Source organism: Rhodococcus globerulus NBRC 14531, assembly GCF_001894805.1.
GTDB lineage: Bacteria > Actinomycetota > Actinomycetes > Mycobacteriales > Mycobacteriaceae > Rhodococcus_F > Rhodococcus_F globerula.
Window position 1 is genome coordinate 456,649 of sequence record NZ_BCWX01000004.1, and the last position, 56,435, is coordinate 513,083.

A 56,435-nucleotide genomic window follows, 5' to 3' on the forward strand; every position below is an offset into this window, starting at 1 on the left:
TCGGCCGCGTCGACAACCAGATGAACACCACACACGGACCGGCATCGACCGAGCGCAGGGTGGATGTCCGCGCACATACCAGCTACGGCGACATCGTCATTCGACGTTCGGAGCCTCCAAAAATCTAGCGAAAGGAACGCTGATGACCCGCAAACCAGCTATCACCGCAACGGGCCTGACAAAGTCTTACTCCGACAAAACGGTACTGGACGGAATCGACATTTCCGTCGACAGTGGCACCGTCTTTGCGCTTCTCGGCCCCAACGGCGCCGGCAAGACCACCATCGTGGAAATCCTTTCGACCCTTGTTCCCGCGGACGGCGGCAACATCCGCATCGCGGGGTACAACCCATCCGACGATCCAGACGCGGTGCGTGCGCGCATCGGTGTCACCGGACAATTCTCGGCGGTGGACGACTATCTCAGCGGCGAGGAGAACCTTCTCCTCATGGCCGACCTTCATCACCTGAGCAAAGACGAACGCCGCACTCGCACGGACGATCTCCTGAAGAAGTTCGATCTAGTCGACTCCGCCGGAAAGCTCGCATCGACATACTCGGGTGGAATGCGCCGAAAGCTCGATCTTGCAATGACATTGATCGGCCGGCCGGAGATCATCTTCCTGGACGAGCCCACCACCGGCCTCGATCCTCGGAGTCGACGCTCGATGTGGCAGATCATCCGCGAGTTGGTGAGTGGCGGCGTCACCATCTTCCTCACAACGCAGTACCTCGAGGAAGCCGACCAACTGGCCGACCACATCGCCGTACTCGACCACGGCCGGATCGTGGCCGAAGGAACCGCTGCAGAACTCAAACGACACATCCCAGGCGGACATATTCGCCTGCATTTCGCAGACCGAGACCAACTCGACTCTGCTGCAGATATTCTCGACCACTCCTCGCGTGACGAGGCTGCCTATGTTCTGCAAGTTCCCAGCGACGGCGGGGTCAGGTCACTGCGCTCTGTTCTCGACCAACTCGACGCTCACTCGATCGATGTCAAGGAACTCTCCGTCCACACACCGGACCTGGACGACGTCTTCCTGACGCTGACCGCCACCGAAAGGACCGACGCGCGATGACTACTGCAACTCTTGCCTACCAGGACTCGAAAACCATGCTGCGCCGCAGCATTCGCCACATCGTGCGATATCCGTCGATGACGGTGATGCTGGTCGGGATGCCGGTCGTCTTCCTGTTGCTGTTCGTCTACGTTCTCGGCGGGACACTCGGGAACGGCCTCACCCCGGGCGGCGGTGGTGGCGGCCGGGCGGAATACGTCAATTATGTTGCCCCGGCGATCATTCTGATGACAGTTGCCGCGGCGGCGCAGGGTACTGCCATCTCCGTTGCCACCGACATGACTGCGGGGATCATCGCACGATTCCGCACGATGGCAATCACACGCACTTCTGTCCTCACTGGCCACGTTCTGGGCAGTCTTCTTCAAACGATAGTAAGCCTCTTTGTTGTCATCGCGGTGGCCGTCGCCGTCGGCTTCCGGCCGAGCGCCGGCGTTGTCGAATGGGTCGCCACGTTTGCGCTCCTCATCTTGGTGTCGATTGCCATGATCTGGTTGTCCGTTGCCTTCGGACTTGTGAGCAAGAGCGTCGAGACGGCAAGCAATCTTCCAATGGTGTTGATCCTCTTGCCTTTCCTCGGAAGCGGATTCGTGCCGACCGAGTCGATGCCAACCGTATTACGATGGTTCGCCGAGTATCAGCCGTTCACTCCGATCATCGAAACGCTCCGGGGACTACTTCTCGGCGAAGCGATCGGAAACAACGCAATTCTCGCAGTCGCGTGGTGCGTCGCGATCACCTTCCTCTCCTACCTCTGGGCGCGTAGTTTGTTCAACCGTCGCCCGGTGCGCTGAGCTCGAAACACACGATCTTCGAGAACAGGTACGGTGTCGCTGTCGTCGAGTTCGGAGGCGATGGCGACGTCGTGCGGAAACCCGAGAACAATCAACTCGCGCCCGGAGGCGCAGTCCCGTAGGCGGTCTTCGATCGAATCCGATACCGCCGCCCATGCATCTGCTGCCATCCGAGACTCCGGCGATACGGATCCGTTCCAGCCGGCCTCGATCAACGCCTCGATAACAGCACCCGCTCCCCACAGATCCTCCACTGCCGGACGCAATTCTCCACCGGGCCATTTCTCCCCGGATGCAACGATCGCCACCCGGGATCGCGAACCATGTTCGTGCACAACCCAATCTGCTACCGCCGATGCGTTCCTCAACGAAGCACCCACACAAACCGGAACAATGGCCGCCAGCGCAAACGCGATCGTCGACCCGTTCGGGGACGGCAATACCAACCGTCGCGGACGTTCCGAATCGCGAATCGACTTGGGAGACAAACTGATCTGGCCTTCAGAAGCCACACTCCGTCGCACAGCCAGAACCGCGTCGACGTCGCGAGCGTAGTCAGCCGCACTCTCGTCGTACCAGGAATAAGGAAAGACCTCGATTCCTGCATCAGCGGCGACGCTCAGAGTCGTCGTGAACGAGAGAACATCAACCACAATGGCCAGGTCAACACCAGTAGCAATCGCTTCGGCACCTGCTCGGCCCCAGTCGAATCGAAGTCCGTACTCGAGTTGGCGATGTTCCGAATTCATGGCGCAAGCATCCCAGAAGAGAGGTACCGACGCTTTGTCAGGAGTTTCTCGTCTATGGTTAGGGTACCCCAATAATTGAAGGACGAGATTGCTGTGAATCCCATGTTGAGCCGCCGTGCCATGTTGTCGGTCACCTTCGCCACTGCAGCAGGTTTTGTCCTTGCTGCCTGCGGTGACAGTGTGAATGACGAGTCCACTACGAGCGCCGAGGGCGGCCACGCCGAACCGGGCGCCTTCCCTGTCACGATCGATCACAAATTCGGGTCCACCACAATCGAGCAGGCCCCCAGTCGTATCGCAGCTGTCGGTATCGGTGACGCCGATGTCCTACTTTCCCTCGGGCTGACGCCCGTCCTGGTCCCGGTGTGGAAGGGCTCAACCGACGACGGAATCGGTGTCTGGGCCGACTCGGCCGTTCAGGGCGCTGAGCCGACACCATTGGCCAACGCCACCACCGAGTTCGATATCGAGACGATTATCGCTGCGGCTCCGGACTTGATCATCGCGGTCAACAACGCGATCGACGAAGACCTGTACAAGCAGCTCAGTGCAATCGCACCCACGGTGCTGCACGCTGCCGATCAGACCGATTGGGTTCTGCCCTGGCAGGAAGTGACAACCCGTATCGGTACTGCCGTGGGCGTTCCCACACAGGCCAAGCAAGAGGTGCAGGACGTCCAGGATCTGATCACTCGCACTCGCGCCGAGAACCCTCAGTTCGAAGGCAAGACAGCAGCACTCGTCATTCGGTGGAGCGACGGCAATCTGCGCGCATTCAGCCCCGAGGCCGCACGGGCTCAGCTGCTTACTCAGTTGGGGTTCACGGCGCCTGCCGCACTGAAGGAGCGATTTGCGGGCAAGCTGAACTACGAGATCTCCGCCGAGAACTACGACCTTCTCGAATGCGACTACCTACTCTTCGACAACTACGAGAAGGCTCGCCCCGAGATGGAGACGCAGGCTGCGTTCACCAATTTGAACGTCGTGAAGTCCGGTGGCCTGATCAGCTTGGACCCCATCGTCAGTGATGCGGTGTCCATGCCGAATCCACTCACCATTCCGTTTGTCCTGGAAGACTTCGTCGCGAAGATCAATCAGACGATCGCGGCTCGATAGCCTTCGTTCGACCTGACCACACCCACAACGCCACAGCTGACACGGCCACACAGACCGAAACGATCACCCACGGTGACGCCGGCGCTGCGTGGCCGTTGTCGACGAGGTCGTACACAAAGCCGACTCCCACCGTTCCCAGCAGCGCAAGCAGCCCTCCGATCGTGTTGAGCATGCCGAAGTGCGCCCCGAGATTGCTTTCACGGCCGAGGATCGCGATGGTGTCGCGCATCGGTGGCACCATCAGCATCTGACCCAAGTGGAGCAGTCCGATCCAGAGCGCCAGCCCGACTATCTGCGTCGACGCCGACGCCTCGGTACTCACACCGGTAGCCAGTGGCACCAGGAACGAACCGGAAATCAGCACCAGCCCGAAGGCGATCGCTCGGCGATGACCAATGCGGTGAGCCACTGCAACTGTCGGCCCCTGCCCCACTATCACCAGTACCGCCGCGCCCACGTAAAACCAACCGAGCGCAGACTGGGACCCGATTCCGCGCTCGAGTTGTTCGGGAAGCATCAGGTACAGCTGGCTGTAGGCAACCAACTGAAAGCTGCACAGGGTGGCGAAGATCAGGAAGCTATTGTTGGTCAACACACTTCGCCACACGTCGCGCAGCGTATAAGTCGACACCGGACCCTCGTGCGCGTCGCCCGGACGGGGAAACCAGACGAAGAACCCCACCCACATAATCACGAACAACAGGGCTGCCGCCGACGCCGTCCACGAGAACGGAAACACCAGCAGAGCAGCACCGAGCGCCGGACCGATCACAGTTCCCAGTCGGCTGCACATCTGTTCCACTGCAAACAAATCGGTACGACGCATGATGCCCGAGGACTCGAGTTCGCGACCGTATTCAGCGTTGGCCGACTCCACCGCCGGAGCAAAGAGCGCAGCGGCAAATCCCACCAGGAGTACTCCGACAATCACGGCGGCCATACTCTCGGCCAATCCGAGCATCAAAAAACCGACTACTCGAACGGCGATGCCCAACAGAATGATCGGACGCTTACCGAATCGGTCGGCGAGGCTTCCGCCGATGAAGAACATGCCCTGCTGACTGAACATGCGTAGCCCGAGAACCAGGCCGACAATCCATGCCGCAAAGCCAAGATCTTCCGAGAGATGTACCGCGAGAAAGGGCACAACGAGGTAGAACCCGATGTTGAACAACACCATCGACAGAAGCAGCAGCTTCACAACTGGCGGTAGAACGCGAACCTTCGCGAAGGTCTTACTACCGGGGAAACGCGTACTGAGCACCACAACCGAGAACACTATTGCCCGAGCGGGCTTCAGTGGAAATTACCTGCCCGGAAATGACGTGCCCTACGCGGAGCGGCCAACCGCATTCAGCGCTTCCACTATTGCCTCGTTGAATCCACCGCCACCGTGACCGGCGTCGCCTCGCACTACCAATTCACTACCCGGCCAGCTTTTGTGAATCGCCCAGGCAGTGTCGAGCGGGCCGGAGACGTCGTATCGCCCGTGTACGAGGATCGCCGGTATCTCTGCGAGACGATGCATTCCGTCCATGATCTGATTGGGCACGAGGAAGCAATCGTGGCTCCAGAAGTGCGTCACCAATCGGGTGAACACCCGCCGGAAGTCCGGATTTTCGTATCGCTTACTCGGAGTCCACCCTGGCATCAGCGATACATGTACGTCTTCCCACCGGCACCACTGAAGCGCAGCATTTTCCTGCACAACAGGATTCGGATCCGCAAGCAACCGCGCGTACGCCGCCGGAAGGTTTCCGTCACGTTCATCCATCGGCACCGGCTCGATGAACTCCTCCCACTCGCGAGGGAACACTCTGCCCATGGCGCGGGTGATCCACTCGATTTCGGTGTTGGTGCCACCGGTGATCGCACCCAACACCATCGCGATCACACGCTCGGGAAAGGCCTGCGCGTACACCAGCCCCAAACTGACGCCCCAGGAAAGACCGGTGACGATCCATCGTTCGATACCGAGATACTCGCGCAGGCGCTCGATATCGTCGAGGATGTTGGCCGTTGTGTTCACCGTGAGATCGACGTCGGGCCCGTCCGCCAGCGGGCGGCTACGCCCACAACCACGTTGATCGAACAGGACTGCGCGGAAAATATCGGGATCGAAGAATCGTCTGGCGCCGAGCGTGCATCCCGAACCCGGCCCACCGTGGAGATACAGAACCGGAACACCCGTAGATATCCCGACGCTCTCCCAGTACAAGGTTTGCCCGTCCGAGGTGTCGAGCATCCCTGATTCGTACGGATCAACCGGAGGAAACAAGTAAGCACTCATGGATCGATCCTGCCATCCGAGCACCCGTCGGCGAACATCGACTTTCCAAAAACATTGTCCACCAGAATAATTCGACGACCCGTCAGGCGGCATGTTTCGCTCTCCCATGTGCGGGATATGCAGCGAGAACGGCCGACGGGTGGAGAACTCATGAAACGAATGATCGCAGCACTCATCGTCGCGGGCGCCCTCGTGTCCCTGCCCGCCTGCGGCAATGACGACACAAACACAGAGACGGCAACCAGAACCAGCAACACTGCCGAATCTACGACCGTTCAAATCAGCTCCGTCACCTCCACCGCCGATCTGGGAATGATCGACCAGGCAAAACTGGCAGCATTTGTTGTGGCTTTCCGCACCGCCTACGCGGATCTCTCTCAGGATCGCGACGACGAAAGCATCCAGGAAATTGTGTTCAGCTCGTGCAACGCCATCGCCGACGGTGCGACCGAGCAAGAGGTCACCAAGGAGATCCGGGATCTCGCCGCGAACGACGGCACGGAAGCGACGCAGACTCAAGCCGAGCAGATCTACAAATTGGTGACACCAGCCTGCCCATGACGAGCACAGCTAAAGCACTTGTCGGCCCGGTGGCCTACCGTGTGTAGGACATCGCATCGACGGGAGCACACCACATGCGTGAAGGTTTTCGCTTACCCGGCTACGGCGGTGCCGCGGTTTTCCTACGCAGCCACGCTGTTCCGGCTCGGGTGCTCGACACAGCGGCCCCGATCCTGGTGTTCGACGTAGGATTGCTCAGCCCCGACGAATACAACCAGTACCTCAGCCGACGTGCCGACGACGGGTTCGTGGAACGGCTGTCGACATTCTTCTTCCACGCCGCGGCCGACTTCCACCCGGAGCTGTCACTGCCAACTTTCAGTGACGAGACCCTCGGCTTGACGATCTCCGTCCGCTCCAGCACCGATCAGCGCGTCGAACTCGAATTCTCGCTTGCCGGAGACGCGACCGGATCGGACTCCGAACGCGATGAAATGGGCTTCGAGACAAGCAGAGTCGTGCTCGCTACCTCAGCTCAATCGGTTAGCCGACTCAGTGGTCGGACGAGCTCGCATTTCGACGGGGAGGCGTAGCCATGGGATTCCTGTTCGAACTTCTCGATTTCCCCGACGGCAGTCGGATGACGGATCTGTGGAACAACACGTGGGCCGACGAAGCGAAGAGTGAAGAGATCGCGTCGGGTCACTTCATTCACCTCGGCGACGATCAACACGTCGACGTCGAAGCCGACTTCCTGAGTAGCCATCTGCCGTTTCACGTCGCCGGATTCGGCGGAACCTTTCCAGACGGCAAACCCTGGATGTTCATCATGCAGAAAGCACCGGCCGATATCGCGATTCTCCTTCGTGGACAGGAAGATCCGCACTCCATGCTGCGCGAAGCACTCGACCGCGCGATGGAATTCAACCCCGATGCCCTAGTCGCAGAGGAGATGTCCTGGCATCACGGCGATCTCGTGAACATCTACGAGGACGAAGGTGTCCTGGCCTCCGCTGCCGAAAAGTGGTCGGTGGCCGATCTGCTGCGTGGACTTCTGGCGCAATGTTGCGGGGTGGACTTGACCGACATTGTCTCGGGATTCCCGGACTGCGCTTTCCCGGACACCGCGCACGCGTGTGAGGACGATGTTTTCAGCGACATCTTTGCGCGATGGGTTGCCGGCCTGCAGTGATGTGACGAGGTAGACAACCACTCGAAACATTTCGGAGTAGACTCATTTATGAGCGTGATCCGAAATGAAACGAGGTGAGCGGGATGACGAAGCCAGACCACGAGTTGGGTCGTCGCGAACGCAACAAGCTCGAGAAACAGACACGCATCTTTGAAGCCGCAGCCGAACTGTTCGCAGAAAAGGGCTACAGCGCGGTCACAACACAAGAAATCGCCGACCGCGCCGATGTAGCCGGCGGCACCCTCTTCCGTTACGCCGCAAGCAAAGCCGAGCTACTGCTCATGGTCTACAACGCGGAGTTCCGGAAGCAGATCGAACTGGGAGAAGAACGTGAAGCCAAGTCGACGGACACGGAAACCCGTGTACTCGAGCTTGTTTCACCGCTGCTGATCGCCAGCCGCCGAAACGACGAGAACACCGGCATCTATCAACGAGAAGTGTTGTTCGGCGAGCCAACCGAATGTTTCCGGGCCGAAGGCCTGGAACTGTCGCAGCGCCTACAAGCGCGGATTGCAGCGATCTTGGCCGAGGCTCATCCCGACCACACCGCCCACACCACCACCGCAGCTCGAACAATTTCGAACGTGCTGCACTTCGAGATAGCCCGCGCGGCATTGGACCGGATCACGGCTGACGAACTCACGAACATCGTTGCCGCACAGGTCCGATTGACGCTTGCCGGACTACCCACCGAAAAGGATTGAGGATCACAATGTCTGAACTGAAGCAGATCACCGTTCTGGGTACCGGGGTTCTCGGCTCGCAGATCGCCTATCAGACCGCGTACCACGGATTCGACGTGGTCGCGTACGACATCAACGCGGAGGTCATCGACAAGGCCAAGGCCCGGTTTGCATCGTTGGCCGCCGCCTACAAGGCGGAGAACGTCAAGGGCGCTGCCGAAGGCAAGGCTGACGAAGCGCTGCAACGTATTACGTACTCGCACGATCTCGCCGAAGCCGTGGCCAAGGCCGATCTGGTCATCGAGGCGATTCCCGAAGACATCGGCATCAAGCGCGATACGTACGAGAAGCTCGCTGCAGTAGCTCCGGAACACACGGTGTTTGCGACCAACTCCTCGACGCTCCTGCCGAGCGATCTCAAGGAGTTCACTGGTCGCCCCGACAAGTTCCTGGCTCTGCACTTCGCAAATCACGTGTGGGTCAACAACACTGCCGAGGTCATGGGCACCGAGTCCACCGACCCCGCCGTGTACCGAGAGGTTGTCGAGTTCGCGAAGAACATCGGCATGGTGCCGATCGAGCTCAAGAAGGAGAAGGCAGGTTACGTACTCAACTCCCTCCTGGTCCCGCTCCTCAATGCTGCCTCCGACCTACTGATCGACGGCATTGCCGATCCCGACATGGTCGACAAGACTTGGCGTATCGGCACCGGGGCCCCGTTCGGGCCCTTCCAGATCATGGATGTCGTCGGGCTGACCACCGTCTACAACATTTCCTCCCAGGGCGGCGAGAAGCAGCGCGAATTCGCTGACTACATCAAGAAGAACTACATCGACGAAGGCAAGCTCGGCGTCGCAGTCGGCGAGGGCTTCTACAACTACAAGAGCTGATCACTCACCAGCAGACCGCGCGGTGGTCGCTACGTGAATTCACGTCGCGGCCACCGTGCAGTCGTCTGTTGGCAGTATGCACGAAACACCCCTGAGCGATTGTGACGCAAGCTTCTTCACGTGTGACCACATCCTCAGGAGACTTCCCTACATGCGTCGTTCCGCTATCTCGGCTCTCACTACGCTGGCGCTTCTCGGCGCCGGAACATTGGCCGGCACACCCGCCGTCGCCGCTCCGCTCGCGTGTGGCGGTATCTCGACTGGTTCATTCTCCGGCTCGGCCGGCGGTTCGGAGTACCTGTGTGCGCAGGAAGGTGACCTTCTCGACGTACGCATCGGCGACGTACACGCCACGCAGCCTTCCCTCGGATACGACGAGGTGTACTACAAACTCGGTCGATACACACTCGGCAAAGACGAGATCAACAAGAAGTTCGACGACTGGTGCGAAGCCAACGGTCAAATTGAGGCCGAAACAGCCTCGGAGACATCATCACTGAAGGATCCGGCATCCTTCACCTGCGCACAACCGGTCGGCTCGGAAACCGCCGAGAGCATCGCGCCCATGAAGACAGTTGTGGTCGGGCCACGCGGCGAGCTCTATCTCACCGACGGACACCACACCCTCACGTCGTTCTACGAAACGCCGGACGGCGGCCCTGACATGCACGTTCGACTGCGAGTGCTCGGCAACCTCAGCAACCTGAGCGAGTCGGCATTCTGGGCCGAGATGGAGAAGAACAAGTGGGTGTGGACGCGCGACGTCGACGGCAACCAGGTTTCGGTGCAGTCATTGCCTAAGGGCGTCGGCCTGGCCAACTTCGCCGACGACAAGTACCGCAGCCTTCTGTACTTCGCCCGCGACATCGGCTTTGCGCCCGGCTCGATCCCGTTCCAGGAGTTCTACTGGGGTGCCTGGGTTCGCGACGCCTCGCCGGTCGATCTGAGCGGCTGGAACAACAACGATCTCACCAGCTACCTCAGCACCGTCAAGGCTGTGTCACAGGCTCAGACCACATTGCCCGGTAATGCCGTCGTCGACAGCGGTTTCACCGCCACCGATCTTGGCGTACTGACCGCCTGGAATGACGGGAAGGCGGAGTCGAAGGGCGAGTTCGCCAAGCTGTCGAAGCCGTACTCGGATGAGAAGCCGGGCAAGATCGCCTACTCACTGACCTACAAAGCAACCCTCTGAACTGCAACGATGAATTTCATATCGATGAAGCTTGACTAAGGCTTCACTCAGTAATCTGATCCCATTCGGGTGCCGCTTCAGCGAAGCAGCGAGGTCCTGCCCTGACGGATACATGCCGTCATATCTGCCCAGACGAACCATTGCCGGGCAACCAGGTGTCGTTTTCCCAGGCAGGCGGCATCTCCCCCGCAGTACGGGCGCTGTTCGAGTACTTGTTCGGTGATCAGCATCAGTCGAGTGACTTCATCTACGAGGACGAACTGAACGGACTGACCCGCGACGGCGTACTGACGCGCCTGGATCTGGCCCTCTCGCGTGATCAGTCCGAGAAGATCTACGTCCAGACTCGTATGCGCGAGCAGGGCCGGGAGTTGTTTGCCTGGCTAGAAAAGGGCGCCCACGTGTACGTCTGCGGCGACGCCACCCGGATGGCAAAGGACATCGACGACGCGTTGCGCGAGGTGGTCGCCGAGCACGGTGTTCGACACCCACGGGTCCAGCTCCCACACCACCTACCAGACCCGGCCTCTGATCGCCTTGCCTTCGAAGCGATACGAACCGCCCCCCAACCGAATCAGCGGTCATGGACGTCTGGGAGGACGTCATGAGCAGCATTTCTGCAGCATCCTGACGCCCGAAGTTCTATCGGTGAACCGCGACTGCGACGTGCTCGGATATCAAAGTGGTCCGCATCTGACGTCAAAGCGCTCACGAACGGCGCCAAGTGTCTGCCGATGGTGTTCCCGGTCATTGTGATGCGTCCGCATGAATCGGAGAGTTTCAAGCATCCTGCGCGGAATGGGATACCAACGATCGAAGTTGAGACCGCAGTTCAGGAAGACCTTGTTCGGGACGGCGTCGAAGATGAGGCTGAGGTTGTACTGACCAAGCGTAAGTGCTGTCCAGATCAAGGTCTCTCTGGACTTGCGGGCCAGATCTTCACCATCGAGCTCGTAGAGTGGTGTCTCGTCGAGCTTGCCGAGGAACAACAGGTGGGTCAGAAAGTAGCTGGCGAACGATGAGAATCCAATCGTCACTGACCGCGTATTGATCGACAATGTCGTACCGTAAGTCGAAATATAGGGTTCGTATTCAGTGTCAGTTCGGAGAAGATAACCCGAGCAGTTCACCAGCCAGCTCCCGGGCTGTATTAGCCTCGTTTCTCCACTGCGATATAGGATTTCGAGTCCGTCGGGCTGGTCGATCGCGTCGTCAAAGTACTCCATGTCGACAGTGTTAAGTCCGGACGAGATCGTCGCGGCTTCCGATTCCGAGAGCAGTCCGTTGAAGAATCGTCGTGATGGCTGGATCGGTTCCAGTCCGTGGGTTGCCTGAAACCAGTCCCTGACCTCGTCCTCGTTTGTGCCATCGAATCGAAGCGCGATCTCATTGAACATGCGGGTTGGTAGCGTTCCCTTCCACAATCGTCGGGCACCGTTGGGAAACATGTCGTCCCTGTTGATGAAGTACGTTCCGGCCCCGGCGATGACGTTGACTTCCCTGCCCGGGTATTCGGTTACCGCTGCGTAGGCGGTATCCATTGCCGTTTTTCCGCCGCCGACGATCCAGATCGGCGTATCGCTTGCATGCATCTCCTCGCTTCGGATGTCGAAGAAATCCGGCGATACAGAGTGGATCTGTTCACTCGATACCGACAGCGGTTCGTTTGGGTTGACCCCGAAGCCATTCGCTTTGATGACGCGCGTTGCGGCGATCGCAAGGCGTTGTCCTGTTTCCGATTGCGCAGTGATGCGATTGCCATCCGCCGACTCGGCGTGGGAATCGACTGTCCACCCGAAGTACTCGATGACCTGAACGCGTTTCTTGATGACGTCGAGGCAATGCGTGAAGTGATCGAGAACCTCGGGCTTGGTCGCCAAATACGATCTCTCTTGGCCCAAGGTCCACTTGATGTTTCCGGCGGTGAACAGTGGGTGGGGCTGGTGCAACCGAATGTAAGGGTAGGTGTCGCTCCACATCCCGCCGGGCCGGTGGCGTCGGTCGATGAGAATGATCTTGTGGTCGCGCGATAGATACTGTGAAGCGACCGCTGCAGCATTCAGTCCCGCGATCCCGGCGCCGACGATGCAAACATCGCACTGATCCATGAGTGGCCCTGATAGTGCTGGACTTGGACTATTCATTTCAACCTGCCTAGCTCGGAGTGTGCGGAGCGGTTTCGACTAACTCGACCAGGAGAGTGATCGTGATCTCCTTGGAGTTTCGGGTCGCAGGTTGATCTGTCAGCGCCCCCGGTCGGGCATCGTGATCGAATCCGGGTTCGGGATCCACCACCAGCACATCACTCGCTGTCGGCTTTGTCCTCGTGCAAACAGATGAGATCCGCGATAATCGAATGGACACGCGCGACGCCGCACACCTGACCCCACAGGGGTGGTCGATGATCACAGTTGACGAATTCTCCCGGCTCGTGGCCGCGATCTACGCATCGGCCGTCGATCCTGAACACTGGAATTCGACGCTTGCCGATTTTGTGCGAGCCTTCGACGGTGTCGGTTGCGGCCTGCTGACCTCGGGACCGACCAACCGGAAATCCGACGTGATGGTAAAGCAGATAGGTAAAGATCCTTCCGCGCTATCGACGTACAACGCCTATTACGGTCGGCTCGACTATGTGGCAGAAGCCGTGGAGAAGTCTCCGATCGGCCATATCCACACGGGGACCGAACTGATCCTCCCCAACACGAACACGGAGTTCTATGCCGACTGGTGTCGCCCCAACCGCTTCGGCGATGGCCTGTTCGTCCGTCTGACCGGAGGCAATTCCAGTGCGTGGCTGGGGATTGCCGCATCCAGGGACTCGGAGCCGTTCGGAACCCCTGATCGACTCAGACTGATCAGGCGGTTGGTTCCGCACCTCCAACAGGCGATTCACACCGAAGCGAAACTCGTACACCTCAAGCAGGGCGAATGCGCTCTCTCTACCGCACTCGAGCAGGTCGAGCGCGGTATCGTGATCATCGGACTGGATGGTCGGATTATGCGGCTCAACTCCAGAGCTGAGACAATCCTCGCTTCCGGTGACGGCCTACACCTCGGTCAGCATGGGTCCATTGGAGCGTCGTTCGCTCGTACCGATCGAAAACTCCGAGACCTCATGTACCTCGCGACGGACTCACACGATAACCGGGTTCCTCGCGGCGGCACACTTTCCTGCCCTCGCCTTTCCGGGCGCTGCGACTATGCCGTTCATGTAGTTCCTCTCGCCGCGGACATCGCCGGAATCGGCACGGTCGGACTGGGCGAAGCGCGAGCCGCCGCACTCATCGTGATCGACGACCCGGATCGCGAAACCGATTTGGACACAACCGCATTGCGCGAGTTGTACGCACTCACCGGCACCGAGTCGGAAGTCGCCCTGCGACTAGCACAGGGCGACAGGATGGAGCTGATTGCCGAGAATTTCTCCGTCTCGATCACCACAGTCAGGACCCACCTTCAGCACATCTTCGACAAGACCGGCACGCACCGCCAAGCCGAACTTGTGCACCTTCTCCTGTCCGCCGGTCCAACTCTTCACGAGAATGTTCAAGGCCGCTTCAGGCGACTTCCGTGACGAACAATCCGATCCAGGCCGAGAAGCGCCGAGCCCAGCCGGAGAACTTCTCACCGGCACAATCAGAGTGGAGATCGACCCGAACTAGCGACAGGCCACTACTGCTCGTCTACTGCTCGTCGCGGCTCGTCGATCCCGGTAACAACGCCGGGAACCAGATATCGGTCAGGACCTCCGCTGCCTGAACCCGGGTCACGTCGATGGTTCCCTGAACCGCCCAGCGGGTGAAGAAGCGCTCGAGTTGGCTGACCAGCAGTTCGACGCGCAGCCGAGCCTCGTCGCGCTGATCGGACGGCCACCGCTCGAGATATTTCGGCATCGCATTCGGCAGCTGTGTCATCCCGTCACGCGCAGTGATCCGGAATTCCGGCTCGAGTGCTACCGCCTCGTCCCATGCCGGCAGCAGCCTCTTGTTCTCATCGAACCAGTCGAACGCGCGCTCCAACCACGCAGTGAATTCCGCGCGCGAATGTGTGTCGAGCACACGGTCGAGATCAATGTAGAAAGTGAACGCGCTGGCGGCCATACCGGCTTCCCCGATGGTCTTCAGCATCGCCACCTTGCTGGGGAAATGCACGTAAAACGTGGCTCTACTGCATCCGACGGCCGAGGCGATGTCGTCGACCGTTACTGCCGCGTACCCGCGTTCTTCGAACAAAATGCGGGCAGCGTCCACGAGTTTGGCCCGCGTCGCGCGCTTCTGCTCGTCCCGCAGGGTGCCCCGCTTGCCTTTTCGACCATCCGTTGCCGTGCTCACATCAACTACCTTCGTTCACTTTGCGCTCTCTGGCAAATCGCCGACTCATCGTCATCGAGCAACATTGCGTCACTCATTGACACCACGTCAGCCAATGATGCACTATGACTCAAGTCACTTTCCGGGCTTCGACTCTTCGTCTCGATGCCCGGATCAGAACAGAAAGCGATGGCGTATGAGCCCCACGAATTTGCCGAGAGTCTGCATCATCGGCGCCGGACCGACCGGAATCACGACGGCCAAGCGAATGAAGGAATTCGGAATACCCTTCGACTGCTACGAAGCATCCGACGAGGTCGGCGGAAACTGGTACTACAAGAACCCCAACGGCATGTCGGCCTGCTACCAGAGCCTGCACATCGACACCTCCAAGTGGCGATTGGCATTCGAGGACTTTCCCGTCTCCGCAGACCTACCCGATTTCCCGCACCACTCCGAACTTTTCCAGTACTTCAAGGACTACGTCGAACATTTCGGCCTGCGCGAGTCGATCATCTTCAACACCAGTGTTGTTGCAGCAGAACGTGATGCAGACGGACTCTGGACCATTACGCGCTCAGACGGCGAAGTCCGCACCTATGACGTACTGATGGTCTGCAACGGCCACCACTGGGACCCCAACATCCCGGACTACCCGGGCGAGTTCGACGGCGTCCTGATGCACAGTCACAGCTACAACGACCCGTTCGATCCGATCGACATGCGCGGCAAGAAGGTTGTCGTGGTCGGAATGGGCAACTCCGGCTTGGACATTGCGTCCGAACTGGGGCAGCGATACCTCGCTGACAAACTCATCGTCTCGGCGCGCCGCGGCGTGTGGGTGTTGCCGAAATACCTGGGCGGAGTGCCGGGAGACAAACTGATCACCCCGCCCTGGATGCCTCGGGGTCTGCGCCTGTTCCTGAGTCGCCGATTCCTCGGAAAGAACCTGGGAACCATGGAGGGCTACGGACTGCCCAAGCCAGACCACCGCCCCTTCGAGGCCCATCCGTCGGCCAGTGGCGAGTTCCTGGGACGTGCCGGGTCCGGCGACATCACCTTCAAGCCGGCGATCACCAAACTCGATGGCAAGCAGGTTCATTTCGCGGACGGCACTGCTGAGGACGTCGACGTAGTCATCTGCGCCACCGGCTACAACATCAGCTTCCCCTTCTTCAGCGATCCGAATCTGCTGCCGGACAAAGACAATCGATTCCCGCTCTTCAAGCGAATGATGAAGCCCGGAATCGACAACCTCTTCTTCATGGGACTGGCTCAGCCCATGCCGACACTCGTCAACTTCGCCGAACAGCAGAGCAAGCTCGTCGCGGCCTACCTGACCGGTAAATACCAACTGCCAACCCCCAGCGAAATGCAGGAGATCACCAAGGCCGACGAGGCGTACTTCCTCGCCCCCTATTACAAGTCTCCGCGCCACACCATTCAGCTCGAGTTCGATCCCTACGTCCGCAACATGAACAAGGAAATCGCCAAGGGCACCAAGCGCGCCGAGGCTTCGGGGAACAAGCTCCCCGTCGCGCCGCGTGCCGCAGCGCACGAGCTCGAGAAGGCGGATCGCGCATGAGCCTGGTAAATGGTCACTGCAACAGCGAGTTCGAGGCCGTCTACAACGCCTTCGAAGCGCAACTGGCGTCCGGTGAGGAACTGGGCGGCTCCATCGCCATCACCGTCGACGGAGAGTCCGTCGTGGACATCTGGGGTGGATACACCGACGAATCCCGCACCACTCCCTGGGGTTCCGACACCATCGTGAACACCTTCTCCATCACCAAGACCATGGCAGCACTGTCCGCATTGCTTCTTGTCGAACGCGGACAACTGGACGTCTACCAGAAGGTCGCCCACTACTGGCCCGAGTTTGCGGCAAACGGCAAGGAAGACATCGAAGTTCGTCACCTGCTGTCGCACACGTCGGGGGTCTCGGGCTGGGAGCGCCCAATCGAACTGAAGGACATCTACGACCTCGAGACGTCTACCGCCCGCCTCGCCACCCAGTCTCCGTGGTGGACGCCAGGTACGGCGTCGGGCTATCACGCGATCAACTACGGACATCTGATCAGCGAAGTCATCCGACGCATCGACGGGCGGACCCTCGGCAGGTTCTTTGCCGAAGAGCTTGCCGGCCCGCTGGGCGCCGACTTCCACATCGGCACGTCCGCAGAGCATTTCGGCCGAATCGCAACTCTTGTTCCGCCGCCGGCGCTGGAATTCGATCTGTCCACGCTCGACCAGGACAGCATCTTCATCAAGACCCTGACCTGCCCCTTGCTCGACTACCCCGAGGTCAATACCGCACCCTGGCGCGAAGCCGAAATCGGCGGGGTCAACGGCCACGGAAACGCACGTTCGATTGCACGAGTTCAATCTCTGATTTCGTGTGGCGGTGAACTCGACGGCCAGAAGTTGCTCTCGCAGAGCACTATCGACTTGATCTTCGAAGTCCAAGCCGATGGCATCGACCTCGGGATCATGACTCCCCTCAAGTTCGGTATCGGCTACGGACTGCCGCACCCGGATACCGCACCACTCGTTCCGGGCGGACGCGCGTGCTGGTGGGCCGGCATCGGCGGCTCGATGCTCGTCAACGATCTGGACCGTCGGATGACCTTCGCGTACGTCATGAACAAAATGGCACCGGGCCTGATCGGGTCCGACCGCAGCAACGCCTACCTGAGCGCTGCGTACAACTCCGAGATCAGCGAGGTCAGTTCATGAAGGCAGCTCAGCTCATGGGGCCTGGTCTCCTCGAGATCAACGACGTGCCGATCCCCGAGATCGGTCCGTCGGAACTGCTGATTCGGGTGGGCGCAGCGGGAATCTGCCACTCCGACCTGCACCTGCTGCACTTTCCGTACAAGATGCGCGAAGAACCGCTGACAATCGGCCACGAAATTGCCGGAACGATCGAAGCCGTCGGGAGTGGCGTCGACGGCCGTTCCGTCGGAGAGCGTGGCGTCGTCTACCTGTGCTGGTCCTGTGGACAGTGCCGAGAATGCATGAGCGGCAACGAGAACATGTGCCTCGCTGCCGGACGAACCGCAATGCCTCCCTGTCCCGGGCTCGGTCCCGAAGGCGGCATGGCCGAGTACGTGAAAATCCCGGCCCGCTCCTTTGTCCCCATCGGAGATCTCGACTTTCTCCAGGCCGCACCACTCGCCGACGCAGCGCTGACCAGCTACCACGCCATCCGTGGCGCTCGTGAGCATCTGCAGCCCGGCGCCACCGCCGTGGTAATCGGAGTCGGCGGACTCGGTCACGTTGCAGTACAAATACTTCGCGCAATCAGTGCCGTGCGCGTCATCGCCGTCGATGTCGGACAGGATCAACTCGATCTCGCCAAACGTTGCGGCGCCGACATCACGCTCGAGTCGGGACCGGACACCGCGCGACAGATCCTGGACCTCACGTCGGCCCGAGGCGCAGAAGTCATCTTCGACTTCGTCGGTATTGATGCCACGGCGCAGATGTCTGTCGAATCCGTTGCGCCCAACGGCGCCTACCGCATGGTCGGCCTCGGTGGTGGAAACCCCGGAATCACCGCAGAGGCTGCCGGCGGACCTGGCTGGCCGTGGGGTGCATCGGTCCGGAAGTCGTATGGCGGCACCAGAAACGACCTCGTCGATTCCATCGCCCTGGCGCAGGCCGGTCTGGTAACGGTAGAAGTGGCCCGCTTCGACCTCGCTGATGCCCGCGACGCACTCGACCGTCTCGAGCACGGCAAGGTCACCGGACGCGCAGTGCTCGTACCCTAATTCTCGAAAGGTGCTTCACGTGACCACTCCCGCTGATACACAGGCATACATCGCGTCCGTCATGGCAGGCCTGACCGGCCCCGGTGGACCTTTCGAAATGGGCGTCGAAGACGTTCTCGGTAGTTCGATGCCCGTCATGAAGAACCGTGACAAGTCGCTGGGAGACGTACTCGCAGCGTCTGTCGACTACGGTTCACGCGACTACCTGGTGACCAAGGACCGACGCTTCAGCTACCTCGAACATGGTGCGGCCGTTGCCGCTCTAGCCACTGCGCTGCGCGAACAGTACGGCGTCGGCAAGGGCGATCGTGTGGGCATTCTTGCCGCCAACACACCGGAATGGGTGATCACATTCTGGGCAGCCCAGGCGCTCGGAGCCATCGCCGTCGGTTTCAACTCGTGGTGGGTGGCACGTGAGGTGAAGTACGGCATCGAACACACCACACCTACCGTGGTGATCGCCGATGCCAAGCGCGCGCACATTCTTTCCGGGTTGGGCACCGATATTCCGGTGCTCACCATGGAAGAGGATTTGCCGGCCCTGATCGAGAAGTTCTCCGGATCACCGCTTCCCCGTACCACGGTCGACGAGGACGATCCGGCCGTCATCCTGTACACGAGTGGAACCAGCGGACGCCCCAAGGGGGCCGTTCACACCCACCGAAACGTGTTGGCAGTCATCGATTACCACCGCTACAGCGACCGTCTCGCTGCGGCCTTCACCGGGCAACCCACCGACGGACGACCGAGCGACTTGCGTTATCTGTTGACCGCGCCGCTGTTCCACATCGCAAGCCTGCACAATCTGGCGGTCCCTCGACTGGCCACGGGCGGCGCCGTGGTCATTCATCAGGGCGCCTTCGACGTCGACGAAGTTCTCTCTCTCGTCCAGCGCGAGAAAGTCACCAACTGGGCTGTCGTCCCCACCATGGCAAGCCGTCTGCTCGAACACGGCAATCTCGAGAAGTACGACCTGACGTCACTGAGCGCATTTGCATTGGCTTCAGCGCCGTCGTCTCCGGCCTTGCAGGAACGTCTACGGGCACAACTGCCTTTTGCGCAGCACGCTCTGGTGGACAGTTACGGACTCACCGAATCCTCGACCGGAATTTCGGTTGCGACGCCCCCGGAACTCGCTGCATTTCCCGGAACTCTCGGCCGCCCGATCATCGGTGTGAGCGTGGAGGTTCGCGACCCCTTCGGTGTTGCGGTCCCAGATGGCGAGGAAGGTGAAATCTGTGCGCGTAGTCCCTATGTGATGTTGGGATATTGGAACGACGAGGCGGCCACTGCGGCTGCCATCGCCCCCGACCGCTGGCTCAGGACCGGCGACTTCGGAATTCTCGAAGACGGTCGCCTTCGACTCACCGGGCGCAGATCCGACCTGATCCTGCGCGGCGGCGAAAACATCTATCCCCTCGAGATCGAACAGTGCCTCGACGAGCATCCCGCTGTGCTCGAATGCGCCGTGATCGGCGTTGATTCGACAGACCTGGGCCAGGAAGTTGCTGCCGTCGTCGTTCTGCGTGACGAAGGCGCCGCGACGGAAGAGGAACTACGCAGCTATGTCGCCGAACGACTCGCTTACTTCAAGGTGCCGGTGAAGTGGCAACTGAGCACAACTCCTCTGCCCCGCAACGCAACCGGAAAAACCATACGCGCAAAGGTGGTTATCGCATGACCTACGACGCCGTGATCAACAACGGATTGTGGTTCGACGGCACCGGAGCCAAACCGGCAATCCGCAACCTGGGAATCCGGGACGGGCGAGTCACCGCTATCTCGCTCGACCCCCTCGACGAAACCGATTGCCCCCGAGTCATCGACGCCCGGCGAAAGTGGGTGATCCCGGGAATCGTCGACATTCACACGCACTACGACGTCGAGATCCTGGAAGGGCCGGCGCTGAGCGAATCCCTGCGGCACGGGGTCACGTCGATCTTTGTCGGATCGTGTTCCCTATCTACCATTCACGCCAGCCCGTCCGATGCAGGCGATCTCTTCGGACGCGTCGAAGCAATCCCACGCAAACACGTCGTCGAAGCACTCACGAGGGCCAAGACCTGGAACTCCGCGCGCGAGTACATCGCCGCACTCGAGTCACTTCCGTTGGGCCCCAATGTGGCAGCCTTCATCGGGCACTCCGATATGCGAGCCGCTGAGATGGGGTTGGACCGTGCAACGCGGAAGGACGTGCATCCCAGTGATGCCGAACTCGCGTCGATGGAAGCGCATTTGACCGAGGCACTTGACGCTGGTTTTGTCGGAATGTCCGGCCAGCAACTGCTGTTCGACAAACTTGACGGCGAAACCTGCCGCTCACGTACCTTGCCGTCGACGTATGCAACCACGAAGGAACGACGCCGACTCAACGCGATCCTGCGTCGCCGGGGACGGGTATTTCAGGCCGGACCAGACCCCACCAATCCAGTGAGCACCGGTGCCATGGCATTCACCAGCGTGGGTCTCTGGCGTAAGCGACTCAAAACGAGCATGCTCTCGGCAGCAGACATCAAGTCGAACAAGTTTGCCGTGGCAATTCTCGGACCGCTGGCGCATCTGGTCAATCGACTCGGCGGTGACCTGCGCTGGCAGCATCTGCCTGTGCCCTTCGAGGTGTATGCCGACGGAATCGATCTGGTTGTCTTCGAGGAGTTCGGATCCGGGGCTGCGGCACTGCATCTGACCGACGAGATGGAACGCAACGTTCTGATGCAGAGCGAGGAATACCGTCGACAATTCCGCAAGGACTACGACCAGAAGTTCGGCGTCAAGGTGTGGCACCGCGACTTCTTCGATGCCGAAATCGTTTCCTGCCCAGACGATTCTTTGGTGGGTAAGACCTTCGGCCAGGTCGGCGTCGAGCGTGGCAGCATCCACCCGGTCGACGCGTTCCTGGATCTGGTGCTCGAGCACGGATCCAAGGTTCGTTGGCGCACAACCATTTCCAACCACCGCCCCGAGATACTGGACAAGTTCGCTCAGGACAACGGCGTACAACTCGGATTCTCGGACGCCGGAGCACATTTGCGCAATATGGCATTCTACAACTTCGGCCTACGACTACTTCGCCGCGTGTACGACGCCCAGAAGATCGGCCGGCCCTTCATGACGGTCGAGGCAGCAGTACATCGTCTCACCGGCGAACTTGCCGAGTGGTACGACGTCGATGCGGGGCACCTTCGATTGGGTGACCGCGCCGACCTTGTCGTTATCGATCCCGCTCATCTCGACGATTCGCTCGAGGCTTACGCCGAGAGTCCGGTTGTGGAGTACGACAACCTCTCTCGCATGGTCAATCGTAACGACGAGACCGTAACCGCCGTATTCGTCGGCGGCGAGTACGTATTCGGCGAGGGTGAAGCAGCACCGGTCCTCGGCAACCGCCGAACCGGAAAATTCTTGAAAGCAGGTGCCCATTAACATGTCCAGATTTGCCGGCAAGACCGCAGTCGTCACCGGCGCAGCCTCGGGGATCGGCGCGGCGATTGCACTGCGCCTCATCAGCGAAGGTGCGCGCGTCGCAGGCATCGATATCTCCGAGGGCGCACTGAAGGAGATCGCGGCCCAACACGACGGTTCCTTCCTCGCCGCACCGGCCGATGTGACCAAGGAGTCCGATGTCGCCGAGGCCATTGCCGCTGCGGCAGCGGAATTCGGTGGGATCGACATCGCGTTCAACGTCGCCGGAGCATCGAGGGTGGGCCAGATCGTCGATCTCGACGAAGCGGATTGGGACTTCACCATCGATTTGGTGCAGAAGGGTGTGTTCCTCTGCACCAAACACGAAGCGCGCCATATCCGTGAGCACGGAAGGGGTGGAGCGATCGTCAATGTCTCCTCACTCAACGCCCATATTCCGAGCCCGTACGGAAGTGCATACGCCACCGGCAAAGCCGGTGTCGAGATGTTCAGCAAGAATGCCGCGATCGAACTCGCGGCGTCGGGAATCCGTGTCAACGCGGTTCTCCCCGGTCTGGTCGACACCCCACTGGTCGCGCCGGTGATGGGGTACGAACCCGCGCGTGACATGTTCCTGGATCGAATCCCCATGGCCCGAGCGGCAACTCCCGAGGAAATTGCCGCTCCCTGCCTATATCTCGCAAGTGACGACGCCACCTACATCACCGGAACATCACTGGTGGTCGACGGCGGTTGGGAAGTGTCGAACTACCCGGATCTGACAAAACTCGGTAGCTGAATCAGCTGCCGGGCAGCACGCACTGCGTGTCGAGGCCGAGGACGTGGTTGAGCCGGCCGAAGGCCAACCACGATCCGAGGCACATACTCAGTTCCACGATTTCGGCCTGAGAGTAGTGGGCAGTCATGCGTTCCCAGAACTCGTCGTCCAGTCCGTGATGATCGAGTGCGTACCGTTCGGCGTATTCGGCGGCCAGCCGTGTCCTGTCGTCAAAAGCATCGGTGGTTCGCCAGTCGGTGACGGACTGCGCAAAATCAGATTCGACAGTTGCACCGTCACGTTCGGTTCGCCAATCCTGGCAGAAGATACAACCGTTGATCTGAGCGATACGCAGCCGAGCGGCCTCGAACTCTCGCAGACCGAGAGTGGTGTCGGAATACACCTTTTGGGAGAACGCGGCTGCGGCGGGACCGATGCCCGGAACCATCTCACCCCACACGTAGCCGATCGGATTCTTGCCCTCAGGGATGTCGATGTTCATATTCGGTCCTCCAGGTATCGGCGCCGAGTTTGCCGACGCCTGGGGTGAGTGGGACGTCGAGCGCGTCGTACAAGCCAGGTTCGGCGGCCCGCAACCACGGGATCGCATTGACGAGACGCCCTACAGCAGTGGCATTTCCACCGGCCGCGCGATTTCCACCCTCGTCGGTGGCCTCGACGTTGATCTCAATTCGTGGGCGGCCTTCGATGATGACCTTGTGCACCCCGTCCCCATCGCCCGGAGGACACGGCCAGTCAGGAGCACACGACGGGTGAATCCGGGTGACGTGTTCGATGACGATCAACGGTTTGCCGTCGACAATTCCCTGAACTTCGAATCGCACACCGCCCTGGGTTCCGGCGGAAAAATCACCCATGTGCTCGGTGGTCACCGTCTCGTCGAGAGCCCGGCGCAGCAGGGTCTCACTGATGCCGTCGAGTTCGACGCCCAACGCACGTGCGATGAGCCGAATCTGTCCTCCCCACACCATCGTTGGGACACCTGATGCAACCATGGGCGGGTCGTACTCCATCGGCTGACCCATACCGACGAGGTAGCGCACCGAATCCGGCTGGTCGTACGTCGTGTAGTCGAAAATCTCCTGACACCGAATCTGGTCGATAGTTCCGGACAGGCCCGTGATCATCACCGGCAGAATGTCGTTTCCCCACCCAGGATCGACGCCGGAGACGAACAGCGCGCCGCCGCCGGCCTTGGCTGCGGCCAGGACGGGATCCCGCACTTCGGGCGGCGCCGAACGGTGGTCGTACAGGGCGTAGACCGAGGGCGTCACCACGACAGCGCCGCCGTGTAGCGCGCGCATGATGTCCGCGGTGGCATCGTCCGGCCGGATCTCACCCGAAGCTGCGTAGACAACGGCGTCCGGAACAGTGGCAAGAACGGCGTCGGCATCATCGGTGGCAACCACACCCAACCGGTAGCCGAGTTGCGCGAGGTCTCCCGCATCTCGGCCGACCTTGTCGGGATTTGCGACTACGACTGCGCAGAGTTCGAGCGCCGGATTGGCGGCGACGGCCCGAATCGAGGCACGGCCGACGTTTCCCGTCCCCCACACAACCGTCCGGATCTTCGCCTCGATGTCGCGGTCATCCATAATTCGGACAGTACCCATTCCGGGGTAGTTGTCACGGCCGAATGCGCGAATCTACCCGGTGAGGAAAACCAAGGCTTGCGGCGGGAGAGTCGCGCCGGGGCTGCGCCGATACATCTCAGCCGGTCTGCCCGTAGTAGCCCTCACGTATTCCCCGGTACTGACCAGCGCGTCGACAACATGACGCCGGAAGCTGTCCTTCTGCAACTCACGATCAAACACCACCTCGTAGAGTTGCCGCAGTTGGGGGACGGTGAAAGTGTCGCCGAGGAGACCGGCCGGATCGACGGCTTGGGCAAACCGGCTTCGGAGGTCGGCAACTGCCAATCCGACTATCTCGGTGTGGTCGAAAGCCAGGTCCAGGGCACCGTAGGCATCGAGGAGGATCGCGTCAACCGGCATGTCACTTTCCGGCAGCGCGGCAGCGTGCGCAACCGATAAGACCCATCCCCTGTCGTCGCGATTCGGGTTGTCGAGAATTGCCAGTTGATGGAACTCCGCATCTACCATTCCCGCTTTGGAGTGCAGGGCCCGATCTGCTGCGGCAGTGAGCACTTCGCGCTCATGGAGAAAGGTGCCGGGCAAAGCGAACTTGCCCAGCCGATGCTCGACTACAAGCACTTTGAGGGCAGCGTCCGAATAGGTCAGAACGGCGACGTCGACGGCGACCGACGGCCGCGGGTAGTCGGTTAACGATTTGCCACTCGCGTCTGTCCATTCATTCACTGTTGCATATTAGCTCAATCATGATCTATGTTTAGCGCAAAGTTGAGCAAAGGGGTTGATGTGAGGCTGAACGCACTACAGGCCGATCGCGCGGCAGGGGTACTGCTCGGCACGGCAGCCGGCGACGCACTGGGCGCCGGATACGAGTTCACGTATCCGAAGGCCGAGGTTGTCATCGACATGATCGGCGGCGGTCCGTTCAAGTGGGCGCCGGGTGAGTGGACGGACGATACCTCGATGGCCGTAGCCATCGCCGAAGTCGCCGCAACCGGGATCGATCTTGCCAGCACCGAGGGCCTGGATGCCGTTGCAGCACAGTTCATTCGGTGGTACGACTCGAAACCCGAAGATATCGGCAATCAGACCCGGGCCGTACTCTCCGCCCGCTCTCCCAACGCAGCGGATATGGCGACTCGTGCGAAGGCGGTCAGCGGACTCAAGGGCGGCAACGGTTCGCTTATGCGCACCGCGCCAGTTGCGCTGGCTTACCTTGACGACCCCAAAGGTGCTGTCGATGCCGCGTGGAAGATCGGCGCACTCACGCATGACGATCCGCAGGCCGGCCAAGCCTGTCAGATATGGACCCATGCCATCCGCCACGCAGTGATCCACGGAGACTTCGACGGCGTCCGCGACTACCTGACCGTCGCCGATCAGGGGGTGGTCGATTATTGGGGACCACTGCTCGACCAGGCCGAATATGGCAGCCCGCGAGACTTCTCCAAGAACGGCTGGGTGGTTCACGCACTCCAGACGGCATGGTGGGCAATAACTTCCACCGACAGCAGCAACACCGAACATCTGCAGCACGCGCTCGAAGCCGCGGTCCGAGCCGGCGGCGACACCGACACGACTGCTGCAATCGCCGGCGGCCTACTCGGTGCCCGCTGGGGAGCGTCGGCGATACCGGAGCGGTGGCGCCGCATCATGCACGGATGGCCGGGGTACACCTCGACCGACTTGATTCGTCTCGCACTCAACACCACAGGAGAAGCAATGCCGACAATCTCCGTCGTCGAAGGTGACATCACCACCCTGGACGTCGACGCAATAGTCAACGCCGCCAACACCGCTCTCCTCGGCGGCGGGGGCGTCGACGGCGCCATTCACCGCGCCGGTGGCCCGGAAATCCTCGAAGAATGCAAAGCTCTGCGCGCCTCCAGCCTGCCCGACGGCCTGCCGGTGGGCTCAGCCGTAGCCACCACAGCAGGAAAGATGAAAGCACGCAACGTGATCCACACCGTCGGTCCGCGATACTCGCGTTCACAAGATCGGTCGGCGCAGCTTCGGTCGGCATACACGCGAAGTCTGGCCGTGGCCGATTCCCTTGGCGCCCAGACCGTCGCCTTCCCGCTGATCTCTTCGGGCGTCTACGGCTGGCCCAAGGAAGACGCTGCAAGACAGGCAGTTACGGCGATTCACTCAGCGCATACCGCTGTGGACAACGTCATTCTCGTTGCCTACGACAAGCCGTCGGCGGATGTACTGCGGCGAGCACTCGAGTAGCGGCTAGCGAACCCTCATCCGGCGGTTCAACTGCCGACTCCCGAAGTCCAGACCTGCACCGTCACTGGTGGCCAGTGCTGTCAGCACAGCGGCGACGAGCAGCGATATGACTACGACACCCATGATGCGCACCTCGTTCGGACTCGAGCGGAAACACTTTGCTGAAAACAAGTATATGTAACTTAGGGTTACGTTCAATGTGTTGTCACTCACCTGAAACCGGCGATCGCGCTCCGAATCACATCAAACCTGGGCAATTCATAACGTCAATGCCGTCGGAGTTGGCCACACCGGAAGAGATGCGATGCACGAAGCGTGTGGGGCACTGCGCGTCGGAGTGTCAGGAAACCGAGGATCTGTTTCCGCGTAGGGGCGTCACGCGCCATGCCACAGCCGTCAGGGCGGCAGCAGTTCCCGCTGCCGGCCAGAGGGCGTGAGTGCCGATCCACCGATGTGCAAGCGCTCCCAGGACGGCACCGCCGATCAGACCCGCACACATTCCGAAGTGTTGCAGCCACGCCCACCGCGGGCCGCCCAGGAATGCGCCCGTCAAACGTTGGCCCATTTTCACCAGGGCACCCGTCATGTAAGTGACGCCGATGGTTACCTCGCCGTCACGCTGGAACACCGAATTGACCGCGCCCATGGACAAAGCCATTGCAGTGACCGCGCCGGGAACGATGTCGAAGCTACCCAGTATCGCCCCCAGTACCAACAATGCGGTCACCACCGATAGCACGGTGACCTTGCGTGTCCGAACCGAATAGCGTTCCGTGACATACGTGATCACCGTGCCGAGCGCGATACCGAGCAGGAAGAGCACAATCACGGCCGCGGGCACTCGGGCGGCGGCCCACAAGCCGTCGGCGATCGAGACACTCATCTGAGTCATATTGCCGCTCATGAACGATACGAACTGTCCGCTGAGAACGATGAAGCCGATCGCGTCGACGTATCCGGCCAGCCCGGCAAGCGCTATCGCCAAACCGATGAGTGATCTGCTGTATCCCGTCACCCGAAAAGCCTGTCACAGTCGACCATGAACCATGCAGTCGCAACCGGACAGGTTATGCGTCGAGCGCTGTGAATCCTGCCAGTTGACGCAATCTCACCAGATCTACTTTCCGCCGCGGACGCGTCACCCCCGGTCGGTTGCGTGGAACCCGAACCCGAAGCGCGGCGGGCCGGACCTCGCACCGCACGGGGACCGGGAAGATCAATGCTTCACCATCGACGCCGACAGGAATCTCAGGCCGGTCGGCGTCGACAATCACCTCTAATGCCGTGGCTTGCGTCAGTCCCCGCCGATGTGCGCGGCGAAGCAACCCGAGGGCCTGCCGCGGGCTGTTGACCGACAGCGCGACAACGCCGAGTGTTCCCAGGTCCAACCGCGGCCGTTGCCCGAGTCCGGCAAGGTCATCCGTCTCGTACGGACCGTTGCTGACCAACACCGCTTGGGGTGACTCGATGACGCGGTCCTGAACGTGCACGACAAATTTTGCGCCCTGCTGCTCAGCCAGGACATCCGGGAGCATCCGCACGACCGTACTGGTCTTGGCATCGCGATACGACGGATTCTGCACCACTTCGGCATACGCGCCGAACGACGCGTTGTTCACAAACGGTCGATCACCCACAGTCCCCAGATCGACGTAGATGTCGACGCCGTCATTCAAAGCGTCAAGGCATCGCGACGGATCTTGGAGATCCAAACCGAGATCTGCGGCAAAATGATTGCGTGTACCTGCGCTGATCACCAGATAGGGCAACCCATGTTCCGCGGCGACCGCCGCCACCAAGGCCTGTGTTCCGTCGCCTCCCGCGACACCCAGTAGATCAGCCCCGTTGTCGACGGCCTTGCGCGCCACGTCTGCCACGTCAACCGGGTGGGCGGCGTCGAGAACGAATACCTCGGCACCCAATTCTCGAGCCTTGTCGATCAGACCGAATTTTCCGACCTTCCCACCGCCCGAATTTGGGTTCATCACGAAGAAGGGCCGTTCTGCAGGGCTCGGAGGATGTTCCGGCACAGGAGAACCCGACTCGTCGTCTTGCAGGGCAGCCCGAGCGCACAACGCGGCCACAATCAACAATCCGATCGTCACCAACACCACCGCAAGCAGATTCGCCCGGACCAGAAAGACGAGCACCACTATCGGCGCCAACACCCCGATTGCGAGAGCGAACCAGCGCACAAATCCGCGACTGGTGAGAAACCAGTACGCGGCAACCACACTCACCACCACAGCTCCGACGCCCATGATCAACAACATCAGCGTCTTCAAGCCGGCAAAGACCAGCAGAACCACCACTGCTGCGAATGACGCGGCCACAGCCGCTCTGGCCAACCATCGTTGCTTGCTCGTTGCCATGTCAGCTCCCCTGTTGAACTACGTCGTATGTCATGACATCAAGCGTGAGCGGCATCTGATTGCTGCGCCGACCGGTGTCCACGCCCGTTGCGAACTGCGCCGCGGCACCGGAATCCGTGACCGAATCGAGGTTGTCCTGGTTCATGATTCGGTTTGTCAGATCGAAAGAACGTATCTCGAACGGAAGTCCGTTCGACGCCAGAGGATCCGGTCCGTCCATGATGTGGAAATGCAGATGCGGGGCGTCGGTGTTACCGGAGTTACCCAACTTGCCCAACGATTGACCCGCCGTCAGATTGTCACCGACCTCGAGCGGGATACTTCCTCTCTGCAGGTGAGCGTAGAAGGCATATCGACCGTTTCCGAGATCCTGAACAACATGATTACCACCGAATTGATCGAGCGTGAGCCCGACGGGATCAGCGCCAGGAGTCTGTTCCGGAAGGTCATTCACCATCGAAACAATCTTGCCCTCCGCGACGGCAAAAACATCGCTGCCGTAGTAGGGATAACTGTTGACGGACGTCCGATCTCCATTGAACATCTGTCCCTCGGACGTCAGTTGAACGTAGTCGATGGCAAATCGCTCCGGAGCAAAAAGCTGTCCGTTGAGGGGACTGACGGCACCACGGTGAGCTGTCAGACCACAACAACCGTTTCCGTTCAACCAGTTCTCACCGTTCAGCGGCGGATCGATCACGACCGCAGACTGTGTCGATATCGTGGTCCGAGCCACGGTTTCCGTCATCTCCGCCGGGAGAAGGGGCAGATTCGGGGCGTCCACCGCCACCGAAATTCGATGTTCGACGACCTCGGGAACCTCTGAGCTGGACGGTACCGTCACGTCTATCCAGGCCAAGGCCGATTGGCCGGGGCCCAGAGTCTCCGTCGGCCTCGTAGCGCCGAATACCCTGATCCACGGCAGAAGCCCGTCGGAAATCGAACTCTGCAACGGAACTCCGTTCGACACCGGCTCGATACTCCGCAAGGTAAGCGGCTGCGCGAGGGTATTCGTGAGGAACAGCTCGTACGCGAGGTGTACCTCTCCGTCAGTGGCGGTTACCGGAATCGGAGCGGCAAGGGTAGCGGCAGTCAACGGGGTGAGCACTGGTTCGGCTGAGTTGGAGCCGGGAGCAGAAGTGAGCGAAGAATCCGAAGGAGTCGTCTGTGAATTCTGCGTCGTGGAGCACGAGACAACCATCGCCGCGGCAAGAAAAACTAATGCAATGCTGTTCTTTCCACTCGGACTTGCCATTTCAGGAATATTAGACCTGAACCAGCCCGGTTGCGATAAATGCGCTCGATATTTACCGTATCGAATTCAATCCTTGAATAAGCGCATTTATGCATACCCACTAGGACTTCATTTATTCGTCTTGACGGCATTTTCTCGAGTCGACGCAAGATTCGCTACCATCGGGGACCGTGCTCCCACCTCTAGATCAGCAGGCTGAACGACTCATAGCTCTCGGCATCGGCGACATCGCCGGGATATCCCCCGCTGCGATACGTGCAGCAGCAACGTCCCGCGCCGAGAACTCTCTGCTCACCATCCACGAAAAGTACGCTCCCGCTTCATCGTTGGCCCACCTTCTCGAACGCCAGGGCAAACACGGCTTTGTTGTCACCGACATGACCGATGTAGATCAGTTCACTCCCACCGAGCACGCAGTGCCCCCGGACAATCCCGTGTATCTACTCGAGGACCTCGACCGAGGCGACGCAATGTCCAACTGGAGTCCGGACGAAGCGCTACCCGCAATCCTCGAAGCCGGGCGCACGCCGTTGACGCTCACCGAGGGTATCCACTGGCTGCTCCAATGCCCGGACGTTCTCGAACGTGGCCATTGCTTCATGACCATCGGCTCACGCTTGCGCAAACCCAACGGCGCACTGGATACGCGTACCCCCGCGCTGTGGATCAGCAACGGGACCGGGCGCGACGGTAAGGACAATCGCAACGCCCCCAAGGTCGGCTGGTGCTGGGCCGGCAACCGCCACACCTGGTTGGGATTTGCGTCGGCGAACACCCGAATTCCGATCAACGCATAGATCCACGGAGACCGGGTAGACAGCAGTACCGACTGCTCGCCTACCCAGTCCAGTGGAGTACATGATGTTTCTCAGTGACCAGTCTCTTCGTAACCGCACCCATCGCTTCGGGACAGCAATGTCGGCCGCATCGCTGCAGTGGCCACCACCGACGCCGGCGCAACGCACTGCGCGCTGGGGCGAAAGATCGGAGATGCTCGGCGCCCTGTCGGTACTCGTGTTCTGGGCTTTCGGCGTCGGCATCGTGCTCGGTGCGGGCGCCATCGTCATGGGAGTGTTCACCTTGCGCCGCCTTGGCCGGGATCCGAGTAGCACGCTGCCGGGAGATGCCGTCGTCGGCCTGATCACCGGCATCATCGGGCTTGCCCTGAGCGCATCGTTCTTCGTGGGAATACTGCCGCACTTGTAGCTAGTGTGTTGTGCCGCTGATCTTTTCAGCAGCCTCCATCAGTTCGCGCACTGCGCCGCGGGCCAGATCCTCGGACGCGGTAATCAACGTCAGGCAACCGGCCGGCTCATTGGCCGGCTGTGTCAACGGCACCCCGAGGCCCCAGTATCCCGGCTCGACTTCGCCGTAACTGACGACGTAGCCGTCCCGGCGGGCATCGGTGACTCGACTCGATTCCCCGGGGACGGGCGGCTGCCCGGCCAACAACGCATAGCCTGCGGCGCCGCGGTCGATAGGGTGGCGACCACCCTCACGGAACGACACCCAGTACCGAGCATTCTTCGGCTCGACGACGGCGACGGCCACCGCTTCGGAGCCCTCCGCGACAAACAGCGCAACACTCGCGCCCAAGGAATTCGCGAGCCGACGCAACAACGGTGTCGCCTCGTCCCGAAGGCCGGCGTACAAGTCCCGAGCGAGCGCCGCCAATCCACCCCCGGCCCGGTACTTGCCGTCCGCACCGCGCTTGATGAGGCGGAAGTCAGCCACAGTGGTGAGCAACCGCGACGCAATGGTCCGGTGAACACCCAGGGCATCGGCTACTTCCTGAATTGTCATTCCATCGGGAGTGGTGGCAACCAATTCGAGGGCCTGCAATCCCCTCGCCAGTGTTTGCGAGCCCGGTTGTTTGCCGGACGACCCATTCGATTCTGAAGCCACGCCCTTGACTCTATTCTCTCGGGGCTTGACGCCGGATCGGCACATCCTCAAGCAGTGGCTGCGGCGGCCAGGTCCTCTTCCCGTCTCGCCTCCGGAGTCTCCGGATTCTCACTGCGGCCGCGGTAGGTCGCGTCGAGAAGCAACGTCGCGATTCCGGCGATCACCAACACCCCGCCGAACATCATGTAGACGCTCTTCGGAGTCCAGCCACCATCGAGCAGGTAGCCGGTCAGAATCGGAGCGATAATCGAGACCGTGCGACCGCACCCGATCATCCAGCCCACACCGGTGCCCCGGGCCGCCGCCGGGTAGATGGGCGGGCTGATCGCGTAGAAACCGGTGATGCCGCCATTGGCAAAAATGCCGACCAGTACCGCGAGCGTCAAAGCCAGGGCGACGATGTGGAATCCGGAGGCGTAACCGATGAACGCAAATACTCCACCGAACATCAAGAGAACTGTCACAACTCTCGGCCGCAACACGATCGACAGGCCCGCAAAAATGATCGATCCGATGACACCACCGACGTTGACGAGCACACCGGCAGTGACGCCCATGTTCGAATCACCCGTTGCATCGGACAGCAACTTCGGCGTCCAGGTATTGGCGAAGTAGAACGACGCGATCAAGCATGAGTACCCGAGCCAGAGGAAAACCGTGCGACGCAGCATGATTCCCTTGAAAAGGCCGTCACGCACAACACGTTCGGTCTTTCGAATCGGAACGGGCAGTTCCGACGACTGCTCGTAGCCGAGCCGATCCGCGATCTCGTTGTACCGCTCCAGTGCCCCGACCGGCCGCTTCTCGATGAGGAACTCGATGGATTCCGGCAGGGTCTTGATCACGACAACCAGCATGATTGCGGTGATGATCGTGCCGAAGATGAACGCCGACCGCCAGTCGAACACGGAAATCAGGACGCCGGAAATCGCGCCACCCACGGCTCCACCGAGCGGGTAGCCGACACCATAGATTCCCAATGCGGTGCCACGACGCTTGTCCGAACTGAACTCCGATACAAGAACATTCAGGTTCGCGACCAGTCCGCCGATCCCCAAGCCGGAAAACGCACGGAAGGCGATGAGCTGGGGAACGTTGACGGCGCAGGCAGACAACGCCATTCCGACGGTGATACCGACGAGACACCAGATCGCAAGCCGGCGCCTGCCGATCTTGTCTGCCAGTGGAGATATGAAAATTGCGCCCAGAGCGGTGCCGATGATGCCGGCGCTGAGCAGGTAGCCGATCTCGACGGAGCTGATGTCCCAGGACTTTCCGAGGTGAGGCGCTACGAACGCCATGACCAGGATCTCGAAACCGTCGATCATGCTGAGGATCAGACAGATCGCGATTGTCGAAATCTGATATCGGCGCATCGGTTGCGTCCGAATCGCTTCACGAACATCCATCGAGGTCTACTTTCATAAGATGGGAGGGGGCTTCCCCCGAGTAGTAAGAATCAGATATCCCGCAGAATCGCGGTCGTGACGGCAAAGCCGGAGATGTATTCCTTGATCGGCCGGTAGAACTCGTAGGCGATCTCGTATTCACCGCAGGCCCGTAGGGCGGAGTAGGCAGCCACCCAGTTGCGCACCTCATGCGAGGAGTGCCCGGCTACCGCATCCATGTCGTCTGCGGTGTAGCGATCGAAATCCTCGATCCGCCCGGACGCACACACGTCGAGAAATCCTCTGTCCCACTCCGGATTCAGATCCATGATGTCGGCCTCGTCCGCCGCGAACTTGACGGCCGTGTCGATGACTCGCTGCTGCCTGGCCGCGCGCGCCTGCGGCGTCGGATTCCGGCCGTCGGTCAGCATCTTGCGCTGAGCCTCGTCGGCGGTGGCGATCTGCGGAACCGGCGGATCATGTGACAGCCCACCGGAACCGATGAACAGCACCTTCTTGTCGGAATTCTTGAAATACGCGCCGACGGCCTCGCCGAACTTACGCACGCGGGCAACCTTCACGAACGGCCTGGCCACCGAATTGACGAAGACTGGGATCAGCGGTTTGGACGCTACGTCGCCGTAGATGATCTCCATCGGTTGCACCGCACCGTGATCGACCTCCATCTGACGTGAAATCGCAATGTCGAGCCCCTGATCCATCACGAACTGCGCCAAGTCCTCGGCCATAGCTTCCGGCACGTTCAGTTCACCGGCAAACGAGTCGTAATCGCCACTGCCCTTTGCCTTGTAGCCGATGCAGAACGGCGGCATCAGATCGTAGAAGAATCCGTTGTAGTGATCGGGTCCGAAGTTCACGATCACATCAGGATCAAAATTGTGAACAAATGCGCGGGCCTGGTCGAACGCTGCTTCCACCGATGCTTTGACATCGGCCGGCGGGTCGAGGTGGTGCAACAGTGGGCTGTGCGACATGCACAGCAAAGCCTGCTTCATGACCGGCTCACACCCCGAGCGGAAAGATACTGCGTGATAACGGTATTGAACTCTTCTGCCCGCTCGACCTGTGACCAGTGGCCACACTGGCTGAAGATATGCACATCGGCATTCGGGATGACGTTGAGTAACTCCCACGTACGCGAGACGGGGATCACCACGTCCTGGACACCGTGGATCAGCAGAACCGGAACATCCAAACGAGAGAGCACATCGAAATCGAGCGGTAGTTCGGTGCGGTCACGATCGCGGGCTGCGACCACCTCGGCGAGGCGATCCGAGGCCGTATCGTTGAGGGCGGATTGGTAGCGCAGGGACACCAATTCGTCAGTGACAAGCGACTTGTCGACAACAAAGAGTTCGAGGGTCTTGCGAATGCCGGCTTCAGTCAGGTTCGGGTTGGAGTGACCGGCCAGCGCGCCCGTCAACTTTGCGCCGCCCGTGCCCATCGAGACGATCCCCAGAAGGCGTTCCGGGAAATCGATGGCAAACTGGAATGCAAGCCAACCGCCGAGGGAGTTTCCGACAATCCACGTCTTCTCGATGCCGAGGGCGTCGAGAACGCGCACCGCGTGGCGAACCCATTCCTTGATTCCGTACTCGGTGTTCGGAGCAACAACGCTCTGCCCGTAGCCGATGGAATCGATTGCGATGCAACGCCCCGGCTCACTGAGAACCGGAAGATTGAGCCACCAGTTGGCGGCGGCGGTGACGCCGGTGCCCGAACCGTGCAGGAACAGGATCGGGGTACCTTCGCCCAGTTCGTGGTAGTGGGTGAGTTCGCCGTCTGCGGTCTCGATCCACTTGTCTTCGAGGCCGAAGAAATCGTCGGTGATGTACGAGGGAATCTCGGTTGTAGTCATATATCTGGCTTTCTCGTAAGTGTGCGTGGCGGATGGTTAGAGCGCGACCGGCACTGCGACCGCGTCCGTGACAGCGCCGGCCGGCGTGAACTTCATTGCGGCCAGGATCGCGTCCAACGTCTCCGGGGCATGCTGCGTCAGGCAGGCACCGGCAACAAAACGGTCCGGGCGAAGGAAGACCAAGGGAGTGGGACGGTCGTCGAACCACTTCTTGAGTCGGCCGGTGTGATCGCCGAGGACCATAACGTCCGGATCCATGTGCTTCTGAGCCCATTCGCGCTGGGTCTCCGGAACTACCGCAACAAGGCGGGCACCGAGTAGAGACAACTTGTCGAGCGAGGACTGCGGGAGCACGTCCTTGGGGCTGTTGCCCCACACGATCACGGACCACCAGTTGCCGATCGCGTCGTCGAGCAGTTGGTCCGACGCATCCCGCGAGTTCACACGCGGCTGTGGGAACTGGACGCCAACCGGTGAGTTCTTGACGTTGGCGGTCAGCACCGGGATGAGCTTGCTCGTGAGTTTCGCTGCTGCACTTCCCGATTCCCGAGTGTTCGGGTCGGCCAGCACTCCCCTGGTGTAGCGCGGCATCGGCTTGAAGCGCATGTCCGCGAAGTAGCTCTTGACCTGAGGGAAGAGATTGAGCACCGACGACGCAGCGTCGCGGAGTACAGCACCGACCGGATTGGTGATCTTGATGAGCCGTCCGAACGTCAGCGACAGATCCACCATTGCCTGGGCGTGATCCTTGCGCTCCGACGTATAGGTATCGAGCAGTGCGTCGTCCGCCTGACCGGAAAGTACGGCGGCCAACTTCCACCCCAGGTTGGTTGCGTCGCGCATACCCGAATTCCAGCCCTGACCCATCCACACCGGCATCAGGTGCGCGGCGTCGCCCGCGATCAATTGGCGGCCCTTGCGGAAGTCGGAAGCGACGCGGCCGTGATGGGTGAAGACGCGTCGTCGAATGAAATCGAGTTCCGCCGGGTTGGGAACATGATCTGCCAGAAGAGCATTCACGTAGTCGGGGTCCGTGACCTGCTCTTCGGTTTCGTCGTCGTGCAGCATGAATTCCCAGCGCCGAACCGCGTGGGGCAGACCGATGGACACGTACGGACGCTTCGGATCGGCACCCAGGAACACGTTGGGGGTTCCCAGCGGATCGTTGTTGACGTCCACGACAAGCCAACGTGTAGAAGGTGATTCACCCTCGAAGCTGACACCGAGACGCTTGCGGGTCGGAGACTTGCCACCTTCACACCCCACCAGGTACTGCGCACTGAATCGCCGTTCTTCGATGGTTCCGTCGGGGCGAGAAACCAACGCGATAGCGGTAACCGACTGGCCGTCTTCTTCGACGTTCTCGACGCGATGACCGAACAGCACCTGAACGTTCCCGAACCGGGACAGTCCCTCATACAGCGCCTTGTCGGCTTCTGGCTGGATGAAGCCGTGCTTACGTTCCCAGCCGAATTCCACGGTCTGCGGGTTGTTGACCAGCATGACCTTTCCGGCACCGTTGACCAGACGCATGATGTGCTGCGGATTTGTGTGCGGACGGATCGCATCCACCAGGCCCACCGTCTGAATGGTGCGGAACGACTCGTCGTCGAGTCCCACACCACGCGGGTAGTCGATCAGCGTATCCATGGCCTCGAGCACGGTGACCTGCTTGCCGTACATGCCGAGGATGTTCGCCAACATCAGGCCGGCGGGACCGGCGCCGACGATGAGTACTTCGGTGTCCTGAGTGGTTTTCATGGCTTCCTATCTGCGCTAATGCAACTATCGCGTGCCCTAGCGCACTATATGCACGATGCGTCTATTAGAAACCACGAAGCGGGGTACGTCAATGAGCTTTTGTGACCGGGGCCGCATTTGGTGCCCGATGGGATCGCTCAGACAGAATGGCGCGGCATCAAAACTGCAGCTAGAGCATGGTTTGCCGGCCTTCTCCATGTGCCCGAGACACAAAATGGCCGCGCCGGAGGTTGTTCACCTCCGGCGCGGCCATTGCGCAGATCTGAAGCCTCTAGACGACCCTGAGATCGAAGGTATGCCGCATCTCGCCGATACCTTCCACGTATGTCGTCAGCGTGTCACCCGCTCCGAGCAGCACCTTCGGGTTGCGGCTGAAGCCGACACCTGCCGGCGTACCGGTGAAGATCGCGTCGCCCGGCAGAAGAGGCACGATGCGGGACAGGTACTCGATAACTTCCGGAATCGTGAAGATCATGTCGCTGGTGCGACTCTTCTGCATCAAGGTGCCGTTGATCGAGCATCCCAGCTCGAGGTCATCCGGATTCTCGAATTCATCGGGTGAGACCAAGACCGGCCCCATCGGACTGAAACCTGGGAACGACTTCGCCAGACCGAACTGCTGCGGCGCGGTACCTCGCCACTGTGTGTGCCGTTCGGACAGATCCTGGCCCACGGTCAGTCCTGCTACATGACCCCATGCATCCGCGGCACTCACGTTCTCCGCCCGCCTACCGATCACCGCGACAAGTTCGGTCTCGAAATCGACAGCGCCCTCCGGCAACAGAATCTTGCCGTGTGGACCGGTCACCGACGCCGGAAACTTCCCGAATACCACCGGTATCTCGGGGATCTCCAGGCCGGACTCCACTGCATGGTCCCGGTAGTTCAAGCCGATGGCAAAGATCTGCGGCGGCAACGGCACCGGGCTTCCCAACGCCGAGTTGTCGATCTTCACGTCAGGAGTGCCCTCGAACCCACTCGCCCAGTGCGTGAACTCATCCCACCGCGAGTAGAGGCTTTGCACGTCGGAGGAGAAGGTCCCGTTGCTGGCAATTTCGATATCAACAGCACCGGCGTCCATTCCAAGACAAGCCCGGCCCGATAAGTTGTAAATACGCATAGCGAACTACCTTTCGAAGAATAGTGACAAACGCCGAAGCGCACATTTCCCGAACCTAACGGCGATCTCAAGTACAGCTCCCGACAAGTCGGCAATTAGACAGCCCACAGCTTGGGTACCCCTGACCTTGCGCACCCTGCCGGCCGGGAGGAGCAACACCATGAAACTCAACTCGCGAATCGTGGCGTCACTTGCAGCTTGCACATTGTTCTTGGGCGGATGCTCGGATTCGCCCAGTACGGATGTCAGTACAGCTACTGGTACTCCTGGAAACGGCGACTTCGCTGGACTGGTGGACATCGGTGACGGCCGCAGCATGTATTTGACGTGTAAGGGGACCGGATCGCCCACCGTGGTGTTCGTGTCCGGTCGAACCGATCGCGCAGATATCTGGAAAACCGTCGCAGATCCGAATCCGACCGAAACTGCAGTTTTCGACGGCGTAGCCGAGACGACCCGGGTGTGCGCTTACGACCGCCCCGGAACTGTCACCATCACCGGCGAGCACGTAGACGCAAGCCGCTCCACTCCTGTCCCCCAGCCGACCACCGCCGAAGACGGAATGCGCGACCTTCACGCTTTGCTGAGTGCGGCCGACGTTCCCGGCCCCTACGTCCTGGTCGCCCACTCCTGGGGTGGCTTGATCGCTCGGCTCTATGCCGACACCTATCCGACCGATGTCGACGGCCTGGTCCTCGTGGATACCCTCACCGAACTTCTCTACGACGGCCTGACTCCACAAGAGCAGCAGTGGTGGCTCACGCTCAACAGCAATTACTCTCCTGATCTCGAACCGTACAACCAGGAGAAGAGCAATTTGGAACCCAGCTTCCAATCACTACGCGACGCAGGCGATCCCCCTCCGATGCCGGTTGGCATCCTTGTCTCCGATCAACCCTTCGACCTTGAACCACTCTCGGCTGCAGGTGAATTGCCACCAGGGATACCTGTCGATTTCGGTCCGACGATATTCGCCGCCCACATTGCCGGACAGCAGGCTCTGGCCGAACGTCTACACGCACACCTCGATCTGGACACCGATGCCGGCCACTACGTCCACACCGAGCAGCCCGCACTCACGACCGATGCAATCGACGAAGTTGTTGATGCTGCTCGAACAAATCCGGATCAGTGGTTTTCCTGAAGAACGTCAAGGACAGCAGCACCACACCTTTGCCTCTACGCTCAGTCACACACTGTCCGTGCACGAGAAAGCCGGTCGACTGACGATGAGCACACACGACACGCCATCCGCCCGTTCAGTTCTGCACACACCGCGATTCTGGCTGGCACCGGTGATCGTTGTGCTGTTGCTGATGTCGGCGCTCGCTGCGCTGTATATGGGCGGAATCCTCGACCCCAAGAAGCATCTGGACGAGTTCCCGATCGCTCTGGTGAACGAAGATGTCGGCGGTACCTTGCCCGGAAGCGATCCCGCTGCAGTCGAGAACTTCGGAAACGACATCGCCGCCGCGCTCGAAAACGGGATCGATCCCGAGAAAATCGACTTACAGCAGCTCAGTCTCATCGAATCGCAATCACGACTCAGCTCCGGGACGCTCTACGGCTCCATCGTCATCCCCCGCGACTTCACCCAGCAGACAATAGCTCTGGCGCAGGGAAGCGTCGCCGCCACAGAGGTGCAACAACCGATCATCACCATCTACACCAATCCACGAGCCGGTTCCATCTCCGCGTCGCTGGTGCAGTCGATCGGGACAACTGCCCTGGAGCCGGTCAACAAGAACATGGGTGAGCAACTCACCACGCTTGTCACACAACAATTGCAGGCAGGTGGTACCGGAATGCAGCTGTCCGGCGCCAGTCGACTTCTCCTCGAAAATCCGGTGAATGTTCTTACGGTCGCGCATGATCCGCTTCCCGACGGTACAGGATTCGGTCTTGTCGCTTTCTATTTCGCCCTACTGCTGGTCCTCGCCGGATTCACCGGAGCGACAGTCGTCAATTCCCTGGTAGACGGAATGCTCGGCTACGCACCCACCGAGTTCGGTCCCCTGTTCGTACAGAACGACGTAGTCGGGATCAATAGATTTCAAACACTTCTCATAAAATGGGGCTTCATGATCGTGCTGTCCGGTGTGGTGTCCGGACTGTTCCAGTTGATCAGCCGCACCCTCGGAATGCCTGTCACACAAGGCTTTGCCTTGTGGGCATACGGCACCCTCGTGATCATCGCGGTCGGAGTCACCGCCATGTCGGTGATGGCGGCGTTCGGCTCGCTCGGCATGCTGATCAACCTGTTCGTCTTTGTCATCCTCGCCCTGCCATCGTCCGGTGGCACGATTCCGCTCGAAGCAAGCCCCGGCCTCTACTCCTGGCTTGCGCAGTTCGAACCGATGCACCAGATCTACATGGGCACCCGCGCAATCCTGTTCTTCGGCGCCCACGGCGACGCCGGCCTGACCCACGCAATCTGGATGACGTTGCTCGGCCTGGCAATCGGACTGGTGCTCGGATTTGTTGTCACACGCCTCTACGATCGGAAAGGCTACGAACGAACCCATCGCGCAAAAACAGCCTGAAGCAGTTCCCGCGCTCAGGTTTGCCGGTCACGAAGTGCGTCCGCCTTGGCGATGAGCACCGCCTTCTCACGTTCGTTTCCGGCCAAACGAGCGGCCTCGAGCAGTTCGGTACGAGCTTCCTCGGTTCGCCCGAGCCTGCCGAGCAACTCACCCCGAACACTGGGCAGCAGGTGATATCCGGCAAGTTCACCGGAAGCAACAAGCTTGTCGACGAACTCGAGAGCAGGCGCCGGACCGTATGCCATCGATACCGCTGCAGCATGGTTGAGATCCACGACCGGCGATGGGGCAAGCTGTTGCAGCGCCTCGTACAGCAGCACGATCTTCTTCCAGTCCGTTTCTTCGAAAGTTGCTGCTCGTGCATGACATTCGGCAATCCCAGCTTGCAGTCCGTAAGGCCCTCGACCACGCCCGACGTCGTCCGCCCTCGCCAAAGCAACCAGACCGCGGGTGATCTGGGTCCGATCCCACCGCGCCCGATCCTGATCCGATAGCAATATCGGTTCACCGTCGGCGGTGGTGCGTGCGCCAAATCGTGATGCCGACAGCTCCATCAACGCAACCAGCCCGTGTGCTTCCGGTTCCCGCGGAACAAGTTCCGCAAGAATTCTCGTCAGCCGCAATGCTTCACTGCTGAGGTCGGTCCGCATCCACTCGGTTCCCGAACTGGCGGCATAGCCCTCGTTGAAAATCAGATACAGCACGCCGAGAACAGCGCTCAACCGACTCGGGAACTCATCCCGCGGAGGCACTTCGAAGACCACCTTCGCCGCCGTCAGCGTCTTCTTCGCACGCACTATCCGCTGCTGCATCGTTGCGGTTGGCACAAGGAACGCCTTTGCGATTTCCTCCGTCGTCAAGCCTCCGACCACGCGAAGAGTCAATGCCACCTGAGCTTTTCGATTCAAGACCGGATGACAGGCCATGAAAATCAACCGAAGAACATCATCGTCGATGCGATCCGGATCCCAACCGTCTTCGTCGAACCGATTCGCATCGTTGTCGAGCTCACGCGCAAAGTGCGCGTATCGCTCGTCGAGGCGTTCTCGTCGACGCCACCCGTCGATGGCGCGCCGCGTGGCGACGGAGGTCAGCCATGCTGCCGGATTGCGGGGAATGCCCGTGGCAGGCCACTGCTCGATCGCTTCGAGCAGTGCCTGCCCCGCAACATCTTCGGCAAGATCCAAATCACCGACAGTACGAGTGAGTGCGGCGACGATCTTCGCGCCGTCAATGCGCCACACCGCATCGACGGCGTTCCTCACCGCATCATCAGTCACGACTCAGCTCGAGACAGGGCGATCCGTACCCAATTCTTCACGCCAGCCGGCTTCCTTCTGGATGTACTCGTTGCTCTGGTCGAAATCTTCCATCTCCGAAACACGGCGAACCTCGAGCTTGCTGCCCGGTCCAAGCGGACAGCGCTTAGCCCACTCCAGAGCCTCGTCCTTGGTGGAGGTCTGAAGGATCCAGAAGCCCGAGAACAGCTCCTTGGTCTCGCCGTACGGACCGTCGGACACGAGCGGCGGATCGGACTCGAAATCGACGATGAATCCCTCCTCCATCGCCAGGCCCTCACCTGCGAGGAGGACTCCCGCCTTGATCAGTGACTCGTTGTACTGGCCCATCGCGGCGATAATTTCGTCGAAATCCATGTCCTTCGACGCTTCGATGGCTTCGTCGGTGGACCGCATGATCAGCATGTACTTCATGGGAATCTCCTTCGTTTGTGGACCGCTCATTCGGTCCCTCTGTCTACACGTCGAACGGCAAAGACGCCGATCGACAAACTTCCGAAACTAATTTTCGAAGGACAAGTCCGCCGGTCGAATACGTTGCCCACGGTATCGGCAGAAGGGTCGTCGGGCAGCTCAGAAGTCGAGAAATCCCGGCACGACTTCATCGGCGAGCCCGGTCGCGTCAGCGCTCCCGTAGAAATACACCGAGCCGTAGCCAAACAGGTATTCCTCCACGAACTCGGATTGCGGCTCGGCAACCACCGGCCACCCCTCTTCATTGATCTGGAACAGGAAGCGATGCCCGTCCGCCTCGACGGCATCGGCATACGACGGTTCATTTTGTATGAGTACCGGTTGCGGCGCGATCAGTACCAACGGCATCACCTCGTCGTCTGCGGGAACTTGAATCAAGGCGGCGCTCCCCAACCCACTATGTCTTCCGGCTGATGCCGCACTACGAGCGGACGGCGGATGCAATACTGCCCGAACCCCGATGCCCGGGTATTCGAGGTCGTCGTCGCCGATGGAGAAGCCGCGACGGACGAATACCGAAAGCTCTCGGTCACCGAGCCACGGCGCCGTATGTGCCGCAAGCGTCAGAAGATACTCGTGCGTCTGCAGAATCGGCTGTCCGTCAAAAACCTGGGGCGGGCGTCCACCGATCCTGGCCCCGACTTCCGAATCGCTCGAATCGACCACGAGATGTAGTGTGCCCACCAGCGTCATCCTAGGATGATCCGACGGGCGTCGGATGAAGGTCCGACAATTCCCTACAAGCCGCTGGTGACGTGAGACACACCGCACTCGATGATGGGTGCATGACATCATTCCCCACTCTCGACCCCGAACTCGCCGCAGCGGTCACTATGCTCCCAAAGGTCACCTTCGCCGACCTACCCGCTGCACGGGCAAACTTCGAGTCCCTAATTGGCACCATGTTGGCTGACCTGTCGTTCGACGGAGTCACGCTTCGCGAACTATCTGCTCCCGGAATCGACGACGATCCCGAGGTCGCCATTCGCTTCTTCACTCCGGCTGCCGCCACAGGTCCGATCCCCGTACTTCTCTGGATCCACGGCGGCGGATTCGCCATCGGCACAGCCGAATCCACTGATCCATTTTGCGTTGAGGTTGCGCGAGAACTCGGATTTGCCGTCGCCAATGTCGAGTACCGACTCGCCCCGGAAACCCCCTTCCCCGGCCCCGTGAACGACTGCTACGCCGCGCTCGCCTACATCCACGCACACGCCGAAGAACTGGGAATCGATCCCAGCCGCATCGCCGTCGGTGGCCAGAGCGCCGGCGGTGGACTTGCCGCCGGAACAGTGCTGAAAGCCCGAGATGAAGGCGTTGTGCCCGTCGCATTTCAACTTCTCGAGATCCCAGAACTCGACGACCGGCTGACAACGGTGTCGATGACAAACTTCGTCGACACTCCGCTGTGGAACCGCCCAAACGCGATCCTTTCGTGGCAGTACTACCTCGGCGAATCGTATTCGGGGCCCGAAGATCCGAACGTCTCGATCTACGCCGCTCCGGCCCGCGCCACCGATCTCCGAGGATTGCCCCCGACCTACCTGTGCACTATGGAGCTCGACCCACTCCGTGACGAAGGAATCGAGTACGCCCTTCGCCTACTCCAGGCGGGTGTCAGCGTCGAACTCCACTCCTTTCCCGGCACCTTTCACGGTTCGGGTCTCGTCACAACTGCAGAGGTAACCAAACGAAGCAGCGCCGAGGCGTTCAGCGCACTGCAGCGAGGCTTGCGCGCGTTGTCACCAGTCTCGTAGCTTTGCAAGATGCAAGGATTGATGTACCGGCTTGCCGAGCTCGATGCAAACTCGGCAGGCCTGGTACGCGTCATCGACTACTTCGATGCCCTCGTGCGGCACGGTGCCGACACAGCATCGCTTCTCCGCGCAAGCGCCCAGTTGGCGGACTGTGTTGCGGGTATCGAGATCGCCGAACACGGCCGAAGCAAGAAGAATCTACGCCGTTGTGACCCTCACGGCCGTTGGTCACCAGAACCCCAGCTCACGCCAAGCATCATCAGAGACATCACCGTCGACGACGAGGTTCTCGGCACGGTATGGATCGAGCGGCCCGGTGCGAACTTGCCGCTCGACGAGATGCTCGTCGACCGGATGGCACTGACCGCCGCGATCATCTTGCGGCCCCGACGCTTGCTGACCGAAGCCGAACACACTCACAATCTGCTCTTCCCGATGGACGAGCTAGCAGTATTGACGTCTTGCGCGGGACTCGGCCTCACCCCTGCCGCTTCAGTGCGTGTCATCGTGTCCACAACCAATGAAATTGCGCGCCTACAATTCTCGAAGGATTCGACGCCGGGTCGAGCTACTGGAATCGAAGTGGACGGCGAATACCTGAATCTTGTGACGGGTTCATTCATCTCGTTGGCAGAATTCTCCGAAATCGCAAAAGTGATGCCTGTCCGCGCCGGAATATCTTTGGCTGCTGCCGCTTGCGAAATACACACACTCATCGGCACGGCGCGATTCGCCCGCAGTCAATCATCGGCCACCACACCGATTGTGAACGCAGACGATCTCGGCGCTCTCAACCTCCTGGCACCGGGCACAAAGATCGATCACACCCGAATTCCGGACCTGGTTCGCGCCAGAGAGTTTCGCGAAACCAAGGACGGGACCGAACTGCTGGAAACACTGAGAATGTACCTGCGATCCGGCACACTGAGAGCCGCGGCCGACTGCCTGCACCTTCACCACAGCAGCGTCGCTCACCGCTTGGCGAAGCTTTCCCACCACATCGGATTCCATGTCGACACCATCGAAAATCGTGCTCGTGCAACAGCAATGATGATGGTGCTCGACGCCATGTAGATGCTAATGACCCTCTTCAGAACACTGCGTTTTGATCATCGGCACGAGGAATTGCCGTGCTAGTGCCTCCATCTGCGCATCGTCATGAAGGTTGACGGCCTCGCTGGGAATCATCAGAAAGGAAGCCGTCACTCGGACGAACATCTCGGCCACGAGATCAACATCCACCTCGTCCGCGATAGTGCCCGCGCCCTGTTCCCTGCGGAGTTGCGAAGCAACGAACTGCCGCACCATTGCGAGCGTTCGTCCGTTATCACCGACGATCGATCCATGTACGTGCGGGCCGGCGTCGATGAGCGCCGAGATCAGTGCATTGTTGGAAATCGCACGCAGCGAGCTCACGAACCCCAGAACTATTCGATCATCCACCGTCTCCGCGAGCTCGATATCAACGAGAAATTGTTCGAAGTATGTGCGGAACTCCCGGAGAACAACCTGCTCGACGAGCGAATCCTTGGTGGCAAATTTCCGGTAGACGGTGATTCGGGACAGGTTGGCGGAGCGGGCCACGTCCTCCATCGACGTGCGCTGAATTCCCACTTTGCAGAACTGTTCGTGGGCCGCATCGAGTAGCCGGATACGAGAGCGATCTTCCTTGCCTGGAGCTTCGCCTGCCATCACACTCCCGAGGGACGTAATCGATTCCAAGGCAGACGAATTGGGATCCTTGCGGGTCACATGCACTCCTTCTTGCCACGAGGGTGCGCAGGTGGAAAATCAGACAAAACACTTGTGGCGCCCATCACGCTATGCTACCAATGATACGGAGATACATGATTTGTTTCATTGCTTCATCGGACTAACCGGGAGTAACGACATGGACGATCTCAGTAGGCGCAATGTGTTGAGAGTTGGCGGCACACTCGGAGCACTCGGCGCACTCAGCGCGCTCGCAGCACCAGCCAGTGCGCAGCCGTGGCACTGGTCACCAGCGGGTTCGGTGCCAGGAACCGGGAACGGTGCAGATCCGAGACAAACATGGGACACCCAAGCGGACCCGCTCGTGGCATCTCTCCTCGACCGAGGTGACGTTCCAAAGGTCAACGAACTCTTGCGTACCTGGAAGAAGAACGGTCAGCCGCTGCCAGCGGGACTTCCGTCCGACCTCCGCGAATTCATGGAACAAGCGCGGCAGCTACCGTCGTGGACCGATCAGAACAAGCTCGCGGCGGCCGTGCGATTCAATGAGAAACGAGGTCTCTACCTCGGTGTTCTCTATGGCTTCGCCAGCGGAATGATGAGCACTGTCATCCCCAAAGAGGCCTTGGCAGTGTATTACTCCAAAGGCGGAGCGAACATGAAGAACCGCATCTCGAAAACCGCAAAGTTGGGATACGACATCGGTTCTCGCAACGCATTTCAGGCTGACGGCGAGATGATTGTCACCTCCGTCAAGACCAGACTGGTGCATGCCGCGGTGCGGCACCTGCTGCCTCAATCTCCGCACTGGACGCACATGGCGCCGGAGGACGTTCCGATCAGTCAGCACGACATGATGGTCACCTGGCACAGTTTGCCGACTACCGCCATGCGAAACCTGAACGCGTGGAACGTGAAAGTCCCCACCGACGAGTCCGACGGATTTCTGCATTCGTGGCAACTGAGCGCTCATCTTCTCGGTATCGAGGATCAGTACATTCCCGCGACGTGGAACGACGCGGAATCTCAAGCCACACAAGTGCTGGACCCGATCTTGGCTCCCACCCCCGAGGGAATCAAGCTCGCCGACATTCTTCTCGATCTGGGTGCGGGCCTCGATTTCACACTTCTCACTCGGCCCATCCTCGGCGCGTTGACTCGCTTCATGCTGGGCAACGAAATAGCCAACTGGCTCAATATTCCGCGCGAACCCGTGTGGAGCACCCTCCTGGAAACGGCATGGGGTCCATTCGTGAAGGTACGGGAAGGGCTCCTTCCCGTACCCCTTGCACCACATGCCTACTGGACCTTCGACGAACTACTCCGACAGTTCGTTCTGCTCTACATGTCCGAACTTCGACCGATCAGCATCGAGATTCCCGAGTTCAACAACCCGAATTACCGCTGACAGGACAATCTGCCACCATGTTCGAATGGAGCAGCCAACGGCCGAGCAGTCATTTGCCGCACTCCTCGAAGTGAGTGCGGTTCCGCTTCTCAAGCAGCACGGGTTCCGGAAGCAGAAACTGACCTTCAGACGGGAGCGAGACGACGTTGTCGACGTCGTCAACCTGCAACTGGACTGCCAGTACCGACGCCGGATCGAGAACATCGCCTCCGGCATCGGACCACACGTGACCGTCGACGCAGAGACCGATATCCCCGCGACTGCTGACATTGTGCGCGCCGCACTCACGAGCGCACTGGAGGTGATGTGCCAGCTTCGTGGACCAGATGATATCGTCCGATTTGCATTGTCGGATATAGACTTTGACGTGTTTCGCTACCGGTTCGCGACAGGCGACAAAGCCGGTGCGGATGAGCAATACCAACGAGCGCGCTACCGGTTCGGCGCAGAGCCTCGCTGGCAGCGCCTCGACGACCTGTTTCGACAAGCGTCCGCCCGCACAGTCGGTGCCGATTGACACTACGACGGCGACAGCGCGATATCCGTCTGCCGATCGCACCCTTCCGCGGTGCGACGAGCGCATTCGTCGATCACCTCGGTGATGCCGGACCGTGCCAGCGTGCGGCGTTGCACCATTGCCCCGTTACCCTGCTCGAAGACTTTCTCCAGTGAGGCAGTAACCCGCTCGAGCTCGCCGAACTCGGCCAGCATCGGCGCAACGTAATCCAGCAGTCGCCGAACCAGCTGACGCGTGGGCACCAGGCGCACGGTATCCATGTCGAGAGCTCGACCAGCAATTCCATCCCGGGCGGCCCGCCAGCACGCCGCACGCAATACCTCCTGATCGATGATCGGGGCCGGGCTGCCCGTCGCGATCTCTTTCATCACGGTGACAACAAGCGCATGTACCAGCGTGGCATACGTGATCGTCTCGTCGACTGTGGCTGGAATGTCACTGATCCGAATCTCCACGGTAGGAAGATGATCCGAGACCCGAACATCCCAATAGACCATGTGGGGGTCCAGAATGACACCCGCCTCGAGCATCGTGGCGATTGCGGCGTCGTAGTGATTCACGGACTCGAAGTGCGGCGGCGGCCCGCAGCTCGGCCATCGCCCGTACATGATGTAACGCCAACTGGCATAGCCAGTATCGATGCCGGCACTGATCGGCGAGTTCGCAGTCAACGCCAAGAGCGTCGGCAACCACGGACGCAGATGGTTGATGATCCGAACGGCTTGTTTGCGGTCCTCCACACCGACATGCACATGGCAGCCACACATCACTCCCGCAGTAAGAGCGCCGAATTCACCGGCCATGCGTTGATATCTCGAGGTGTCAGTGGTCTCGTTGGGCGGTGGATCGTAGAACGGTGTTCCCACTGCCAGCAGCTGGCATCCGTCGTGTGCGGCAGCGTCTGCTGCAGCGAAGCGCAGTTCACGCAGTTGATCCCGAAGGTCGCGGATATGACCCCCGATCGATGTGGCGGTCTCGACCTGGCAGCGAGTGAGCTCCAATTGAAGATCGACACCGAGGTCTCTTCCTGCGGCTGCAACTTCGGCATTGCGCAACCTCGGCTGTTTGGTCAGCGGGTCGCACAGGAGGAATTCCTCCTCCACGCCCAGAGTGGGCGTGTCTAGGACGGCAGATTGAGGCGGAACGGTCGTTTTTGCCATGGGGTCCTCGGCTTCGACAATTACAAACCACGAGTCTTCAACGGAAAGAGCAGAATTCAGTGGTTTCGAAGTTCGTCGATCAGTTCACTTTTCTTCATCTTCGAGTACCCATGCAGGTCCAGTTCCTTTGCTCGCGTCTTCAATTCATCCACGGTCCATTCTTCGTACGAAGCGGACCGACCGCCAGTTTTAGCGACGTTCGAACGACCACGATTCGCTGCTGCGTTGGAGATCCGCGCCGCCTTCTCCTTGGAATCTCCTTTCTCGCGCAATTTCTCGTAGAGATCCTGGTCTTTGAGTTGCGGTTGCGAGTCCCTACGAGCCATCCGTCCGTCCCTTCTTCTGCTGGAGGCATGCCTGTGTCTGAGTGGATCGCTGCACTATGTCGGACCTACCCGAAAGAGTGTTCGGCCAAACGGATATACGCGTAAGGATCGACTACCGGGGCTGTAAACTAGTCACGATACGTACACCAAAGCGCCTAGCAAACAAAGACTCTCGACCTAATCGCGCAGGCGTGATCGTAACGCAGCCCCGACAACCGATATTGCGTTGTCGTTGACCTGATGAGTACGCAGCGCGATGCCGATCTTGCGGGCCGGCGGATCTTCCAGCTCGAGAACACGAACTTCGCCAGGCAATTCGGGACGGCCCAGACGGGGCACCAGTGCGAGCCCGAGACCCGCGGCTACGAACGGGACATGCAGCGCGAAGTCGGAAATTTCTGCGGTGATACGTGGCCGATGACCATGCAGGGCGAACATGTGGATGAGCCATGAATGACAAATCGTGCCCGCGCCGGTGGATACCCAACTGTATGTCGCGAGGTCTTCGAGTCCAGGCGACTCGGGAAGTGAATGGTCTCGGTGGCAAATTACGTCGGCAACGTCGTCGACCAGATCGTCGGCAGTATTGTCGGCAGTATTGTCGGCAAGGGGACTCACTGTGATCGCCGGATACACCGGCGCCTGCTGCCCTTGCCAATGATGTGTGACCGCAATGTCTACCATCCCGGCTGACAGGGCGCGATACGCCTCGCCTGGGTCCATCTCGGCGAGTGAACAGGTGAGCTGCGGGTGTTGATCCTGAACTTCGGCTATCGCCGTCAGCGCACCGTGCCGGATGGCGGTCGTAAATGCGGCGACACGCACATGGCCCACAACTTGTGACTCACGACCGGACGAAACACCGAGAATGGCCTCCAACCGACTCAACACCGGACCTGCCTCGTCGAGGAGCGCATGAGCCTCGGGCGTCAGAGCCACTCTGCGCCCCGTGGGCGTCAACAAGGATCGACCCGTCGCCTTTTCGAGTCGCTTGAGCTGCTGGCTGACCGCGGACGGACTCAGCCGCAGAACTGCAGCGGCAGCCGTCACTGTCCCATGCTCTTTGACCGACTGGAGCGCGCGCAGCGTGGCTAGTTCATCCATGAAGCAATCCTTCACGAAATAGTTCTCGAATATGCGATGGACGTGGACAGTGCTCACACCGGAAACTAGTCGAAGTCCACAAACGAGTACAGAGGAGAGAACATGCTGCCCATCGCGTCCGTAGTCGGGATCGGGCTCATCGCGCTGGGAATGGTGCTGACCCCCGGCCCGAACATGGTCTACCTCGCGTCGCGCTCCATCTCACAAGGCAGGCGCGCGGGATTGGTCTCGCTGGGCGGCGTCGCTCTGGGATTTGTCTTCTACCTGGGTGCATCCGCTGCAGGACTGTCCGCGCTGTTCGCGGCGGTCCCGGCCGCATATACGACCGTCAAACTCGTCGGCGCCGTCTACCTGGCATATCTCGCGTGGAACATGCTGCGACCAGGCGGGCGCTCACCGTTCGAGGCACGAGAACTCGACGCTCACTCCCCTTTCCGGTTGTTCGCCATGGGATTGGTGACAAACATCTTGAATCCCAAGATCGCGCTGATGTATGCGGCACTCGTCCCTCAGTTCGTGCACCCCGAAAACGGACCGGTGCTAGGTCAATTCCTTCAGTTGGGACTAGTTCAAATCACCGTTGCTGTGGCGATCAACGGAGCGATAGTTCTCGCTGCGTCATCGGTCTCCGAGTACCTTCGTCATCATCCTCGGGTCATGGCAGCCCAGCGCCTCGTCACCGGGGCACTTCTGAGTGCGTTTGCCGTCAAAGTTGCCGCAACGTGACTCTGCGCTGTGGCAACTCACTTGAATTTCCAACAAAGTGCCCGTGGGGGTGGCGAGCGGGGGCTTTGAGGGACCATCATCGATAGGTGAGTTTCGTCGGATTTTCCACGCGACGTGCACAGGTGGATCGATGTAGTCCATGACCGATGTCGACCCCTTCGCGACGCAATTCGACGCGACAGGTTCGGTCGCGGCGGAATTGTCTGCGTCCGGGTTCGAGGACGCTACCGAGATCGGCCGTGGAGGTTTTGGCGTCGTCTACCGCTGTCGGCAGCCGTCGCTCGACCGGACCGTGGCAGTAAAGGTTCTCACCACCGACCTCGACGAGGAGAACCGCGCACGGTTCTTTCGAGAGCAGCGCGCAGCAGGCCGACTGACCGGACATCCCAACATCGTGAATGTTTTTCAAACCAGCGTCACCGGTAGCGGACGGCCCTTCATCGTCATGCCGTACTACGCCCAAGATTCCCTCGACACCCTGATCCGACGGCACGGACCGCTCCCACTAGGTGAAGCACTGCGCCTCGGTGTGAGGATTGCCGGCGCCTTGGAGTCCGCGCACCGACTCGGCATCCTGCATCGAGATGTCAAGCCCGGAAACATCCTGCTCACCGATTACGGTGAACCGGCGCTGTCCGACTTCGGCATCGCTCATTTTGCCGGTGGATTCGAAACTGGCACAGGCATTGTCACGGGTTCACCGGCCTTCATTGCGCCCGAAATCGTGACCGGCGGGCCGCCGAGTTCCGCAGCGGATGTCTATGGTCTCGGCTCTACGTTATTCGCCACACTGACCGGACACGCTGCTTTCGAACGTCGCAGTGGTGAACGACTGGTCGCCCAGTTCCTGCGAGTTACGTCGGAGCCTGTTCCGAACCCACGCGAGTTCGGCATCCCGGACGACGTCGGCGCTCTCATCGAAAGAGCCATGTCCGCCAACCCGGGAACCCGCCCGTCGTCACAGGAGCTAGGACAACAACTCCGCGAAGCACAACGCCGCCACGGTCTGCCTGTCGATGAAATGTCCTTGTACTCCGAACCTGCACGCACGCAATCCGTCCCATCGCCCACAGCACAGGGTCATCCGCAAAACGAGTACCCCGAAGAAAGTATTCCTCCGCCAACGGATCGCACCGGGGGACTCCCGCTCGAGCTGACCAGTTTTGTCGACCGCCGTACCGAACTCGCCACGGCCAAGAACCTACTGACGACCGCGCGACTGGTGACATTGACCGGAATCGGTGGTGTGGGAAAGACTCGACTCGCATTTCGGATCGCCGCCAAGACACAACACAGTTTTGCCGACGGCGTCCGGCTGGTGGAGTTGGCGGAGCTGCAGGAGCAATCGCTGCTCCCAGGTGTTGTGGCACGCACCCTGGGGATACAAGACCGGTCTGCGAAGCCCGTCCGGGAGATGGTTGCCGAGTTCCTTGCTCAACGAGAACTTTTGCTGGTACTCGACAATTGCGAACAGGTAGTTACTGCAGCGGCGCAGCTATCCGAATTCCTGCTACGCGCCTGCCCAGACCTGAGGATTCTGGCGACGAGCCGCGAACCACTCGGAGTCGGAGGAGAGTCGGTCCTCCTTGTCCCCCCACTACCGGTCCCCGATCCTGACAACCTACCGAAGGGCGCACCGAGTAACGATGCCGTGCGACTGTTCGTCGATCGCGCCTCCGGAGTTGTGCCGGGCTTCGAACTCGCGCAGGACAACAAAGTCGCCATCGCGTCGATCTGTAGGCAACTGGACGGGCTCCCGCTACCGATCGAGTTGGCAGCGGCGCGATTGCGGGCGATGTCGCCCACACAAATCCTGCAGCGACTTTCCGAGCGATACGCCTTGTTGACCAGTGGAAGCAGGGACGCACCGTCAAGGCAACAGACATTGCGAATGTGCATCGACTGGAGTTACGACCTGTGCACTCCGATGGAGCAAGCAGTGTGGGCGCAACTGTCGGTGTTCTCCGGTGGATTCGAACTCAAAGCCGCAGAACAGATTTGCGACGGCGAGCTGACACCGACGGACGTGCTCGACGCCGTGACGTTTCTGGTCGACAAGTCGATACTGATCCGTGAAATGTCGGGCAACACCGTGCGTTTCCGGATGCTGGAGACAATCCGTGACTACGGGCGACAGAAGGCACAAGAAGCGGGAGAGCATGAGTACACGGAACTTCGTCGCCGACACCGGGATTGGTTCGAAGCTCTCGCGCTCGCAGCAGATACCGACTGGATCAGTCCTCGGCAGATCGAGTTGATCACCACTATCGCTCGGGAAAAGTCCAATCTGCGGGAGGCTTTGGAGTTCTGTGTGTCCGACAGTCCTGAAATCGGCACTCGGATCACAACGGCCCTGTTTTCCTATTGGCTCGCTCGTGGCGCAATCACCGAAGGCCGTCAATGGTTACGGAGATTCAGCGAATATCGAATGGGCCCGCCAACCATCGAGCGTGCCAGTGCAATTCATGCCGGAAGCCTCTTGTCTGCGGTCCAGGGAGATATTCAAACATCAGAAGCACTCGTCAAGGAGGGGCGAGTCCTCGCCGGCCAGTCGACCGACCCGCTGATCAACGCCTATCTCCAGCATGCAGAGGGCTATCTTGCCTTGTTCAACGAGGATCTTGCCGAGTCGTGTATCCACCTCGAAAAGGCTGCTCAATTGTTCACCGAACAGAAGAACCTGCCCTTCCAGGTAACTGCCATGTTGACACTCGGAATGGTGCTCGAACTGATGGATGACACCGACCGGGCAATCGAATACAACGAACGCGCACTTGCCATTACCGAGGAACACGGCGAAACGGTGTATCGGTCGTACGTCCTGTGGACGCTGGCTGTTGCGGCCTGGAAGCACGGCGATGGCGATCGGGCATCTCGACTACTGAAGCAGGCATTGCGATTGGGCCGCAACCTCAATGACCGGTTGAACGCCAGCGTGTGCCTGCAAGCATTGTCGTGGGTCGCGATCGACAGCAAGGATGCCCGACGCGCAGCCATGTTGATGGGCGCCGCTGAGAAAGCGAGCGGGTCTGTCGGAGGTTCGTCTGTTGTCGTGCCGAGCATGGCCGTCTTCCAAGACGATTGTGAACGCAAAGTCAGACTCGCGCTGGGCGAGCGAGCCTTCACCAATGCGCGTAGCAAAGGCGCCGACCTTCGGTTCCGCGACGCTGTCGACTACGCACTGGGCGAGGAACGCACCAGCCCACGAAGTTCCACTAACGGCCCGTCGAGCAGGCCGACAAAACGCGAACTCGAAGTCGCCGCGTTGGTGGCTGACGGTCTCACCAACAAGGAGATCGCAGCCCGCTTGGTGATCTCGCCGCGCACCGCGCAGGGCCACGTCGAGCATCTACTGGTGAAGCTCGGCTTCACCTCGCGCACACAAGTTGCCGCATGGTTTGCGGAATCGAAAGGCGATAGCCCAGAACCGAAGTAGGTGCCGTGCAGTCAAATTCCCTAAGTGGAGAGGACGGCAGCTAGAGCCTTCAGCTGTTCGCGGCGGTAGTTACGCGCCGGGGTCGATCGGGCTTCGATCTGATCGAAGCCGTGGTAGGCACCTGGTACCTCGAACAGTGTGCACGGAACGCCGGCGTCGATGAGCCGCTTGGCGTAGTTGAAGTCTTCGTCGTAGAACAAGTCGTGTGTTCCGACGCCGATCCACGTCGGCGGGAGTCCCGTGAGATCTTCGTACCGTGCGGGCGCGGCCAACGGCGGCACATCCGTGATCGACGATCCGAGATACGCGCTCCATCCGTAGCGGTTACTGCGGGGACTCCACACCCTGAATCGGCTCTCGTCGAAGTCTGTTCGTTTGGTTGTCCGGTCATCGAGCATGGGATACGACAACAACTGGAATGCGGGCAGCACTTCACCGCGTTCTTTGGCCAGCAGAGTCAGAGCAGCGGCCAAGCCCCCACCGGCGCTCTCCCCCACGACAGCGATTCGGCTCGCGTCGACGTCAGGTTGATCCGCCAACCACCGCAGTGCGCGGTAGCAGTCCTCCAAGGGGGCAGGATACGGATGATGCGGTGCGAGCCGGTACTCCACCGACGCTGCAACAGCACCCAATTGCGCGGCGATGTTCCGGCACATTCCATCCCCCATCGCTGCGCTGCCGATGACATATCCACCGCCATGGATGAAGAGCACACCCGGCCTGGGGATATCGGGCGCGGTGGGTCGGAATACCCGGACTGAAACATTCGCGTCGCAGCGGACAACATCCCCGCCTTTTGGCGGCACCAGGGCTCCTAATCCGGTGAGTCGACGGAGGAGTCCCGCAGTGCGCCGAGTGATCACGGTGCGTGGCAGGAATCGTGCGAGCTTCAATGCGGGGTCGAAATCCGTCGCAACCCGATCCGAGGTCATGGCATGTTCGCTTTCCGTCGACGTGTTCAACGAAACTATCGCGATTGCGACACCCTAGGCGGAAAACAACATGATTCAACAACCTGTGTAGTGGCCCGTCCGGACATCCAGGCAACCTGTTGGGGGTTAACGCCAGTACCTGTCACCTCCGCCAAAACATCCCTACGGTGAAAACATGCCTGAAAATACGATCGCCCTGAACAACGGCGTGGAAATGCCGGCCATCGGGCTGGGCGTTTTCCAAACCCCACCGGATGTCACGGTTTCCGCCGTCGAGTCGGCCCTTCGCACCGGCTACCGGCACATCGATACTGCCGCCGCGTACTTCAACGAACGTGAGGTCGGAGAAGGTATCAAGCGTTCCGACGTCAACTCCGACGAGGTGTTCATCGAGACCAAGGTCTGGATCAGCGACTACGGTTTCGACACCACCCTCCACGCGTTCGACAAGGCGACGGGCAAGCTCGGCGTCGACCAACTTGACCTCCTGATATTGCACCAGCCACTGCCGAGCCGTTTCGACCTCGCGCTCGACGCCTACCGGGCGCTGGAGAAGCTACTCGCCGACGGCAAGGTCCGGGCCATCGGAGTCAGCAATTTCATGCCCGCACACCTCGACCGACTCTTGGCCGAGACAACCGTCGTACCGGCCGTGAATCAGATCGAACTTCACCCGTACTTCCAGCAGAAGGAACTGCAGCGCCTCCACGCCGAGCACGGCATCGTGACGCAGGCCTGGTCGCCGATCGGCGGCAT

General features: G+C 60.3%; 54 protein-coding genes and 2 pseudogenes (2 of these 56 only partly in view). 31 read left to right on the top strand and 25 right to left on the bottom strand.

Annotated features, from left to right (window positions below; all coding sequences use genetic code 11):
* The 3 genes in view from RG2_RS22730 to RG2_RS22740 are tightly spaced (at most 14 nt apart) and all read left to right on the top strand, a layout consistent with a single transcriptional unit that may run on beyond the window.
* On the top strand, window positions 1-128 hold the end of the coding sequence (locus tag RG2_RS22730) for a DUF4097 family beta strand repeat-containing protein (RefSeq protein ID WP_033233717.1). The gene continues 733 nt to the left of window position 1, outside the view; the window shows 128 of its 861 coding nt (coding positions 734-861); its start codon lies beyond the left edge, outside the window; it ends in the stop codon at window positions 126-128.
* Between the two features lie 14 nt (window positions 129-142).
* The gene (locus RG2_RS22735; RefSeq protein ID WP_033233718.1) at window positions 143-1,084 is read left to right on the top strand and encodes a daunorubicin resistance protein DrrA family ABC transporter ATP-binding protein; all 942 of its coding nucleotides are present in this window, start codon (window positions 143-145) and stop codon (window positions 1,082-1,084) included.
* A complete protein-coding gene (locus tag RG2_RS22740; RefSeq protein ID WP_033233719.1) occupies window positions 1,081-1,878 on the top strand; it encodes an ABC transporter permease in 798 nt (265 codons plus the stop codon). The genes RG2_RS22735 and RG2_RS22740 overlap by 4 nt, the downstream gene beginning before the upstream one ends.
* Here RG2_RS22740 and RG2_RS22745 read toward each other — a convergent pair.
* Entirely contained in the window at window positions 1,833-2,627 is a 795-nt protein-coding gene (locus RG2_RS22745) for a 2-phosphosulfolactate phosphatase (protein ID WP_033233720.1), read from the bottom strand. The two genes, RG2_RS22740 and RG2_RS22745, sit on opposite strands and share 46 nt — an antisense overlap.
* A gap of 102 nt (window positions 2,628-2,729) precedes the next feature.
* Between RG2_RS22745 and RG2_RS22750 the strand changes: the two genes are divergently transcribed.
* The gene (locus RG2_RS22750) at window positions 2,730-3,743 is read left to right on the top strand and encodes an ABC transporter substrate-binding protein (protein WP_230590106.1); all 1,014 of its coding nucleotides are present in this window, start codon (window positions 2,730-2,732) and stop codon (window positions 3,741-3,743) included.
* On the opposite strand, the gene RG2_RS22755 is transcribed toward RG2_RS22750, so the two are convergent.
* On the bottom strand, window positions 3,718-5,010 hold the full coding sequence (locus tag RG2_RS22755; protein ID WP_033233887.1) for an MFS transporter: 1,293 nt from the start codon (window positions 5,008-5,010) through the stop codon (window positions 3,718-3,720). The genes RG2_RS22750 and RG2_RS22755 overlap by 26 nt on opposite strands.
* A 63-nt stretch (window positions 5,011-5,073) precedes the next feature.
* On the bottom strand, window positions 5,074-6,033 hold the full coding sequence (gene pip, locus RG2_RS22760; protein ID WP_033233888.1) for a prolyl aminopeptidase: 960 nt from the start codon (window positions 6,031-6,033) through the stop codon (window positions 5,074-5,076).
* A 150-nt stretch (window positions 6,034-6,183) separates the two neighbouring features.
* Here pip and RG2_RS22765 point away from each other — a divergent pair, with 150 nt between their 5' ends.
* The 7 genes and pseudogenes from RG2_RS22765 to RG2_RS22795 form a co-directional block, all read left to right on the top strand.
* Window positions 6,184-6,594 carry a hypothetical protein gene (locus RG2_RS22765; RefSeq protein WP_033233722.1) on the top strand — a complete coding sequence of 137 codons (411 nt, stop codon included), beginning with the start codon at window positions 6,184-6,186 and terminating at the stop codon, window positions 6,592-6,594.
* 74 nt (window positions 6,595-6,668) lie between these two features.
* Complete coding sequence (locus tag RG2_RS22770; protein WP_033233723.1) at window positions 6,669-7,127, top strand: hypothetical protein; 459 nt, start codon at window positions 6,669-6,671, stop codon at window positions 7,125-7,127.
* Window positions 7,128-7,129: 2 nt separating this feature from the next.
* Window positions 7,130-7,726, top strand: a complete 597-nt coding sequence (locus tag RG2_RS22775; RefSeq protein WP_033233724.1) for a hypothetical protein — start codon at window positions 7,130-7,132, stop codon at window positions 7,724-7,726.
* Window positions 7,727-7,809: 83 nt separating this feature from the next.
* Entirely contained in the window at window positions 7,810-8,430 is a 621-nt protein-coding gene (locus RG2_RS22780; RefSeq protein WP_033233725.1) for a TetR/AcrR family transcriptional regulator, read from the top strand.
* A gap of 8 nt (window positions 8,431-8,438) precedes the next feature.
* Window positions 8,439-9,299, top strand: a complete 861-nt coding sequence (locus tag RG2_RS22785; protein WP_033233726.1) for a 3-hydroxyacyl-CoA dehydrogenase — start codon at window positions 8,439-8,441, stop codon at window positions 9,297-9,299.
* Between the two features lie 151 nt (window positions 9,300-9,450).
* Window positions 9,451-10,494, top strand: a complete 1,044-nt coding sequence (locus RG2_RS22790; RefSeq protein ID WP_033233727.1) for a ParB/Srx family N-terminal domain-containing protein — start codon at window positions 9,451-9,453, stop codon at window positions 10,492-10,494.
* Window positions 10,495-10,709: 215 nt separating this feature from the next.
* Window positions 10,710-10,973: pseudogene (locus RG2_RS22795) on the top strand (sulfite reductase subunit alpha); the annotation flags it as partial.
* Window positions 10,974-11,171: 198 nt separating this feature from the next.
* On the opposite strand, the gene RG2_RS22800 reads toward RG2_RS22795, so the two are convergent.
* Window positions 11,172-12,602, bottom strand: a complete 1,431-nt coding sequence (locus RG2_RS22800) for an FAD-dependent oxidoreductase (protein WP_139278896.1) — start codon at window positions 12,600-12,602, stop codon at window positions 11,172-11,174.
* A 293-nt stretch (window positions 12,603-12,895) separates the two neighbouring features.
* On the opposite strand from RG2_RS22800, the gene RG2_RS22805 reads away from it, so the two are divergent.
* Complete coding sequence (locus RG2_RS22805) at window positions 12,896-14,071, top strand: helix-turn-helix transcriptional regulator (protein ID WP_072782692.1); 1,176 nt, start codon at window positions 12,896-12,898, stop codon at window positions 14,069-14,071.
* 109 nt (window positions 14,072-14,180) lie between these two features.
* Here the strand turns inward: RG2_RS22805 and RG2_RS22810 are convergent, their stop codons facing one another.
* Window positions 14,181-14,828, bottom strand: coding sequence for a TetR/AcrR family transcriptional regulator (locus tag RG2_RS22810; RefSeq protein ID WP_033233730.1), 648 nt, complete (start codon window positions 14,826-14,828; stop codon window positions 14,181-14,183).
* A gap of 175 nt (window positions 14,829-15,003) precedes the next feature.
* Between RG2_RS22810 and RG2_RS22815 the strand changes: the two genes are divergently transcribed.
* The 6 genes from RG2_RS22815 to RG2_RS22840 all read left to right on the top strand — a co-directional run bounded on the left by RG2_RS22815 (window position 15,004) and on the right by RG2_RS22840 (window position 22,781).
* Window positions 15,004-16,392, top strand: a complete 1,389-nt coding sequence (locus RG2_RS22815) for a flavin-containing monooxygenase (RefSeq protein WP_033233731.1) — start codon at window positions 15,004-15,006, stop codon at window positions 16,390-16,392.
* The gene (locus tag RG2_RS22820) at window positions 16,389-17,543 is read left to right on the top strand and encodes an EstA family serine hydrolase (RefSeq protein WP_033233732.1); all 1,155 of its coding nucleotides are present in this window, start codon (window positions 16,389-16,391) and stop codon (window positions 17,541-17,543) included. Before RG2_RS22815 ends, RG2_RS22820 begins: the two co-directional genes overlap by 4 nt.
* Window positions 17,540-18,580: an NAD(P)-dependent alcohol dehydrogenase gene (locus RG2_RS22825; protein WP_033233733.1), complete on the top strand. Its 1,041-nt coding sequence runs from the start codon at window positions 17,540-17,542 to the stop codon at window positions 18,578-18,580. The genes RG2_RS22820 and RG2_RS22825 overlap by 4 nt, the downstream gene beginning before the upstream one ends.
* 61 nt (window positions 18,581-18,641) lie before the next feature.
* On the top strand, window positions 18,642-20,261 hold the full coding sequence (gene casG, locus RG2_RS22830; protein WP_371851336.1) for a steroid-24-oyl-CoA synthetase: 1,620 nt from the start codon (window positions 18,642-18,644) through the stop codon (window positions 20,259-20,261).
* Window positions 20,258-22,003 (top strand): N-acyl-D-amino-acid deacylase family protein, encoded by a 1,746-nt coding sequence (locus tag RG2_RS22835; RefSeq protein ID WP_033233735.1) that lies wholly within the window; start codon window positions 20,258-20,260, stop codon window positions 22,001-22,003. Before casG ends, RG2_RS22835 begins: the two co-directional genes overlap by 4 nt.
* 1 nt (window position 22,004) lies before the next feature.
* Entirely contained in the window at window positions 22,005-22,781 is a 777-nt protein-coding gene (locus RG2_RS22840) for an SDR family NAD(P)-dependent oxidoreductase (RefSeq protein WP_033233736.1), read from the top strand.
* A gap of 1 nt (window position 22,782) precedes the next feature.
* On the opposite strand, the gene RG2_RS22845 is transcribed toward RG2_RS22840, so the two are convergent.
* Genes RG2_RS22845 through RG2_RS22855 form a run of 3 tightly spaced genes read right to left on the bottom strand, consistent with a single transcriptional unit; the run spans window position 22,783 to window position 25,099 of the window.
* Window positions 22,783-23,262 carry a carboxymuconolactone decarboxylase family protein gene (locus RG2_RS22845; protein ID WP_033233737.1) on the bottom strand — a complete coding sequence of 160 codons (480 nt, stop codon included), beginning with the start codon at window positions 23,260-23,262 and terminating at the stop codon, window positions 22,783-22,785.
* Window positions 23,243-24,376, bottom strand: coding sequence for an NAD(P)H-dependent amine dehydrogenase family protein (locus tag RG2_RS22850; RefSeq protein ID WP_051730426.1), 1,134 nt, complete (start codon window positions 24,374-24,376; stop codon window positions 23,243-23,245). The genes RG2_RS22845 and RG2_RS22850 overlap by 20 nt, the downstream gene beginning before the upstream one ends.
* 51 nt (window positions 24,377-24,427) lie before the next feature.
* On the bottom strand, window positions 24,428-25,099 hold the full coding sequence (locus RG2_RS22855; RefSeq protein ID WP_033233738.1) for an NUDIX hydrolase: 672 nt from the start codon (window positions 25,097-25,099) through the stop codon (window positions 24,428-24,430).
* A 27-nt stretch (window positions 25,100-25,126) separates the two neighbouring features.
* Here RG2_RS22855 and RG2_RS32415 point away from each other — a divergent pair.
* Together RG2_RS32415 and RG2_RS32420 are read left to right on the top strand one after the other, a co-directional pair.
* Window positions 25,127-26,011, top strand: a pseudogene (locus tag RG2_RS32415) (ADP-ribosylglycohydrolase family protein); the annotation flags it as partial.
* 84 nt (window positions 26,012-26,095) lie between these two features.
* Window positions 26,096-26,605 carry an O-acetyl-ADP-ribose deacetylase gene (locus RG2_RS32420; protein ID WP_230590107.1) on the top strand — a complete coding sequence of 170 codons (510 nt, stop codon included), beginning with the start codon at window positions 26,096-26,098 and terminating at the stop codon, window positions 26,603-26,605.
* 340 nt (window positions 26,606-26,945) lie between these two features.
* Here RG2_RS32420 and RG2_RS22865 read toward each other — a convergent pair whose 3' ends face one another.
* The 3 genes from RG2_RS22865 to RG2_RS22875 are packed head-to-tail and all read right to left on the bottom strand — an operon-like array spanning window position 26,946 to window position 30,232.
* Entirely contained in the window at window positions 26,946-27,620 is a 675-nt protein-coding gene (locus RG2_RS22865; RefSeq protein WP_033233740.1) for a YoaK family protein, read from the bottom strand.
* A 52-nt stretch (window positions 27,621-27,672) separates the two neighbouring features.
* Entirely contained in the window at window positions 27,673-28,977 is a 1,305-nt protein-coding gene (locus RG2_RS22870; RefSeq protein ID WP_033233741.1) for a diacylglycerol/lipid kinase family protein, read from the bottom strand.
* A gap of 1 nt (window position 28,978) precedes the next feature.
* On the bottom strand, window positions 28,979-30,232 hold the full coding sequence (locus RG2_RS22875) for a M23 family metallopeptidase (protein WP_033233742.1): 1,254 nt from the start codon (window positions 30,230-30,232) through the stop codon (window positions 28,979-28,981).
* Window positions 30,233-30,402: 170 nt separating this feature from the next.
* On the opposite strand from RG2_RS22875, the gene RG2_RS22880 reads away from it, so the two are divergent.
* Entirely contained in the window at window positions 30,403-31,029 is a 627-nt protein-coding gene (locus RG2_RS22880; RefSeq protein WP_033233743.1) for a DUF5701 family protein, read from the top strand.
* Window positions 31,030-31,090: 61 nt separating this feature from the next.
* A complete protein-coding gene (locus tag RG2_RS32425) occupies window positions 31,091-31,438 on the top strand; it encodes a hypothetical protein (protein ID WP_230590100.1) in 348 nt (115 codons plus the stop codon).
* On the opposite strand, the gene RG2_RS22890 is transcribed toward RG2_RS32425, so the two are convergent.
* The 6 genes from RG2_RS22890 to RG2_RS22915 form a co-directional block, all read right to left on the bottom strand.
* Complete coding sequence (locus RG2_RS22890) at window positions 31,439-32,137, bottom strand: IclR family transcriptional regulator (RefSeq protein WP_033233745.1); 699 nt, start codon at window positions 32,135-32,137, stop codon at window positions 31,439-31,441.
* A gap of 47 nt (window positions 32,138-32,184) precedes the next feature.
* Window positions 32,185-33,546 carry an MFS transporter gene (locus RG2_RS22895; protein ID WP_051730427.1) on the bottom strand — a complete coding sequence of 454 codons (1,362 nt, stop codon included), beginning with the start codon at window positions 33,544-33,546 and terminating at the stop codon, window positions 32,185-32,187.
* 50 nt (window positions 33,547-33,596) lie between these two features.
* Complete coding sequence (locus RG2_RS22900) at window positions 33,597-34,541, bottom strand: 3-carboxyethylcatechol 2,3-dioxygenase (protein WP_033233746.1); 945 nt, start codon at window positions 34,539-34,541, stop codon at window positions 33,597-33,599.
* Window positions 34,538-35,404, bottom strand: coding sequence for an alpha/beta fold hydrolase (locus RG2_RS22905; RefSeq protein ID WP_033233747.1), 867 nt, complete (start codon window positions 35,402-35,404; stop codon window positions 34,538-34,540). Before RG2_RS22905 ends, RG2_RS22900 begins: the two co-directional genes overlap by 4 nt.
* Window positions 35,405-35,440: 36 nt before the next feature.
* Window positions 35,441-37,165 (bottom strand): bifunctional 3-(3-hydroxy-phenyl)propionate/3-hydroxycinnamic acid hydroxylase MhpA, encoded by a 1,725-nt coding sequence (mhpA, locus tag RG2_RS22910; protein ID WP_051730428.1) that lies wholly within the window; start codon window positions 37,163-37,165, stop codon window positions 35,441-35,443.
* A gap of 271 nt (window positions 37,166-37,436) precedes the next feature.
* A complete protein-coding gene (locus RG2_RS22915; RefSeq protein WP_033233748.1) occupies window positions 37,437-38,285 on the bottom strand; it encodes a fumarylacetoacetate hydrolase family protein in 849 nt (282 codons plus the stop codon).
* 160 nt (window positions 38,286-38,445) lie between these two features.
* Here RG2_RS22915 and RG2_RS22920 point away from each other — a divergent pair, with 160 nt between their 5' ends.
* Both RG2_RS22920 and RG2_RS22925 read left to right on the top strand, forming a co-directional pair.
* Window positions 38,446-39,429, top strand: a complete 984-nt coding sequence (locus RG2_RS22920; RefSeq protein ID WP_051730429.1) for an alpha/beta fold hydrolase — start codon at window positions 38,446-38,448, stop codon at window positions 39,427-39,429.
* Between the two features lie 85 nt (window positions 39,430-39,514).
* Window positions 39,515-40,828: a YhgE/Pip domain-containing protein gene (locus tag RG2_RS22925; protein WP_033233894.1), complete on the top strand. Its 1,314-nt coding sequence runs from the start codon at window positions 39,515-39,517 to the stop codon at window positions 40,826-40,828.
* A gap of 14 nt (window positions 40,829-40,842) precedes the next feature.
* Here RG2_RS22925 and RG2_RS22930 read toward each other — a convergent pair whose 3' ends face one another.
* From RG2_RS22930 to RG2_RS22940, 3 genes are all read right to left on the bottom strand, one after another.
* Window positions 40,843-42,108 (bottom strand): RNA polymerase sigma factor, encoded by a 1,266-nt coding sequence (locus RG2_RS22930; RefSeq protein WP_033233749.1) that lies wholly within the window; start codon window positions 42,106-42,108, stop codon window positions 40,843-40,845.
* Between the two features lie 3 nt (window positions 42,109-42,111).
* Window positions 42,112-42,540 carry a YciI family protein gene (locus tag RG2_RS22935; RefSeq protein WP_033233750.1) on the bottom strand — a complete coding sequence of 143 codons (429 nt, stop codon included), beginning with the start codon at window positions 42,538-42,540 and terminating at the stop codon, window positions 42,112-42,114.
* 159 nt (window positions 42,541-42,699) lie between these two features.
* The gene (locus RG2_RS22940; RefSeq protein WP_033233751.1) at window positions 42,700-43,293 is read right to left on the bottom strand and encodes a hypothetical protein; all 594 of its coding nucleotides are present in this window, start codon (window positions 43,291-43,293) and stop codon (window positions 42,700-42,702) included.
* 92 nt (window positions 43,294-43,385) lie between these two features.
* Between RG2_RS22940 and RG2_RS22945 the strand changes: the two genes are divergently transcribed.
* Entirely contained in the window at window positions 43,386-44,357 is a 972-nt protein-coding gene (locus RG2_RS22945) for an alpha/beta hydrolase (RefSeq protein ID WP_033233752.1), read from the top strand.
* Between the two features lie 9 nt (window positions 44,358-44,366).
* The gene (locus RG2_RS22950; RefSeq protein ID WP_230590102.1) at window positions 44,367-45,431 is read left to right on the top strand and encodes a helix-turn-helix domain-containing protein; all 1,065 of its coding nucleotides are present in this window, start codon (window positions 44,367-44,369) and stop codon (window positions 45,429-45,431) included.
* Between the two features lie 3 nt (window positions 45,432-45,434).
* On the opposite strand, the gene RG2_RS22955 is transcribed toward RG2_RS22950, so the two are convergent.
* Complete coding sequence (locus tag RG2_RS22955) at window positions 45,435-46,049, bottom strand: TetR/AcrR family transcriptional regulator (protein WP_033233896.1); 615 nt, start codon at window positions 46,047-46,049, stop codon at window positions 45,435-45,437.
* 199 nt (window positions 46,050-46,248) lie between these two features.
* Here RG2_RS22955 and RG2_RS22960 point away from each other — a divergent pair, with 199 nt between their 5' ends.
* Both RG2_RS22960 and RG2_RS22965 read left to right on the top strand, forming a co-directional pair.
* The gene (locus RG2_RS22960) at window positions 46,249-47,478 is read left to right on the top strand and encodes an oxygenase MpaB family protein (protein ID WP_033233753.1); all 1,230 of its coding nucleotides are present in this window, start codon (window positions 46,249-46,251) and stop codon (window positions 47,476-47,478) included.
* A gap of 25 nt (window positions 47,479-47,503) precedes the next feature.
* A complete protein-coding gene (locus RG2_RS22965; RefSeq protein ID WP_051730430.1) occupies window positions 47,504-47,995 on the top strand; it encodes a DUF4304 domain-containing protein in 492 nt (163 codons plus the stop codon).
* A 2-nt stretch (window positions 47,996-47,997) separates the two neighbouring features.
* Here RG2_RS22965 and RG2_RS22970 read toward each other — a convergent pair whose 3' ends face one another.
* The 3 genes from RG2_RS22970 to RG2_RS22980 form a co-directional block, all read right to left on the bottom strand.
* Window positions 47,998-49,155: a glutamate--cysteine ligase 2 gene (locus RG2_RS22970; protein WP_033233754.1), complete on the bottom strand. Its 1,158-nt coding sequence runs from the start codon at window positions 49,153-49,155 to the stop codon at window positions 47,998-48,000.
* 56 nt (window positions 49,156-49,211) lie between these two features.
* Window positions 49,212-49,481 (bottom strand): DUF7218 family protein, encoded by a 270-nt coding sequence (locus RG2_RS22975; RefSeq protein ID WP_033233755.1) that lies wholly within the window; start codon window positions 49,479-49,481, stop codon window positions 49,212-49,214.
* A gap of 177 nt (window positions 49,482-49,658) precedes the next feature.
* The gene (locus RG2_RS22980; protein WP_051730431.1) at window positions 49,659-50,585 is read right to left on the bottom strand and encodes a LysR family transcriptional regulator; all 927 of its coding nucleotides are present in this window, start codon (window positions 50,583-50,585) and stop codon (window positions 49,659-49,661) included.
* 102 nt (window positions 50,586-50,687) lie between these two features.
* On the opposite strand from RG2_RS22980, the gene RG2_RS22985 reads away from it, so the two are divergent.
* A complete protein-coding gene (locus tag RG2_RS22985) occupies window positions 50,688-51,311 on the top strand; it encodes a LysE family translocator (protein WP_033233756.1) in 624 nt (207 codons plus the stop codon).
* A 139-nt stretch (window positions 51,312-51,450) separates the two neighbouring features.
* Window positions 51,451-54,747: a protein kinase domain-containing protein gene (locus RG2_RS22990; RefSeq protein ID WP_033233757.1), complete on the top strand. Its 3,297-nt coding sequence runs from the start codon at window positions 51,451-51,453 to the stop codon at window positions 54,745-54,747.
* 20 nt (window positions 54,748-54,767) lie between these two features.
* Here the strand turns inward: RG2_RS22990 and RG2_RS22995 are convergent, their stop codons facing one another.
* Window positions 54,768-55,679 carry an alpha/beta hydrolase gene (locus RG2_RS22995; protein WP_033233758.1) on the bottom strand — a complete coding sequence of 304 codons (912 nt, stop codon included), beginning with the start codon at window positions 55,677-55,679 and terminating at the stop codon, window positions 54,768-54,770.
* 175 nt (window positions 55,680-55,854) lie between these two features.
* Between RG2_RS22995 and RG2_RS23000 the strand changes: the two genes are divergently transcribed.
* A protein-coding gene (locus tag RG2_RS23000) for an aldo/keto reductase (protein ID WP_033233759.1) crosses the window boundary here: on the top strand, window positions 55,855-56,435 show its 5' portion. It continues 301 nt past the right edge of the window; the window shows 581 of its 882 coding nt (coding positions 1-581); the start codon lies at window positions 55,855-55,857; its stop codon lies beyond the right edge, outside the window.

What these genes read in the sequence shown, in the direction of transcription:
- RG2_RS22735 (WP_033233718.1), top strand. Translation starts at nt 143, where the DNA reads ATGACCCGCAAACCAGCTATCACCGCAACGGGCCTGACAAAGTCTTAC.
- RG2_RS22740 (WP_033233719.1), top strand. Translation starts at nt 1,081, where the DNA reads ATGACTACTGCAACTCTTGCCTACCAGGACTCGAAAACCATGCTGCGC.
- RG2_RS22745 (WP_033233720.1), bottom strand. Translation starts at nt 2,627, where the DNA reads ATGAATTCGGAACATCGCCAACTCGAGTACGGACTTCGATTCGACTGG.
- RG2_RS22750 (WP_230590106.1), top strand. Translation starts at nt 2,730, where the DNA reads ATGTTGAGCCGCCGTGCCATGTTGTCGGTCACCTTCGCCACTGCAGCA.
- pip (WP_033233888.1), bottom strand. Translation starts at nt 6,033, where the DNA reads ATGAGTGCTTACTTGTTTCCTCCGGTTGATCCGTACGAATCAGGGATG.
- RG2_RS22765 (WP_033233722.1), top strand. Translation starts at nt 6,184, where the DNA reads ATGAAACGAATGATCGCAGCACTCATCGTCGCGGGCGCCCTCGTGTCC.
- RG2_RS22770 (WP_033233723.1), top strand. Translation starts at nt 6,669, where the DNA reads ATGCGTGAAGGTTTTCGCTTACCCGGCTACGGCGGTGCCGCGGTTTTC.
- RG2_RS22775 (WP_033233724.1), top strand. Translation starts at nt 7,130, where the DNA reads ATGGGATTCCTGTTCGAACTTCTCGATTTCCCCGACGGCAGTCGGATG.
- RG2_RS22780 (WP_033233725.1), top strand. Translation starts at nt 7,810, where the DNA reads ATGACGAAGCCAGACCACGAGTTGGGTCGTCGCGAACGCAACAAGCTC.
- RG2_RS22785 (WP_033233726.1), top strand. Translation starts at nt 8,439, where the DNA reads ATGTCTGAACTGAAGCAGATCACCGTTCTGGGTACCGGGGTTCTCGGC.
- RG2_RS22790 (WP_033233727.1), top strand. Translation starts at nt 9,451, where the DNA reads ATGCGTCGTTCCGCTATCTCGGCTCTCACTACGCTGGCGCTTCTCGGC.
- RG2_RS22800 (WP_139278896.1), bottom strand. Translation starts at nt 12,602, where the DNA reads ATGGATCAGTGCGATGTTTGCATCGTCGGCGCCGGGATCGCGGGACTG.
- RG2_RS22805 (WP_072782692.1), top strand. Translation starts at nt 12,896, where the DNA reads ATGATCACAGTTGACGAATTCTCCCGGCTCGTGGCCGCGATCTACGCA.
- RG2_RS22815 (WP_033233731.1), top strand. Translation starts at nt 15,004, where the DNA reads ATGAGCCCCACGAATTTGCCGAGAGTCTGCATCATCGGCGCCGGACCG.
- RG2_RS22820 (WP_033233732.1), top strand. Translation starts at nt 16,389, where the DNA reads ATGAGCCTGGTAAATGGTCACTGCAACAGCGAGTTCGAGGCCGTCTAC.
- RG2_RS22825 (WP_033233733.1), top strand. Translation starts at nt 17,540, where the DNA reads ATGAAGGCAGCTCAGCTCATGGGGCCTGGTCTCCTCGAGATCAACGAC.
- casG (WP_371851336.1), top strand. Translation starts at nt 18,642, where the DNA reads ATGGCAGGCCTGACCGGCCCCGGTGGACCTTTCGAAATGGGCGTCGAA.
- RG2_RS22835 (WP_033233735.1), top strand. Translation starts at nt 20,258, where the DNA reads ATGACCTACGACGCCGTGATCAACAACGGATTGTGGTTCGACGGCACC.
- RG2_RS22840 (WP_033233736.1), top strand. Translation starts at nt 22,005, where the DNA reads ATGTCCAGATTTGCCGGCAAGACCGCAGTCGTCACCGGCGCAGCCTCG.
- RG2_RS22845 (WP_033233737.1), bottom strand. Translation starts at nt 23,262, where the DNA reads ATGAACATCGACATCCCTGAGGGCAAGAATCCGATCGGCTACGTGTGG.
- RG2_RS22850 (WP_051730426.1), bottom strand. Translation starts at nt 24,376, where the DNA reads ATGGATGACCGCGACATCGAGGCGAAGATCCGGACGGTTGTGTGGGGG.
- RG2_RS32420 (WP_230590107.1), top strand. Translation starts at nt 26,096, where the DNA reads ATGCCGACAATCTCCGTCGTCGAAGGTGACATCACCACCCTGGACGTC.
- RG2_RS22870 (WP_033233741.1), bottom strand. Translation starts at nt 28,977, where the DNA reads ATGGCAACGAGCAAGCAACGATGGTTGGCCAGAGCGGCTGTGGCCGCG.
- RG2_RS22875 (WP_033233742.1), bottom strand. Translation starts at nt 30,232, where the DNA reads ATGGCAAGTCCGAGTGGAAAGAACAGCATTGCATTAGTTTTTCTTGCC.
- RG2_RS32425 (WP_230590100.1), top strand. Translation starts at nt 31,091, where the DNA reads ATGATGTTTCTCAGTGACCAGTCTCTTCGTAACCGCACCCATCGCTTC.
- RG2_RS22895 (WP_051730427.1), bottom strand. Translation starts at nt 33,546, where the DNA reads ATGGATGTTCGTGAAGCGATTCGGACGCAACCGATGCGCCGATATCAG.
- RG2_RS22900 (WP_033233746.1), bottom strand. Translation starts at nt 34,541, where the DNA reads ATGAAGCAGGCTTTGCTGTGCATGTCGCACAGCCCACTGTTGCACCAC.
- RG2_RS22905 (WP_033233747.1), bottom strand. Translation starts at nt 35,404, where the DNA reads ATGACTACAACCGAGATTCCCTCGTACATCACCGACGATTTCTTCGGC.
- mhpA (WP_051730428.1), bottom strand. Translation starts at nt 37,165, where the DNA reads ATGAAAACCACTCAGGACACCGAAGTACTCATCGTCGGCGCCGGTCCC.
- RG2_RS22915 (WP_033233748.1), bottom strand. Translation starts at nt 38,285, where the DNA reads ATGCGTATTTACAACTTATCGGGCCGGGCTTGTCTTGGAATGGACGCC.
- RG2_RS22920 (WP_051730429.1), top strand. Translation starts at nt 38,446, where the DNA reads ATGAAACTCAACTCGCGAATCGTGGCGTCACTTGCAGCTTGCACATTG.
- RG2_RS22925 (WP_033233894.1), top strand. Translation starts at nt 39,515, where the DNA reads ATGAGCACACACGACACGCCATCCGCCCGTTCAGTTCTGCACACACCG.
- RG2_RS22935 (WP_033233750.1), bottom strand. Translation starts at nt 42,540, where the DNA reads ATGAAGTACATGCTGATCATGCGGTCCACCGACGAAGCCATCGAAGCG.
- RG2_RS22940 (WP_033233751.1), bottom strand. Translation starts at nt 43,293, where the DNA reads ATGACGCTGGTGGGCACACTACATCTCGTGGTCGATTCGAGCGATTCG.
- RG2_RS22945 (WP_033233752.1), top strand. Translation starts at nt 43,386, where the DNA reads ATGACATCATTCCCCACTCTCGACCCCGAACTCGCCGCAGCGGTCACT.
- RG2_RS22950 (WP_230590102.1), top strand. Translation starts at nt 44,367, where the DNA reads ATGCAAGGATTGATGTACCGGCTTGCCGAGCTCGATGCAAACTCGGCA.
- RG2_RS22955 (WP_033233896.1), bottom strand. Translation starts at nt 46,049, where the DNA reads ATGGCAGGCGAAGCTCCAGGCAAGGAAGATCGCTCTCGTATCCGGCTA.
- RG2_RS22960 (WP_033233753.1), top strand. Translation starts at nt 46,249, where the DNA reads ATGGACGATCTCAGTAGGCGCAATGTGTTGAGAGTTGGCGGCACACTC.
- RG2_RS22965 (WP_051730430.1), top strand. Translation starts at nt 47,504, where the DNA reads ATGGAGCAGCCAACGGCCGAGCAGTCATTTGCCGCACTCCTCGAAGTG.
- RG2_RS22970 (WP_033233754.1), bottom strand. Translation starts at nt 49,155, where the DNA reads ATGGCAAAAACGACCGTTCCGCCTCAATCTGCCGTCCTAGACACGCCC.
- RG2_RS22975 (WP_033233755.1), bottom strand. Translation starts at nt 49,481, where the DNA reads ATGGCTCGTAGGGACTCGCAACCGCAACTCAAAGACCAGGATCTCTAC.
- RG2_RS22980 (WP_051730431.1), bottom strand. Translation starts at nt 50,585, where the DNA reads ATGGATGAACTAGCCACGCTGCGCGCGCTCCAGTCGGTCAAAGAGCAT.
- RG2_RS22985 (WP_033233756.1), top strand. Translation starts at nt 50,688, where the DNA reads ATGCTGCCCATCGCGTCCGTAGTCGGGATCGGGCTCATCGCGCTGGGA.
- RG2_RS22990 (WP_033233757.1), top strand. Translation starts at nt 51,451, where the DNA reads ATGACCGATGTCGACCCCTTCGCGACGCAATTCGACGCGACAGGTTCG.
- RG2_RS22995 (WP_033233758.1), bottom strand. Translation starts at nt 55,679, where the DNA reads ATGACCTCGGATCGGGTTGCGACGGATTTCGACCCCGCATTGAAGCTC.